Annotated in this window: 39 protein-coding genes, 3 tRNA genes and 4 pseudogenes; 12 read left to right on the top strand and 34 right to left on the bottom strand. The window is 56.2% G+C overall.

The window, feature by feature from the left end; translation table 11 throughout:
- Positions 1-551, top strand: a pseudogene (locus L1249_RS14160) (RNA-guided endonuclease IscB); the annotation flags it as partial.
- 71 nt (positions 552-622) lie between these two features.
- Positions 623-1,333 (top strand): 16S rRNA (uracil(1498)-N(3))-methyltransferase, encoded by a 711-nt coding sequence (locus L1249_RS14155; RefSeq protein ID WP_054641075.1) that lies wholly within the window; start codon positions 623-625, stop codon positions 1,331-1,333.
- Positions 1,334-1,355: 22 nt separating this feature from the next.
- Here L1249_RS14155 and rloA3 read toward each other — a convergent pair whose 3' ends face one another.
- The 11 genes and pseudogenes from rloA3 to hemH form a co-directional block, all read right to left on the bottom strand.
- Entirely contained in the window at positions 1,356-1,910 is a 555-nt protein-coding gene (gene rloA3, locus L1249_RS14150) for a retropepsin-like aspartic peptidase RloA3 (protein WP_058577085.1), read from the bottom strand.
- Between the two features lie 71 nt (positions 1,911-1,981).
- Positions 1,982-3,274, bottom strand: coding sequence for a lytic murein transglycosylase (locus tag L1249_RS14145; protein WP_235253647.1), 1,293 nt, complete (start codon positions 3,272-3,274; stop codon positions 1,982-1,984).
- Between the two features lie 12 nt (positions 3,275-3,286).
- Positions 3,287-3,460: pseudogene (locus L1249_RS17710) on the bottom strand (DASH family cryptochrome); the annotation flags it as partial.
- A gap of 174 nt (positions 3,461-3,634) precedes the next feature.
- Entirely contained in the window at positions 3,635-4,039 is a 405-nt protein-coding gene (mnhG, locus tag L1249_RS14140) for a monovalent cation/H(+) antiporter subunit G (RefSeq protein WP_044628503.1), read from the bottom strand.
- Positions 4,032-4,301: a monovalent cation/H+ antiporter complex subunit F gene (locus tag L1249_RS14135; protein ID WP_044628502.1), complete on the bottom strand. Its 270-nt coding sequence runs from the start codon at positions 4,299-4,301 to the stop codon at positions 4,032-4,034. The genes mnhG and L1249_RS14135 overlap by 8 nt, the downstream gene beginning before the upstream one ends.
- Positions 4,301-4,774, bottom strand: coding sequence for a Na+/H+ antiporter subunit E (locus L1249_RS14130; RefSeq protein WP_044628501.1), 474 nt, complete (start codon positions 4,772-4,774; stop codon positions 4,301-4,303). Before L1249_RS14130 ends, L1249_RS14135 begins: the two co-directional genes overlap by 1 nt.
- Positions 4,771-6,372, bottom strand: a complete 1,602-nt coding sequence (locus tag L1249_RS14125; protein WP_062372776.1) for a Na+/H+ antiporter subunit D — start codon at positions 6,370-6,372, stop codon at positions 4,771-4,773. Before L1249_RS14125 ends, L1249_RS14130 begins: the two co-directional genes overlap by 4 nt.
- Positions 6,369-6,716 carry a Na+/H+ antiporter subunit C gene (locus L1249_RS14120; RefSeq protein ID WP_044628499.1) on the bottom strand — a complete coding sequence of 116 codons (348 nt, stop codon included), beginning with the start codon at positions 6,714-6,716 and terminating at the stop codon, positions 6,369-6,371. Before L1249_RS14120 ends, L1249_RS14125 begins: the two co-directional genes overlap by 4 nt.
- Positions 6,717-6,749: 33 nt before the next feature.
- Entirely contained in the window at positions 6,750-7,181 is a 432-nt protein-coding gene (locus L1249_RS14115; protein ID WP_044628498.1) for a Na+/H+ antiporter subunit B, read from the bottom strand.
- Positions 7,174-9,522: a putative monovalent cation/H+ antiporter subunit A gene (locus tag L1249_RS14110; protein WP_062361653.1), complete on the bottom strand. Its 2,349-nt coding sequence runs from the start codon at positions 9,520-9,522 to the stop codon at positions 7,174-7,176. The genes L1249_RS14115 and L1249_RS14110 overlap by 8 nt, the downstream gene beginning before the upstream one ends.
- A 200-nt stretch (positions 9,523-9,722) precedes the next feature.
- Complete coding sequence (gene hemH / locus L1249_RS14105; RefSeq protein WP_058577089.1) at positions 9,723-10,802, bottom strand: ferrochelatase; 1,080 nt, start codon at positions 10,800-10,802, stop codon at positions 9,723-9,725.
- 112 nt (positions 10,803-10,914) lie between these two features.
- On the opposite strand from hemH, the pseudogene L1249_RS14100 reads away from it, so the two are divergent.
- Positions 10,915-11,061, top strand: a pseudogene (locus tag L1249_RS14100) (cryptochrome/photolyase family protein); the annotation flags it as partial.
- Positions 11,061-11,243: pseudogene (locus L1249_RS14095) on the top strand (DCC1-like thiol-disulfide oxidoreductase family protein); the annotation flags it as partial. The pseudogenes L1249_RS14100 and L1249_RS14095, both read left to right, overlap by 1 nt.
- A 25-nt stretch (positions 11,244-11,268) precedes the next feature.
- On the opposite strand, the gene L1249_RS14090 reads toward L1249_RS14095, so the two are convergent.
- From L1249_RS14090 to rnr, 9 genes are all read right to left on the bottom strand, one after another.
- Positions 11,269-11,571 carry a DUF6482 family protein gene (locus L1249_RS14090; RefSeq protein WP_044628495.1) on the bottom strand — a complete coding sequence of 101 codons (303 nt, stop codon included), beginning with the start codon at positions 11,569-11,571 and terminating at the stop codon, positions 11,269-11,271.
- Between the two features lie 139 nt (positions 11,572-11,710).
- The gene (locus tag L1249_RS14085; protein ID WP_044628494.1) at positions 11,711-12,004 is read right to left on the bottom strand and encodes a hypothetical protein; all 294 of its coding nucleotides are present in this window, start codon (positions 12,002-12,004) and stop codon (positions 11,711-11,713) included.
- Positions 12,005-12,086: 82 nt separating this feature from the next.
- Entirely contained in the window at positions 12,087-14,747 is a 2,661-nt protein-coding gene (locus L1249_RS14080; protein ID WP_268825204.1) for a replicative DNA helicase, read from the bottom strand.
- 130 nt (positions 14,748-14,877) lie between these two features.
- The gene (rplI, locus tag L1249_RS14075) at positions 14,878-15,324 is read right to left on the bottom strand and encodes a 50S ribosomal protein L9 (RefSeq protein ID WP_044628492.1); all 447 of its coding nucleotides are present in this window, start codon (positions 15,322-15,324) and stop codon (positions 14,878-14,880) included.
- A 15-nt stretch (positions 15,325-15,339) separates the two neighbouring features.
- Positions 15,340-16,191 (bottom strand): hypothetical protein, encoded by an 852-nt coding sequence (locus L1249_RS14070; RefSeq protein ID WP_235253648.1) that lies wholly within the window; start codon positions 16,189-16,191, stop codon positions 15,340-15,342.
- 12 nt (positions 16,192-16,203) lie between these two features.
- Positions 16,204-16,431: a 30S ribosomal protein S18 gene (gene rpsR, locus L1249_RS14065; protein WP_009097135.1), complete on the bottom strand. Its 228-nt coding sequence runs from the start codon at positions 16,429-16,431 to the stop codon at positions 16,204-16,206.
- Between the two features lie 33 nt (positions 16,432-16,464).
- The gene (gene rpsF, locus L1249_RS14060) at positions 16,465-16,842 is read right to left on the bottom strand and encodes a 30S ribosomal protein S6 (RefSeq protein WP_044628490.1); all 378 of its coding nucleotides are present in this window, start codon (positions 16,840-16,842) and stop codon (positions 16,465-16,467) included.
- A 211-nt stretch (positions 16,843-17,053) separates the two neighbouring features.
- Positions 17,054-17,854 carry a 23S rRNA (guanosine(2251)-2'-O)-methyltransferase RlmB gene (gene rlmB, locus L1249_RS14055; RefSeq protein ID WP_172416342.1) on the bottom strand — a complete coding sequence of 267 codons (801 nt, stop codon included), beginning with the start codon at positions 17,852-17,854 and terminating at the stop codon, positions 17,054-17,056.
- A 2-nt stretch (positions 17,855-17,856) separates the two neighbouring features.
- Positions 17,857-20,241 carry a ribonuclease R gene (gene rnr, locus L1249_RS14050; protein ID WP_172416343.1) on the bottom strand — a complete coding sequence of 795 codons (2,385 nt, stop codon included), beginning with the start codon at positions 20,239-20,241 and terminating at the stop codon, positions 17,857-17,859.
- A 288-nt stretch (positions 20,242-20,529) separates the two neighbouring features.
- Here rnr and L1249_RS14045 point away from each other — a divergent pair.
- The 3 genes from L1249_RS14045 (at position 20,530) to L1249_RS14035 (ending at position 20,923) form a co-directional block, all read left to right on the top strand.
- Positions 20,530-20,616 (top strand) — tRNA-Leu (locus tag L1249_RS14045).
- Between the two features lie 86 nt (positions 20,617-20,702).
- Positions 20,703-20,789 (top strand) — tRNA-Leu (locus L1249_RS14040).
- 47 nt (positions 20,790-20,836) lie between these two features.
- Positions 20,837-20,923, top strand: a tRNA-Leu gene (locus L1249_RS14035).
- 229 nt (positions 20,924-21,152) lie between these two features.
- Here L1249_RS14035 and L1249_RS14030 read toward each other — a convergent pair.
- Both L1249_RS14030 and L1249_RS14025 read right to left on the bottom strand, forming a co-directional pair.
- Positions 21,153-22,001, bottom strand: coding sequence for a DNA/RNA non-specific endonuclease (locus L1249_RS14030; protein ID WP_137094880.1), 849 nt, complete (start codon positions 21,999-22,001; stop codon positions 21,153-21,155).
- A 77-nt stretch (positions 22,002-22,078) separates the two neighbouring features.
- Positions 22,079-22,354: an Lrp/AsnC family transcriptional regulator gene (locus L1249_RS14025; RefSeq protein WP_044628486.1), complete on the bottom strand. Its 276-nt coding sequence runs from the start codon at positions 22,352-22,354 to the stop codon at positions 22,079-22,081.
- A 252-nt stretch (positions 22,355-22,606) separates the two neighbouring features.
- On the opposite strand from L1249_RS14025, the gene L1249_RS14020 reads away from it, so the two are divergent.
- Positions 22,607-22,921 (top strand): high-potential iron-sulfur protein, encoded by a 315-nt coding sequence (locus L1249_RS14020; protein ID WP_044628485.1) that lies wholly within the window; start codon positions 22,607-22,609, stop codon positions 22,919-22,921.
- A 76-nt stretch (positions 22,922-22,997) separates the two neighbouring features.
- On the opposite strand, the gene L1249_RS14015 is transcribed toward L1249_RS14020, so the two are convergent.
- The 5 genes from L1249_RS14015 to L1249_RS13995 all read right to left on the bottom strand — a co-directional run bounded on the left by L1249_RS14015 (position 22,998) and on the right by L1249_RS13995 (position 31,347).
- Complete coding sequence (locus L1249_RS14015; protein WP_235253645.1) at positions 22,998-24,560, bottom strand: SpoVR family protein; 1,563 nt, start codon at positions 24,558-24,560, stop codon at positions 22,998-23,000.
- Between the two features lie 20 nt (positions 24,561-24,580).
- The gene (locus tag L1249_RS14010) at positions 24,581-25,870 is read right to left on the bottom strand and encodes a YeaH/YhbH family protein (RefSeq protein ID WP_228168552.1); all 1,290 of its coding nucleotides are present in this window, start codon (positions 25,868-25,870) and stop codon (positions 24,581-24,583) included.
- A gap of 69 nt (positions 25,871-25,939) precedes the next feature.
- The gene (locus L1249_RS14005) at positions 25,940-27,862 is read right to left on the bottom strand and encodes a PrkA family serine protein kinase (RefSeq protein ID WP_044628482.1); all 1,923 of its coding nucleotides are present in this window, start codon (positions 27,860-27,862) and stop codon (positions 25,940-25,942) included.
- 271 nt (positions 27,863-28,133) lie between these two features.
- Positions 28,134-29,186 carry a threonine aldolase family protein gene (locus L1249_RS14000; RefSeq protein ID WP_228168551.1) on the bottom strand — a complete coding sequence of 351 codons (1,053 nt, stop codon included), beginning with the start codon at positions 29,184-29,186 and terminating at the stop codon, positions 28,134-28,136.
- Between the two features lie 139 nt (positions 29,187-29,325).
- A complete protein-coding gene (locus L1249_RS13995) occupies positions 29,326-31,347 on the bottom strand; it encodes an NADPH-dependent 2,4-dienoyl-CoA reductase (RefSeq protein ID WP_228168550.1) in 2,022 nt (673 codons plus the stop codon).
- Between the two features lie 231 nt (positions 31,348-31,578).
- On the opposite strand from L1249_RS13995, the gene L1249_RS13990 reads away from it, so the two are divergent.
- Positions 31,579-32,496 carry a DMT family transporter gene (locus L1249_RS13990; RefSeq protein ID WP_228168549.1) on the top strand — a complete coding sequence of 306 codons (918 nt, stop codon included), beginning with the start codon at positions 31,579-31,581 and terminating at the stop codon, positions 32,494-32,496.
- Positions 32,497-32,539: 43 nt separating this feature from the next.
- Positions 32,540-34,108, top strand: a complete 1,569-nt coding sequence (locus L1249_RS13985) for a bifunctional GNAT family N-acetyltransferase/carbon-nitrogen hydrolase family protein (RefSeq protein WP_058577100.1) — start codon at positions 32,540-32,542, stop codon at positions 34,106-34,108.
- 125 nt (positions 34,109-34,233) lie between these two features.
- Here the strand turns inward: L1249_RS13985 and L1249_RS13980 are convergent, their stop codons facing one another.
- The 4 genes from L1249_RS13980 to L1249_RS13965 all read right to left on the bottom strand — a co-directional run bounded on the left by L1249_RS13980 (position 34,234) and on the right by L1249_RS13965 (position 37,783).
- Positions 34,234-34,536: an MGMT family protein gene (locus L1249_RS13980; RefSeq protein ID WP_139526785.1), complete on the bottom strand. Its 303-nt coding sequence runs from the start codon at positions 34,534-34,536 to the stop codon at positions 34,234-34,236.
- A 29-nt stretch (positions 34,537-34,565) separates the two neighbouring features.
- A complete protein-coding gene (locus L1249_RS13975; protein WP_054641068.1) occupies positions 34,566-35,174 on the bottom strand; it encodes an FMN-dependent NADH-azoreductase in 609 nt (202 codons plus the stop codon).
- Between the two features lie 188 nt (positions 35,175-35,362).
- Complete coding sequence (locus tag L1249_RS13970) at positions 35,363-36,814, bottom strand: alanine/glycine:cation symporter family protein (RefSeq protein ID WP_058577102.1); 1,452 nt, start codon at positions 36,812-36,814, stop codon at positions 35,363-35,365.
- A gap of 105 nt (positions 36,815-36,919) precedes the next feature.
- Positions 36,920-37,783, bottom strand: a complete 864-nt coding sequence (locus L1249_RS13965; protein WP_058577103.1) for a LysR substrate-binding domain-containing protein — start codon at positions 37,781-37,783, stop codon at positions 36,920-36,922.
- Positions 37,784-37,909: 126 nt separating this feature from the next.
- Here L1249_RS13965 and L1249_RS13960 point away from each other — a divergent pair, with 126 nt between their 5' ends.
- Positions 37,910-39,085 carry a TauD/TfdA family dioxygenase gene (locus tag L1249_RS13960; protein ID WP_058577109.1) on the top strand — a complete coding sequence of 392 codons (1,176 nt, stop codon included), beginning with the start codon at positions 37,910-37,912 and terminating at the stop codon, positions 39,083-39,085.
- Between the two features lie 32 nt (positions 39,086-39,117).
- Entirely contained in the window at positions 39,118-40,056 is a 939-nt protein-coding gene (locus tag L1249_RS13955) for an ABC transporter substrate-binding protein (RefSeq protein ID WP_058577104.1), read from the top strand.
- Here L1249_RS13955 and L1249_RS13950 read toward each other — a convergent pair.
- From L1249_RS13950 to L1249_RS13940, 3 genes are all read right to left on the bottom strand, one after another.
- Positions 40,034-40,294 (bottom strand): hypothetical protein, encoded by a 261-nt coding sequence (locus L1249_RS13950; protein ID WP_058577105.1) that lies wholly within the window; start codon positions 40,292-40,294, stop codon positions 40,034-40,036. The two genes, L1249_RS13955 and L1249_RS13950, sit on opposite strands and share 23 nt — an antisense overlap.
- Positions 40,295-40,378: 84 nt before the next feature.
- Positions 40,379-40,807 (bottom strand): secondary thiamine-phosphate synthase enzyme YjbQ, encoded by a 429-nt coding sequence (locus L1249_RS13945; protein ID WP_058577106.1) that lies wholly within the window; start codon positions 40,805-40,807, stop codon positions 40,379-40,381.
- Between the two features lie 198 nt (positions 40,808-41,005).
- On the bottom strand, positions 41,006-41,451 hold a 446-nt coding region (locus tag L1249_RS13940; RefSeq protein ID WP_235253644.1), incomplete at its 5' end, for an RNA-guided endonuclease InsQ/TnpB family protein.

The following is a 41,451-nucleotide window of genomic DNA, read 5'->3' as shown; positions in this document are numbered from 1 at the left end:
GCCAGCTCAAGCAACCGATGCGCGATGCCAGTGCGGTCAATGCGACCCGCTGGGCGCTGTTCTCCGCGCTCAAAACCACGGATTTACCGGTCGCCGTGAGCAGCGGTGGCCGCACCAAATACAACCGACAGCGCCTCAACATCCCCAAGACGCATGCCTTGGACGCCGCTTGTGTCGGGGCTTTCGAGAAACTGCATGACTGGACAGTGCCGACACTGACGATCAAGGCGATGGGGCGTGGCAGCTATCAACGCACCCGCTTAACGAAACACGGGTTTCCGCGTGGCTATCTAATGCGGCAGAAGCAGGTGCACGGCTTTCAAACCGGCGACATGGTGCGTGCGATAGTACCCACCGGCAAGAAGGCTGGCACCTATACGGGCCGTGTCGCGATACGCAAAACCGGCAGTTTCAACGTCCAAGCCGAACACGGTGCAGTGCAAGGCATTTCCCATAAATACTGCACCCTCATCCAACGGAGTGATGGCTACGGCTATTACATCACACCCTTCACCAGCCTAACAGGAGGAGCGGGACAGGCGGTGGCGTAACCCAGTCGCCCTACGGGCGACGCGCTATTCCTCCCGGCACTAAAAGTACCGGGTATCCCGCGCAAAATCAGATGAATTTGATACTACTAGACCGGAGCGAGGTCGATGGTCACCACGCTCGTATTACCGATGCGCGCCGCCTGACCCATCTGCATGAAGTACACCGCGCTAACGAAGGCGATCGCTTAACCGTGGGTATTCAAGGCGGCGCTATGGGTAAGGCCACGCTAACGGAGCTCAACAAAACGCAGGCTCTGTTTGCGCTGGAAGATATCAACGAACCGCCGCCGCCTGCCCTGCCCGTTCATCTTGTCCTGGCGCTGCCGCGCCCGCGTATGCTGGCACGCACGCTTGAGCACGTCACGGCGTTAGGAGTCAAAGAGATTACCCTGCTGCACACCAAGCGGGTTGAAAAGAGTTACTGGCAGTCGCCGGAACTGCGGCCAGAAAAAATTCATCAGCATTTGATACTTGGGCTAGAACAAGCGCGGGATACTCAACTGCCTAACGTGACGCTCTGCAAAGGGTTTCGTCCTTTTATGGAAGAGCAGCTACCGGCACTTCTAACAGAACGAAGAGGATTGGTTGCCCACCCAGGCATGGAGAATGCCTGCCCGCGCGGTATTGATGAGCCAACGCTATTACTGGTAGGGCCCGAAGGCGGTTTTATCCCGTGGGAAGTGGAGCAGCTACTGACGGCAGGCTGCGAGGGAATGCACCTAGGCCCTCGTATCCTGCGGGTAGAAACAGCCGTCACCGCGCTGCTGTCACGGCTGTTTTGAGTGCTACCTGACTAATAAAGGATCAAGACTGGTCGTCTTCGGGGTCGTGGGGAACGTACGCAGCGTTTTCTCCACACTCGGGTTCCTGTAGAAACGTATTGCGTACGTCTAACAAGCCCAGGTGGCTGATGGTACGACGCCCCAATAGTAGCGGATAGATCATCTCTTCTCGGTCACGCAGGCTAAACTGCTCCTCGTAGATGGTATCCCCCATGCACACGTCCATCAGCACCACCGGGCGCTCGTCACGACCCCCAGCGCCACGCACGGTTTGCTCGCGATAGAGTGGACGCTCGATTTGGTCGCTAAAGGTGTCACCGCTCTCTTGATCTTCCAGCTTCAAACGAAAGCGCACCCACTCTTCGCCATCTTTTTCAAACATCTCGATATCACGGGCATCCAGTGATGAGGTAAGTGCGCCGCTATCCAACTTGGCCTTGACGGCAATCCCCCATGGCTCGATGTAAGCATTTTCCACCCAGCCGAAGACCTTATCCTCAGCCTGTGCGGTAGCACTGACCAACAGGGAACCAGCCAATACGCTCGCCCCCAACACCCCTAGAAATGTTTTTCCCATTGCGACTCATCCTTGGTGAGAAGTTTGCCTAGCTATCAAAGAGATTCAAACAGCGATGAAAGCGCCCTGAGCTAGCGCAACCGCTCTAACAGCGACTGGGTAGCAAAGCCATCCGGCACTAGGCCTTGGTCGCGCTGGAAGGCACGCAGCCCCGCCTGAGTATTCGGCCCCATAATGCCGTCGGCAGTGCCTACCGCGTAACCGGCGTTGTTCAAACGCTGCTGGAGCGTTCTGACATCATCACGGGTTAAAGGTGCCTCATCGCGTGGCCATGCTTGCGAAATGCCCTCTCGCCCAGCAATGGCGTCGGCTAGCGTGGCAACCGCCAGCGCATAGCTAGTGGCATTGTTGTAACGCAAGATAGCGCGGAAATTGGGACCTACGATAAACGCGGGGCCATTCGCCCCGGCCGGTACAATCACCGCAGCGCTATCGAAAGAGGGAAGCTCACCCCGAACGGCACGCACACCTTGTTCAGCCCATTCGGCGCTGCTCTTACGGTCGGTTTGCGAGTAGTCAAAGTCGTCGGGTAACCTGACCTCAGCACCCCAGGGTTGGCCTGCCTGCCAACCAGCGCGCGCAAGATAGTTCGCCGTCGACGCCATGACATCGGGAATACTACCCCAAATATCGCGGCGACCATCGCCATCGCCATCCACCGCGTAGGCCTCAAAGCTGCTGGGAATAAACTGGGTATGCCCCATTGCTCCCGCCCAAGAGCCTTTCATCTGCTCTGCGGCAATGTCGCCCTGGTCAATAATACGCAGCGCGGCAAGTAGCTCACTACTCGCAAAGTCGCGCCGACGGCCGTCATAAGCCAGCGTGGCGAGGGACTCTAGCGTCGAGAAATCACCAAAGTTGCTGCCGTAGTTACTCTCAACGCCCCAGATGGCCACGATGATTTCTGCTGGTACGCCATAGCGCTGCTGCATCTGTTGGGCTGTTTCACGGTGTTGCGCGTACTTCTCCTGACCATTGGTAATACGCGTGGTAGACACGGCACTATCCAAATACTGCCAAATGGCACGTACGAACTCAGGCTGGTAGCGGTCTAATTCAATCACCCGCTCGCGGTAGCGCAGGCCATCAAAGGCGGAGGCTAGCGTCGCTTCGCTAATCCCTTGGTTGGCGGCATAGCGACGAAACTCGCTTAACCACTGATTGAAGTTGGCATAGCGCACCTCTTCAGCGGCTCGTGCATCTACCTCGGTCATTAGTTGCGGGCTGGCGTGTGTGGCAGGGCTGTGGAGAGCAAGCGTCGTAGCGGCAACGAATAACAACGGGAATACAGCGGCTCGGCGAGTATTCAACGAATTGTTATGTTTCAGCGACACGGCGGGTAATGACACGGGTATTAACGGCATAGCATTCTTCTCTCAGCAATCCTTGGCGTGAGCTGGATGATGGCTCAGAAATGAGGGAGATACCACCCCTAGGCCGCTAGGGCAGAGAATAGGGGCTGGCAGCCAGTATGCCACGTAAAGCCCTTTGGAGTCGTAATGGCCCGCTTGCTTTAATACGTTGAAATACCTATCTTGGCGCGGGTCGCGGAGTCGCTGCCACGCCACGCCGCAATACATGGACACAACATCTTATACAGTACAATTATTGTACATAAATTGACATAACAGTTTTTCAGAATAGCGTCTCTATTTCGGGTTTTTTAGGCATAAAAAAAGCCACAACGAGGTGGCTTAAAGAAGTCGTTGATAGTGCTCGTCGCGCTAATCTGGGTCGGTGTTACGCGGGTGCCGCTTGGCGTTTTCCTGGGTTTCCATGCCGCTTTTAAGCTCATGGGTAAGCGGGTCGTAGTTAGGACGCAATTCATCTTTCACCGTGCCGCTCCACAGCCTTGAGCCCACGAAGTATCCGGCCCTCCCAATCACGTGGGCGGCAATCGGCGCAGTGATTAAGATAAACACAATAATGGCAAACGAGCGTGCCACTACGCCCACTTCAGCAAAATGCATGGCCGATGCCAGCATGATTAAAATCACCCCGAGTGCCGCCGCCTTGGTGGTGGCGTGCATACGCGTCAGCAAGTCAGGCAAGCGAAGTAAACCAACGGCGGCTAACAGCATAAAACTAGACCCTGTTAGCAGCATGGCCCCTTTAATTACATCAATCATCCCGCGGCCCTCCACGTTCTAAAAAGCGCGCAAAGCCAATGGCGGCTAAAAAGCCCATCAGCGCAATCACGATCGCGGCGTCCAAGAAGCTCGAGACGCCCGATTGAATCGCATACACACCGACCAACCCCACGACTGTCGTCGAGAACAGTTCTAGGGCCACTACGCGATCTGGCAGACTAGGTCCGCGCACCACGCGAACGAAGGTCAGCACGAGCGCCAAGCCCATGATCACCTGACTAATTAAAATCACGGTTTCCATTAACGAAATAACTCCAGTGCCCTGTGTTCCATCTCTTTCAAATTGCGTCGAAGCTCCTCTTCGTCGTCCAGGAACATCGCATGGATATACAACACTTTACGGTCATCGGACACGTCTAGGCTCAGGGTACCCGGTGTGAGCGAAATCAAATTCGCCACCAGGGTGATCTCCATTTCGGTGCGTGCCGACAGCGGTAAGGCAATGACCCCCGGCTGCATGTGCCAAGGCGGCGTCAGGATATCGAATGCCACGCGTAAGTTGGCCTGAACCAACTCTTTGATGAAAAAACCGAGAAAGCCGATGAAGCGCGGCACACGAGCAGGATAGCCTTTCAACCCATCGACTTGAGGCTCAATCAGCAGCAACGCGATATAGCCAAAAATCATCCCTACCAACAAATTCAACCCGGAGAAGTCGCCGCTCAGCAGCACCCAGGCCAAACCAAGCAAGAGGTTCCAAATGGCGCCGGTCATGGTGTTTCCTCCAAGCGGTCATCGACACGTTCGGCCTGTATCTCAATGGGATCCAGTAGCGCTGCTTCCGCACTTGCGGAGGCACCGAGTACCGCTTCGATATAGCCTGAGGGCGTCATCAATTGATCGCCTATTTGGTTCATCACCAGCATGATGGGTTCGGCAAACACGCCAATGAGCAGGGACATCATGGCCAGCACCACGACAGGCAGATACATCATCCACAGGCTGGGCTTCAGCAACCGGCCATCATCGCCTGTCGGTGTCGGTGTTTCGGGCACCTGGTTTTCTTCAGGTAGCGCCTTCCAGAACACTTCGTTCCAGATCTTCACCATGGAGTAGAGCGTCATCAAACCCACGGCCAGGGCGATGCCGGTCGCCACGTAAGCCTTTGCCTCAAAGCCTGCGCGCACCAGCACGAATTTGGCAAAGAAACCCGACAGCGGCGGAATGCCCGCCAGAGAGAAGGCGCTAATAAAGAACGCCACGGCCAGCCAAGGGCGTTCACGATATAGCCCGCCCATCTTTTTAAGCTGGTAAGTGCCCTGTAGGCGGTGGGTAATCCCGCTAATTAAGAACAGGTTCGTCTTCACAATGATGTTGTGCATGATGGCAAACACACCGCCTGCAATCGCCAGTGGTGTATAGAGCGCCAGCCCCAGGATCATATAGCCAATCTGGCTGACGATATGAAACGAGAGGATACGCCGGAATTCATACTGGGCGGCCGCCCCCAGCACGCCGGTCACCATAGTGAGAACGGCCCCCCACAGCATGATGTCCTGTAGGTAGCCCATGGTCTGATCGAAGATTAGCGTAAATACCCGGAACAGTGAGTAAACGCCCACTTTGGTTAACAGGCCTGCAAACAGTGCGGATACCGCCACCGGAGGCGTGTGATAAGAAGCAGGTAGCCAGAAAAACAGCGGAAACGCAGCGGCTTTGATACCAAAGGCCACCATAAACATCACCGCCAGCACTTCGACCATGCCGCTGTGCTCGGCTTCATCCATGCGCAGCGCGATATCGGCCATATTGAGTGAGCCCACCGTGCCGTAAAGTAGGCCTACCGCAGTGAGAAAAATGACCGATGCCAGCAGATTGAGCGTCACATACTTGATGGCGCCCTCCATCTGCGCGCGCTCGCCTCCCAGCGTCAGGAGCGCAAACGAAGCCACCAGCATGACTTCAAACCAGACATAGAGGTTGAAGATATCGCCCGTTAAAAAAGCACCCGCCACACCCGCCAACAGCAGATGCATAAGGGGGTAGTAGCCAAATTTTTCGTGGCCGCGGCCAGTCGTCGCCAGGGAGTAAATCCCCATGGCCAAGCCGATGATTCCGGTGAGCAGAATCATCACAGCGCTGAGCATGTCAGCGACGAGCGTTATCCCAAACGGTGCTGGCCAGCTGCCCATTTGAATGGTGATGTAGCCATCTTCTAAGACCGCAACGAACAGCCACAGGCTGACGACAAATAGTACGACGTTGCCAGCCACGGCAATAAAGCGCTGCATGGGCCTCGAGCGCCAAAACATCAGCGAAATGGCCCCGGAAAGCAGCGGCAGCAAAACGGGAAGTGCGACTTCAGGCCTCACGTGTCGGTATCCTTCATCTTGTCTAAATCATCTGCCTTAACGATTTCGTAGGCCCGGCGGATCAATACCACCGCAAACGCCAATACCCCAAAGGCAATCACGATAGCGGTAAGCACCACCGCTTGAGGCAGTGGGTCAGCGACATCGCCCAAAGGCTGCATCATCCCTTCAGGAATCAGCGGCGGTGCGCCACGAGTCATACCGGCGGTAGTAAAAATCAGCAGGTTGGCGGCATTAGAGAGTAGCATCAAGCCAATCACGAGTTTGACGATCGAGCGGCGTAGCATCATAAAAATAGCGGTGGCGTATAACAGGCCAATCGCCAGTGCCATTAACGGTTCCATGGGCGGCCTCCTGCAAACAGCGGGTTGGGTAACTTATGGCTCATCCTTATCCACCTCCATTAATGCCATGACCATGCCCATCACCGACCCCAACACCGCCAGATACACTCCGATATCAAAAATCAGCGGCGTAGACGCTTTAAAGTCGATCACCGGAATCGTCCACCACTGAGCAGTCAGAAAAGGCTGCCCCATGAACCAAGCGGGCACTACCGAGATCATCCCAAAAAAGAGTCCTGCGCCGATCAAGTCTCGCGGGTCGACCATGCGCAGCACCTCTTTGGTGGCACTGACCCCGAAGGCAAACAGGTAAAGAGTGAACGCCCCAGCTGCTACCAATCCGGCAATAAAGCCGCCGCCCGGTTCGTCATGGCCACGCAGCAGCAGAAAAACCGAGAACATCAGTTGCAGTGGCATCAGGAACCGCGCTGCCGTATTCAGAATAATCGTGCCTGATTTAACCATCGTAGGGCTCCTTCACGCTGGCTTTGTCGCTATCCGTCGCTTTGCCTTCTGCCTCCCTATGACGCAGCTTTAGCATCGCAATCACACCAATCGCGGCTAACGCTAAAACAAACATCTCGCCGAGCGTATCGAGGGCACGATAATCCACCAAAATGACGTTGACGATATTGCGACCATAGGCAAGCGGCGCGCTGTTTTCCACCATATAGGTAGAGATCGATTCAAACTGGTCGATACTCCAAGCGGTTATGATCAGCAAGAAGATTAATACCCCCATGGTGGCCGCAACGGCCCCATCACGGATGCGCTCAAGATTGGTGGAGAGATTTGAAAAACGCGGCAATCTGAAAAGTACCAATACCAGCAGGATCACCGTCATGGTTTCTACCAGCAGTTGGGTAATCCCCAAATCTGGCGCGCTAAACAGAATAAAGATCAGCGCGATAGAGAAGCCCATAATGCCCACCGATACCACGGCGCCTAAGCGGGAGCGTGAAATTGTGGCAAACAGCGCCCCCATTGCCATGGTGCCCACCACAATGACTTCATGGAAACGCACGTCTAGGGAGAGCGCCAGCTGCGGAGAGTGGCGCAGCAGTATTGAGTTGCCAATCAGCGCGATCAGCACTACCAGCATGACCAGGATGTAATTGCGCATATAGCCGTTTTGCAGCAGGCGTGTCTGCCATTCGGAGAAGCGCACGATGCCATTCATCAAGCCTTCGTACCCCGCCTCGGGGCCATGACGCATCACCGGTGCCAACCTGGCTAACTGGGCGCGTACGCTGTCCCACCGCTTGAACAGCAAAAAGCCGAGGATCAAGCTCACCACCGACATAATCAGCGCCACGTTGACGCCGTACCACAGCGACAGCGAGACCGGCAGCGTCTCCCCCGCAACCGCCGTTGCTGCCGAGGTCAAGAGCGCATCGGCCCCTAGCACAGCAGGGGCCAAGCCAAGCGCGAGCGACCCGAATGCCAATAGGCTTGGGCCTATCAGCATACTCAACGGCGCCTCATGGGGTATTTGGGGAGTTTCATGGCGTGCGCCGTAGAACGGCCGTAGCGCAACAATCGCCGCCACCGCAATGGTCAAGATGGCTGCCAGGAAGGCAAACAGCACCAGCAACAGTTGAACGCGCTCGGCGCCTAACGCTGCCTCCAGCATGAGTTCCTTACCGATAAAGCCAAACAGCGGCGGCACCCCTGCCAAGGAGAGCGCCGCCACAAAAGTGATCACTGCCGTGACAGGCATAACGCTTCGTAATCCGCCCATAGCGGTGACGTCTTTCGTGCCGGTTTCATGGTCAAGGATGCCCGCCACCATAAACAGCGCTCCTTTATACATGGAGTGGGCGAGCAGAAAGGTGACAAAAGCGGTCATGGCGTATTCGGAGCCAATCCCCAGCAGCATGGTGAGCGTTCCCAGCGCCATAATGGTGGAGTAGGCCAGCAGCTTTTTGATATTGGTATGGTGAATGGCTAAGAAGGCACCCGTCAGCATGGTGGTCGCCCCCACCACTGAGAGTATTGTCACCCACATGGCCGTGCCACCCAACTCCGGCTGTAGGCGTGCCAGCAGGTAAATCCCCGCTTTCACCATGGTAGCGGAGTGCAGGTAGGCCGACACAGGGGTCGGCGCCGCCATAGCGTTAGGTAACCAGAAGTGGAATGGGAACTGCGCCGACTTGGTAAAGGCTCCTAGCAATAAGCAGATCAGCATAGGGGCATAAAGCGCATGCTGGCGCAGGTCATCGTCTGACTGCAAAATTTCACTCAGAGACCAGCTACCGCTGGCGATACCCAATAGCACCAAACCTGCCATTAACGCCAAGCCACCAGCAACCGTCACAAAAAGCCCCTGACGAGCGGATTTGCGTGCTTCAATATCAGTATGGTTAAAGCCAATCAGCAGGTACGAGGTGATGCTGGTCAGCTCCCAGAAAATAAACAGCGTCAGCAGGCCGTCCGCTAACACAAGCCCCAGCATAGAGGCCATAAAGGCGACGAGGGCGAGGTGGAAACGGGCAATATCTTGGTGGCCTTTTAAGTAGCCACCCGCATACACCAGGACACAGGTGCCAATCACCGTAATCAGCAAGCCAAACAGCAGAGAAAGGCCATCCAGTAAAAAGCTAAGGCTAATGCCTAGCGAAGGCACCCACGACCACTCAAGTAACTGAGGCCCGTCACTCAACACCAGGGGCGCTTGACTAAAAAGCCAACCAGCCAGCAACGCCGGAAACAGCGCAAGCAGCAGGCTTGTTCGCTCCCCAAACCAACGGTTGAGCAGCGGTGAAGACGCTGCCAACACGAAGCCCATTAACACGGCAAATTGCATCCGGCGCTTTCTCCCTAGTGACGTTCATTCATCCCAATAAGCCGCCTATACAGATGCACAAGCCGCTTAAACGTTGAATAAGTGTGATTTTATATGCACAAACCTTATACTAGCGTTTCTCACATTTCTAGAAAAGACGGCCCCAATAAAAAACCGCCTAACGTAATACGCTAGACGGTTTTTATAGCAAATACGCGACTTTACGGTGTCGACAACCAGCCAGAGAGCTCGTTATTGACCACTGCTAACAGTGCATCTATATGGTCATCGCGGTCATTCAAACAGGGGATATAGCTAAAGGTTTCGCCACCCGCTTCCATAAAGCTGTCGTGGATCTCCTCTTTGATCTCCTCAAGGGTTTCCACACAATCAGAAGAGAATGCTGGCGAAAGAATCGCAATATGCTTATGCCCCTGCTTGGCCAGCTCGGCAACGTGCTCCACTGTTTGCGGGCCAACCCACTTCTCGGGGCCAAACTGCGACTGAAAGGCGGTATCCACCTCCTCCTTGCTTAAGCCCAGCTTCTCACGCAGCAGCCGTGTGGTTTTCTGGCATTGGCAGTGATAGGGGTCGCCTTCCATTAAATAACGCTCAGGCACCCCGTGATAGCTGGCAACTAACTTGGTCGGGCGGCTCTCAAACCCGTCATAAGCTTCCTGTACCGAATTCGCCAGCGCCTGGATATAGGCAGGATGCTCAAAATAAGCGGGCACGGTGCGAATATAGGGCTGCCACTTCATCTTCATCAGCGCGCGAAACGCCTGATCATTCGCCGTCGCGGTGGTGGGCGAGCCGTATTGCGGGTAAAGCGGGAAGAACACAATGCGCTCGCAGCCCTTCTCTTTCATACGCTTTAGCACGCTATCGGTGGAGGGGTTGCCGTAGCGCATGCAGAAATCAACTTCTACATCATCGCCATACAACGCCGTTAAGCGCTCGGTCATTTTTTCCGTTTGGGAACGCGTGATGGTTAGCAGCGGGCTTTCATTCTTCTCATTATTCCAAATACTTTTATACGCATGGCCAGATGAAAAAGGCCGCTTGGTGAGAATGATCAGCTGCAGCAGCGGCTGCCATTTCCAACCAGCGTAATCCACAACCCGTTTATCGGATAAGAACTCGCTGAGATAGCGGCGCATGGACCAGTAGTCGGTGGCATCGGGTGTTCCCAGGTTGGCCAGAACTACGCCCACCTTGGCGCGGGGAACCGCAGGGTGACTGCTGGGCGCATGAGTTAAACGCCCCTCACCGGGTTGATCCTTTACAACGCTATCGGCCATCTCGCTCACTCCTTAGGTGCAGTACATAATGGGCAAAATCTTAACACTTTTCGGCAAAGTCGCGGCATAAAGTTATACTATCAACACTATTTGTATAACCTCAGGCTAACTCATGTCTAAGCCGTTACTGCTCGTATTGGGTGATCAGCTCACGCTGACGCTTCCAACGCTTTGCGACGCGCCTTCCAATGCGGTGGTTGCGCTATGCGAAGTGGCTGAAGAAGCACGCTACGTGCCACATCACCTGCATAAAACCGGCAGGATAATCAGGGGAGATGGTTTATCGGCATGGACGCCAGCCGGGCCCTGTATGCGGTGTTGGGCTACCGGCGGGTGGTAAGACTTTCTTGCTTACCGGGCCTGCGAAGCATGATGGATGCAGGCTACCGTTTTTTTGCCCGACGCCGTATCCGGCTGGGACTGTGGTGGGAAAAGCGTTAGGTTAAACCGTTACGTTAACCAGTGATTAAAAAACTAGCGGCATACGCGAGGTCAGCGGCGAGCTGTAATGGGCGTCGTGACCAATCACTTCATCCTGCGGCACATGTTGCACCAGGTAAGCGCGATGGATGCCTGCACGTTTTAGCTCCAGATAAACGTCATCTAATGAACGGAACAGCATCGGCTTATTACGTTGCATCAGCATATGGCGTTCGCCTTCTACATCTTCTAGCTCTACTTGGTAGAAGCGGCTTCCCGAATGGGTAATCACCCGAATTTCAAAGTTGTCGTGACTTGCGACGAACTGTTTGAGCGCTTTCAGTTCCATGGTTCCCTCCTGTTATTGGTCATCGTCATGGAGCACAGCATGACGCGACCCCATGACAATAATATTACCTTGGCACTAACTGCCTAAGAGGGCAATAACAGAAAAGAGTTCCTGACCAACTCGTCAACTTATGGTCGATTTACTGATACTCGGACGGGTCAATCGCCTTACCCAGCGAGTTACGATCAATCCAATTACCGCCTTTGGTCTCTTTGTACCGAAACACTACTTTGTCGCCGACCGCGACGGGAAGTTCAGCATCTTCCGTTTGGTAGCTGTACTTCTCTCCCTCCACTACCAGAAAGTAGCGATAAAGGTCGGGCATGCCCAGCCACTCTTTAAAAGGCCCCTCGCGCTCTAGCGACTGGAGTTCACCGCGGCCTTCCAACTTAGGAAGACGTTTGCGGTTACCGCGCCTAAAACCACCTGCCATTTGTTACTCCTGTCTCTCTATCTGCTCGAGGCGAACTGCTCATGAGGGTGCGCATTATACGTTCTCCCTCATGTCGCTCAAGTTAATCGCCAAACGCTTCGCCGTAGCTATCGGGAGCCAAGTCCTCAAAGCGCGTGTATTTACCAATAAAGGCCATGTGCACCGTGCCAATCGGCCCGTTACGCTGCTTACCGATGATCAGCTCCGCAATCCCCTGGTTGTCAGGGTTATCCGGGTTATACACCTCATCCCGGTAAACGAAGGCAATGACGTCAGCATCCTGCTCGATCGCTCCCGAGTTATGGCTCACGATACCGTCGGCTAACCAGCACGCATCCCCCGGTACGGTTAAGTCAAACACCTCTTCTTCCCCACAGGAACGTATCTCGACGACCTGATCCCAAAATAGCTCACTGGAGGCTATTTGCGATAAAGCAGCATCACCGAGCACGTCAGCGTAACTGCTGAGCGTGGCACGTGAAGGTGCGAAGCTAAAGTGCGATGCGCCCCCATAGGCCGTACCCCGCATCGCCGCCATTTGCCGCTGGCTTATCCCTTTCTCCGCCATGGCTTGTTTAACGTGATCAAATACCTCCTGCGGCAAAGTATCGATATTGGTGTTGGCCGTCATCGTTGACGCTTTAATTCGCTCCAGCGCTGGCTGCTGATGACCAAATGCACCAATCAGCCGGGCGAAGCGCTGCTGTTGCTCGCTTCCCGATACATCTGCGGTATACCATCCGCCCCCCTCACCCGATAGAACGTGACGAATTCTGGCCACAATACCGAAGCGCAGCAGCAGGGCACTAACGTCATCAATAAGGCGACGGCTAACCGTTGCGAAGTAGAGCCGGGTTCGGCCATTTTTATCCATCGTAATGCTGCCGTCGGTTGCCCACAGATGACGCATAAATAGCGCCAACTGCTGATTGGAGAGCTTGAAAACATCGCTAGGAATATACTTTTCAGCAGAGCGCTGCCCAAAAATCCCCAATGATTTCAACCAACGCCCTACCCCTTGTGCATGCCAGCGATTGCCATTACCAGCAATGACGAGCTGATGCCAGTTACCACGCCCGGCATGGCGGGTAACGGTTGAACCAAATTGCTCAGCGGCGCGCTGGACAGCCTCACTATTCGCCTCGCTGGCCGTGGTGTAACGTAGCGGTTGGCCTTTGACATAGCTGCCGTCGCCCAACAAATGGGCTAGCAGGATAAGCGCGTACTCCTCCCATACCACCGGGTTCTCTGGCTCGGGGAGATGCCTTGCTAACGCAATACGGTCACCCACCTTCAGCTCGGCCACGGTTTTCCAATCCCACAGTGCTTTTAAGCGATGCTTAGCAGTGGCACGAATACGCCGCCCACTAGCGAGGGAGACTTCAAATATAGGTTTGGCACCCACTGACCACACTAGATCCGTGGCGGAGCAATGGAGCCTACCATTCTCCCCTAACGAGACAACGCTAGGCGTTTGCCCTACCAGCTCGCGAATGGGCTGTCGCTCTCCATTAGCCAGCATGACCAACGTGTCTCCCGTGACACATTCGCGCAAATCCGACATCACGGGGCGCTTGTTGGGGCGCTGCTCTAGCGAGCGGTTCAGCTGCGAAAGCGCCACGACCGGGCAGTTGAACTCCTTTGCCAACCCTTTGAGTGAGCGGGAGATTTCAGATATCTCACCGGTGCGGTTTTCAGAAAAGCCTGGGATCTGCATCAGCTGAAGGTAATCGATCATGATCAGCGCCATATTGCCGTGCTCACGCACGATACGGCGCAGTCGCGAGCGCATCTCATTGGGCGAGAGCGCGGCGGTATCATCGATGAACAGCTGTTTGTCTTTGAGAAGGTTGACAGCCGATGTGAGCCTTGGCCAATCTTCGTCCTCCAGCTGGCCCGAGCGAACGCGCGTCTGATCGATACGTCCCAGCGAAGAGAGCATCCGTAGCATCAGCGACTCTGCGGGCATCTCCATGGAGAACACCATGACCGGCTTGTCGCTAGAGATGACCGCATGCTCGACCAAGTTCATGGCGAATGTCGTCTTACCCATCGACGGACGCCCAGCGATGATCACCAAGTCGGAGGGCTGCAGACCCGAGGTCATCTCGTCCAGATCGCGGAAACCGGTGGAGAGACCAGTCATCTCGCCTTTGAGGTTGAAGAGCTCATCGATGCGGTCGACCGCTTTGGTGAGCAGGTCGCTCATACCGATAGGTCCACCGGTTTTGGGGCGCTCTTCGGCAATTTGAAACACCAGCCGCTCGGCTTCGTTTAACAGCTCATCGGCGGGCCGCCCTTGCGGAGAGAACGCCCCTTCAGCAATTTGATTAGCTGCCCGAATCAGCTTACGCAGCGTGGCGCGTTCGCGAACAATATCTGCATAGGCGCGAATGTTGCTGGCTGAGGGTGTATTGCGGGCCAGCTCTGCCAAAAACCCGAGCCCACCTACAGTATCTAACTGGTCACGGGCTTCCAGCGCTTCGGAAAGCGTGACTACGTCTAGCGGCTGCCCTGACTCCGCTAGATGAATCATGACATTGAACACCAACCGGTGCTCATAACGATAAAAATCGTCGGCTACCAAGCGCTCAGAGACGTTGTCCCACGCCTGATTGTCCAACATAAGCCCGCCTAACACCGACTGCTCCGCCTCTAGCGAGTGCGGCGGCAGCTTAAGCGCCGCCGTTTCTTGATCAGCAGAAGGCTGGTCCTGCATAGCGAGCTCCTTAAAATAACGCATTGCCAACGGCGCTTATCTTAGCCGGGCAGCTTCCTTCGTACCACTGGCATAGCGAATCAGTAGCAGCTTAAAAAGACAAAGGGCGCGGGATATCCCGCGCCCTTAGAGGCGTTAGCGTTGGCGAGCGAGATTACTCGGCGACAACGACCACGCGTACAACGGCGTCCACTTCTGCATGCAGGTGGAGGTCGATGTCGTATTCGCCAGTTTGACGAATCGGGCCCTGCGGCATACGGACTTCGCTCTTGGCAACTTCGATGCCAGCAGAGGAGATCGCGTCGGCCAGGTCACGCGGACCGATAGAACCAAACAGTTTGCCTTCATCACCCGCTTTAGAAACCAACGACAGTTCGATGTCGTTAAGCTGCTCAGCACGTGCTTGGGCTTCTGCTTTACGCTCAGCGGCTTGAGCTTCAAGCTCTGCACGCTGCGCTTCGAACGCTTCAACGTTCTCTTTGGTGGCCGGTACGGCTAAACCGTAAGGCACCAAGTAGTTACGACCATAACCAGGCTTAACAGTGACCTTGTCACCCAGGCCGCCCAGCTTACCAATGTTGTCGAGCAGAATGACTTCCATCTCGTAAACCTCTTGTCAATTGCTGCGGGCAAGGCGTGCGCGAACGTTCGCGAATGTATCAATCAGCCCCAACAGCAGCACAATGAGAATCGTGGGCCAGGTCGTGATCAGCAGCACATAAAATGCCACCAGCCACAGCCCGTTCATCCCCTTAATTCCAATAAACCCATGCACTAACGCAATACCGGCGATCAGCAGCGGAATCCAACTCAGCATGGCCAGCGCCTGCGCTCCCAGCACCATACCTGCCACCCCAAGCACTACTAAAATAGCGAGTTCTTTAGGGGCCAGGCGCAGCGCATGGAATTCTTCACGAAAGCCACCTGGGTTATAAAGCCCAGCCTGCCAGCTGCGTGCTAGCGCCAAACATGCGATGGCCGCTAACAACACAACCAACCCCGTGACGCCGCCAATGACCATGGCGGCCAGAGTCGTCGTATCGATGCCTTGGTTGGCAAACTCCGTGAGCATGCGGTCGACCTCTTGCGAGCTCTCGCGCAGCTGCTCCAGCATGAGTTCGGTGCCACCCGGCGGGCTGAAGATGCCCAGCTGAACCATGATCGCGGCCGCTAAGGTGCCAACGATCAGAGCTTCGCTCCAGCGTATCCTTTCGCGCAATATGACCGCCATTAACGAGACGAGTAATACGCTCGCCAGCGGAATCACATCACCCTGCGCCCACCAGAAACCAGCTGGTAATGCCGCAGCGATAATCACCGGAAACGCGGGAGCAAAGCCCTTGCGCAAGGTCACTAACGCCGCGATGGCCGCACCCAACCAAAACAGCCAGGGCACTAACGCTGCTAGCGCTGCCCCGCCTGCGGCATAGGGCGTGCCACGCATCAGCCATCTTGCGAGTGCCAGCATCACGTCAAACGCTTACTGGTGGCTATCGGAGTAGGGCAGCAGTGCCAGGTAGCGTGAACGCTTGATAGCGGTCGCCAGCTGACGCTGATAGCGTGCTTTGGTGCCGGTGATGCGGCTCGGAACGATCTTGCCGGTTTCGGTGATGTAAGCCTTCAGCGTGTCGAGATCTTTATAGTCGATCTGCTTGACGCCTTCAGCGGTGAAGCGGCAAAACTTACGGCGACGGAAAAAACGTGCCATGGACTAGCTCCTTAAAACGTGCGGTGGATAAAATCAGGCAGTCTCTTCAGCTTCAGCGCGCGGTTTTTCTTCGCGACGCGGACGCTTCTCTTCTGCCGGCTTCATCATCGGGGAAGCTTCGGTGATCGCTTCTTTGCAGCGAACAACCAGGCTGCGGATGATGGCGTCGTTGAAACGGAAGATGTTCTCGATTTCTTCGAGAGTCTCGCCGGTGCACTCAACGTTCATCAGCACGTAGTGGGCTTTGTGGATCTTGTTGATCGGGTAAGCCAGGTGACGACGGCCCCAATCTTCAAGGCGATGCACAGTGCCAGCGTTTTCGGTAACGATGCTGGTGTAGCGCTCGACCATAGCCGGCACTTGCTCGCTCTGATCCGGGTGGACCATAAACACGATTTCGTAATGACGCATGGAATCTCCTTGCGGTTTGGCAGCTTCCGGTGTGCGTTAGGGCAAATGCCTTAACCGCGACAGGGAAGCAAGGAGTTAACTGAAATGCCCTTTCTAGGCCGCGAACAGCCGAGACAGGACATCAAGCAGAACTGTTGATCGTATAAGTCACTTACCAATACGAACGCCCGCTTATGAATAAACGGGCGCAAGCATTCTAGTGGGCTGGCCGCTAACTTGCAAGCTGCCGCTGACGAACGGCTTCAAACAAACAAATACCGGTAGCCACCGAGACATTAAGACTCGACACCTGCCCTGCCATAGGCAGCTTGGCAAGATTATCGCAGGCTTCGCGAGTCAAACGGCGCATGCCCTTCCCTTCTGCCCCCATCACCAACGCAGTGGGGCCAGTCATATCAACCTCAAACACGCTGGCTTCTGCTTCACCGGCGGTGCCGGTAATCCAAACGCCCGCATCTTTGAGCTTGGCCAAGGTGCGCGATAGATTCGTGACCTGATAGACCGGAACGACTTCCGCCGCCCCACAGGCCACCTTTCTGACCGTGGCATTGAGCGGTGCGGCCTTGTCTTTCGCCACGATCACGCCATGAGCCCCCGCAGCATCGGCACTACGCAGGCAGGCACCGAAGTTATGCACATCGGTGACGCCATCCAGCACCAGCAGTAGCGGCGGTGTAGGCGCATGCCAGGCGCGCAACTTCAGCCATAACGATTCTTCGCCTTCCGGCGTTAATGGCGCGCAAAACGCCACCACACCTTGGTGTGCCGCACCTTGGGTGAGCTGATCAAGCACCTCGCGAGACTGCTCTTTAATACGCGCACCGCTTGCCTGGGCATTTGCTACCACGTTTTTTAGGCGGTTGCCCGCCCCCTGCTGAACCCAAAGCTCGCGCGGGGCTTCACCGCGCTCGAGCAGGCTCTCTAACGCATGAACACCATACACTTGATCCAAGCCATCCGGCGTGCGAATGGCGGCATTACGCGGGTTACGTCGAGATGACGACGACTTCATGCTCAACCCTTTTTCGCTGATGGTTTACGCGGGCCGTTCCGGGTACGGCGCGGGCCACGACGAGTCGGCTGTTTATCGGTTGCAGCAGCGGCTTTCGGGCCGCCGCTCTCACCACGGCGCTTGCGCGGTTGGCGGCGCGGGCGTGGCTTATCGTCGACCAAGCCAAAGTCGATTTTCCGATCATCCATATCGACACGCGCTACCTGCACGGTCAAACCGTCGCCTAAGCGATACGTAGTACCCGTGCGCTCCCCTTTTAGGCGATGCTTCTCGGCTTCGTAATGATAGTAGTCCGACGGCAGCGAGGTGACATGCACTAGGCCTTCTACATAGAAGTCGTCCAGACGAACAAACAGACCGAACTGCGTTACAGAGGCAATCGTGCCTTCGAACGTCTCCCCAAGCTTATCGGACATGAACTCACACTTGAGCCAGCTCTCGACATCGCGAGTCGCTTCATCCGCGCGTCGCTCGGTCATCGAGCAGTGCTCGCCCAGTTCCAGCATCTGCTCGAAGGTATAGGGGCACCACTTGCTCGGCGGCTCTACCGGCGCTCCCTCTACCCGCACGACCGTATTGGTCTGGCGCGGCCCGCGAATGACCGAACGAATAGCGCGGTGAACCAAGAGATCGGGATAACGGCGAATCGGTGACGTGAAGTGAGCATACGCTTGGTACGCCAAGCCGAAGTGCCCTTCATTTTGCGGCGAATAGACCGCCTGATTCATCGAGCGCAACATGACGGTCTGGATAATATCGGCGTCCGGTCGGTCAGCGATGGCTTCGCGTAGCACTTGATAATCTTGCGGCGTGGGTTCGTCGCCCCCACCCAAGGAAAGCCCCAGCTCACTCAAGAACAAGCGCAGCTTGTCTAAGCGCTCGGGCGTGGGCCGCTCATGAATACGGTAAAGCGCAGGCAGGTCATGCTTATCCAAGAAGCGCGCCGTGGCTACGTTGGCGGCCAGCATGCACTCCTCGATGAGCTTGTGAGCGTCGTTACGCGTTCGCGGCACGATTTTTTCGATCTTGCGCTCATCGTTAAAGATGATCGCCGTTTCAGTGGTATCAAAATCGATCGCTCCGCGCTCTTCCCGAGCAGAGCGCAGCAGGCCATAAAGCTCGTGCAGGTTTTTGAGCGGCTTGACTAATTCCGCATGCTCACGACGCAGCGCCTCACCCTCTTCGCTCTCGCCATCCAACATCGCCGCCACCTTGTTATAGGTCAGGCGAGCATGGGAGTTCATCACGGCTTCATAGAACGAGTAGCGGCTAATGGCGCCGGTTTTGGAGATGTTCATCTCGCACACCATCACCAGGCGGTCGACATGCGGATTCAGCGAACAGAGGCCATTGGAGAGCAGCTCCGGCAACATCGGGACGACTTGACCGGGGAAGTAAACCGAGTTTCCACGCGTACGCGCTTCATCATCCAGCGCAGTGCCGGGTCGAACATAGTGCGACACATCGGCAATCGCTACCAGCAGCTTCCAACTACCGGATTTGGTCTTCCAAGCGCAGACAGCATCGTCGAAGTCTTTGGCAGATTCGTCATCAATGGTGACAAGCGGAATGTCACGCAGATCGACGCGATGCTTTTTATCCTCCTCCAAGACCTCGGCAGAGATTTCGCTGGTTTGATCCAGCACCTCTGGCGGAAACTCGGCGGGGATGTCATAGCTGCGAATGGCAATGTCGATCTCCATGCCAGGATCCATACGCTCCCCCAGCACTTCGATGACTTCACCCACCGGCTGCACCCGCGTGGCGGGCTGCTGCACGATCTTGGCCGAAATGACCTGGCCGTCTTTGGCACCCCCACAGGCGGTATGTGGGATGATCACCTCTTGCGTAATACGCGGGTTTTCAGGAATCAGCACGCCAAATTCCGGCGTGTTACTACGGTACACACCGACAATGGTTTGAGTATTGCGGGCAATCACATCGACAATGGTCGCTTCGTCACGACCGCGACGGTCACGACCACTAATGCGTACCAGCACGTGGTCCCCGTGAAATACACGCCGCATTTGACGAGGCGGCAGGACGAGATCTGGCTTTTTGCCATCATCTCTGAGTACGAAGCCAAAACCATCGCGATGCCCAAGCACCTTACCTTTAATCAGATCGAGCTTATCGATCAGCGCGTAAGCACCTCGTCGATCACGCAGCACTTGCCCGTCGCGCTCCATAGCGGCCAGGCGCCGACGCACGGCTTCTAGGTGGTCTTCATCTTCAATGCCCAGCATTCTACTCAAGTTTTCATGAGTAATCGGTTTACCGTAGCTTTCTAAGGCAGCCAGTAGATATTCGCGGCTGGGCGCAGGATTATCGTACTTTTGCGCCTCGCGCTCGGCGTGCGGATCATCACTCAACGTCCAGTACTTCATGCGATCAACATCCTTGGTGGCGTTTGCGGGAGGCGGACAGTTAGCGCAGGCGTGGTGCACTGCGGGTGGGAGTTGTCTTCGACGGCGTTAGCGCCGTTGTCAGCTGCTAAGCCGTTGTCAGCTGCTAATAAGCTGAAGCATGTCATGTTTTGTTTGGTCATAGGCGCAGTATAGCGCTGCCCGCTCAATCACCCAACCACCTAACACCGCATTAATGCGATTTCAGTATTAAAAAAAGCGCCTTGGGGCTTGCATTTAACCACGGCCTCGGTATCATACGCGCCACTTGCCCAGATGGCGGAATTGGTAGACGCGCTAGCTTCAGGTGCTAGTGACCGTATGGTCGTGGAGGTTCAAGTCCTCTTCTGGGCACCAAACCACTTCATGTTATCCCCTTTTCATGAAGTCGTAAGGTGCAGCGGCAAGCAAGAAGTAGATGTGAAAGCAGTTAGTTTGTATTCGCCCAGGTGGCGGAATTGGTAGACGCGCTAGCTTCAGGTGCTAGTGTCCGTATGGACGTGGAGGTTCAAGTCCTCTCCTGGGCACCATACGAATACAGACGCTATAACTGTTTTAGTTGTAAAAAGAATGATGCGCCCAGGTGGCGGAATTGGTAGACGCGCTAGCTTCAGGTGCTAGTGTCCGTATGGACGTGGAGGTTCAAGTCCTCTCCTGGGCACCATTTTATGGTCCCGTCCGCATCACTCTTTATCTTCCTCATAGATATTCAATAAACACCTCGCTCAGAGTTATTCTTGATAGAGAACCATCTTTGTATGGCGCTTTTTGCGTCTTATCTTCATGACTGCGATTGCACCCTACCGCCTTAACTTACTTGCCAAACATGTCAAGCGGGCGAAACATTAATGCGGCTTCGCCCGCCGTGATTGCTGGTTAATGCATCTCCGTGCTTATTGATAGCGCCCAGGGCGGCGAGCAATTTCTTCCAGCGCCCATCCTTGTGTCCGCAGCTCGCCTTCTAGCACGGCTTCCATGGTAGGGGTTAAGTCAGGAAAGAAGTTCAGTCCCGTTTGCGCTTCGATATCATCAATGGTGACGAGGTAGTCATCCAGCGGCTCATTGCCTCTGACGTCTTGGGGCATAATAAATGCCAGCGCTAAAGGCGCTTCGTCGTGAGGCGCAACGATAATTTTGTAGAACGCCTGAGGCACTTCCACAAAGCCGACGCGGTTAAACACGTTATCCATAAAGCGCTCAGGGTAGATCGGCCCGGTGATCACCTGTAAGCGCTCAAAACGCGGCGCGAAGTGGTCCATCACCGACTCTTCTAAACGCTGCCACAGTTGACGATTTAAGTTGGGCCGCTGCGGAGCCATATTACTCATTAAGAAGGTGTCGATTTGCGCACTACGCCCATGCACGGCAGCAATAGCGTAGTTAGGCGCCAGATGCCCGCGGTCGTAGCCGCTCCCTGAGTAGCTATCAGTATCCACCGGCCATAGCGTGCGCCAGTCAGCCTGAAAGTTGGGCCGCCCGCCGATCCGGGTATTGTCCGGTACGGCCTTCACTTGATAGCTCACCCATAGCGCACCGACACGAACATCCGACCATCCCACTAAAAAGCCATCGTTGCGTAAAACGCGATGAAACGTGGTGGGGCGAAACTCCTCCCAAGTGGGCACGCCTTGCCAGGTATAGGCATCTTGATGTTGGCGCCCCTGGAATTCCCATAACCCGGTTCCCACTATTACAAACAGCACAGCGATGCCCAGGCGTCGCCCCTGACGACGCCAGTGCACAAGCGATTTCCCCAACGGAGTCACTCCCCTACAAGCTTTTTAGATAGACCAGTATGTTTTTTAGTAGGTAGCTAACGTTACCAGCCGAGTGAAAACATGGTTTCCAAGTCGTGACGAGAGTGAACCTGCATGGCATTCAGCGTTTCGGTATCACTAATCCCTTCTACGGCATTTAGGCGCTCGGTCACCAGCTCCGCTAGGCTCTCAAAATCGCGGGTGCGGGCAATGGCGACTAGGTCGTAACGGCCGCAGGTGGAGTACACTTCGCTGATCCCTTCCACATCGGCTAGGCGTTCAGCCACTGCCTTTACTTGGCCTTTTTCGGTATTAATCAAGATCACTGCGTTTTGCATGGCGCCCTCACTAATCATGTCTTGTGGATATCACGCTACGGGGCGAGTATAGCAGCCTGCTAGGTACGGCCAAGCGCTGCCTGACAGCGTGGCTAATTGTCGCGCTATTTATAAGGTTATTCGCACTAATTTTGAGCATGCGCTAGCATGTACCGTAGACCTCCGATTTATAAGACTTGTCGGAGTATTAAGAGGTGGATCACCACCCGACAACCGTAGCAAAACGTCAGACCGTGACGATAAGGAGACACCATGGCTAATCAGAGCCGTCGTAAGTTCATGCGTAACAGTGTGCTGGGCCTCGCTGCCCTACCGTTTGGTGCTGGCATTCTGTCGAAGAGTGCTTTTGCTCAGGAACTGCCGCGTCTGGATCCGTCCTCTCCTACTGCTCAGGCGCTTAACTACGTCGAAGTGGCCAGCGATGCGAGTGACCATCCCGCTTATGAAGAGGGCGAACTCTGCTCTAACTGCATGTTCTTCAATGCAGATACCGAAGGTTGCCAGCTCTTCCCAGAAAACAGCGTTGCACCGGAAGGCTGGTGCCAATCGTGGACGGCCAAAGCGTAAGCAACCCCCAAGGTGTAAGCAAACCTTAGGCTACTGCGATATCCATGACCCCGCACCCTGCGCGGGGTCACTGCTTTTAGCCAGCCCCTTTGCTCTCTTCCTCTACCGGCCAGTGATAACGGCGGGTGACTTTCCCATCTTCCATGGATACCAAGTGTACAGGGAAGCCCCATAGCTGCTGTAAATGGCGAATCACCGGATAGACACTTCTCCCCAGTGGCCGACGACTATCCTGAATGTGATGCAGCGTTAATGAGCGATCACCGCGAATGGCAGCTTCTACCACCTGAATATTCGGCTCACGCACCGACAGAGCATATTGGCTTGAAAGCGCTTCACGTATGCGTTTGTAGCCACGGTCATCGTGAATAGCAGCAACCTCAAGCATCTCTACCTGGTCGTCATCGACAATTAAAAACAGCTTTAAGTCGCGAATCACCTTAGGTGACAAGAACTGCTGTATGAAGGATTCATCCTTAAAGTTGCGCATCGCGAACTCAAGGGTTTCCCGCCAGGGGCTACCTGCAATATCGGGAAACCACTCGCGGTCTTCAGCCGTCGGCGCTTCGCAAATACGCTTAATATCCATGAAGATGGCAAACCCCAGCGCGTAAGGATTAAGGCCACTATAATAAGGGCTATCAAACCCTGGCTGGTTGATCACCGCCGCGTGGGACTGTAAGAACTCCAGCATTAGTCCCTCATCTACCTTGCCCTCATCGTAAAGCCGGTTCATCAGCGTGTAGTGCCAAAAACACGCCCACCCCTCGTTCATGACCTGGGTTTGCCGCTGTGGGTAAAAGTACTGGGCCAACTTACGCACGATACGCACGATTTCACGCTGCCAAGGGGTCAGCAACGGTGCGTTCTTCTCGATAAAATAGAGCAAGTTTTCTTGTGGTTCTGAGGGGTAGCAGCCGCCGCTATGCAGGCCTAGCGGGTCATCATCGCTGTGCAGGCTTCCCGGGAGCGGCGCGACGCCAGCTGGCGGCTCGGGGATCGTTCGCCACAACATGTTGACCTGGGTTTGCAGGTACGCTTCGCGCTCGTCTTGGCGTTTGGCCTCCTCCTCTGCCGAGATGGGTGATGGCCGCTTGTAGCGGTCTACCCCGTAGTTTTGTAGCGCATGGCAGGCATCCAAAAGTTGCTCGACGGCGTGCACGCCGTGGCGCTCTTCACACTGGGCGATGTATTTGCGAGCGAACACGAGGTAATCGACGATGGATTCCGCATCGGTCCACGTGCGGAATAGGTAGTTGCCCTTGAAGAAGGAGTTATGACCGTAGCAGGCGTGGGCAATCACTAACACCTGCATCATCAGGGTATTCTCCTCCATCAGGTACGCAATGCAGGGGTTGGAGTTGATGACCAGCTCATAGGCAAGCCCCATTTGTCCACGTTTGTAGGCCTGCTCCACAGAGAGAAACTGCTTACCGAATGACCAGTGGTGATATCCCACTGGCATACCGACGCTGGCGTAGGCATCCATCATTTGCTCGGTGGTAATCACCTCAATTTGATTGGGATAGGTATCCAGCCGATACTCATCGGCGAGCCTAGCAAGCTCCTCATCAAAACGCTCCAGCACGCTGAAATTCCAGTCCGACCCAGTGGCAATGGGCTTGCGGTTTACACTCATGGCGCACTCCTCGACTCGCACTACCGCTCTTGGCTCATGCGGCGCTTGAATAGCTCACGAAAAACCGGGTAGATATCGCCCGCATCGACGATCTGGCGCATGGCAAACCGCTCGGGAAACTGTGCTGCTACGGTTTCGTACTCGTGCCACAACGACTGATGATCGTGCGGGGTAATCTCCACGTAGGCGTAGTACTGCAGTTGAGGCATCAACTGCTTCACCAACAGATCACGGCAGATATTGGAATCATCGTCCCAGTTGTCGCCATCGGAGGCCTGGGCCACGTAGAGATTCCATTGCCCGGCGGGGTAGCGTTTTTCGATGATCTTGTTGACCAGGTTCAGCGCGCTGGAGACGATGGTGCCGCCGGTTTCTCGCGAGTAAAAGAACTCCTCTTCATTCACCTCTCTAGCAGCCGTATGGTGGCGCACGAACACTAGCTCGACTTTCTCGTAATGCTTTTCTAAAAAAAGATAGAGCAGTAAGAAAAACCGTTTGGCGATGTCTTTATGGTTCTGTGTCATGGAGCCCGACACGTCCATGACACAAAACATCACCGCTTGGCTCGATGGTTGCGGCTGGGCGGCGAGCTGGTGATAGCGCAAATCGTAGGTATCGATGAAGGGAATGGCGTCGATGCGCTTCTCCAGCCGCTCGATCTCGGCTTTGAGCTCCACGATACGCGCCGGGTTACGCAGCACCGGGTCTTTGCGCTCCTCGGCCGCTAGCGCCTCTTGCGCCTCTTTCAAAGCACGTTTGATGGGCGCGCGCATGGCGATGCGCCGTGCATAAGCCTCGCGCATCGATCGGGTAATACTGATGCGTGACGGCACCCCATCTCGCGCAAGCCCTGCCCGCACCATTTTGATCTCTTCCAACGACTTGAGCGGCTTGCGCTGTAAATGGGGAAGCTCCAAGCCATCGAAGACGAACTCCAGAAACTCCTCGCGGCTAAGGGTAAACGCAAACTCGTCGTTCCCCTCTCCTTGGTTAGAAGCGCCGCCTTCCCCGGCACCGCCACCACCCCCTTGGCCGCTAGGTCGACGGATTTTGTCACCTTCCAAAAACTCCTTATTACCCGGCGCGACGATGTTGCGTGCCCCGCCCGGCCCGTGCTGAAACACGGGTTCGGAAATGTCCTTGGTGGGAATCGATATTTTCTCGCCGCGCTCCATGTCGGTGATGGAGCGGCGGTTGACCGCCTCCTCCACCGAGCGCTTGATGTGCTTGCGGTAACGCTCCAAAAAGCGCTGCCGATTGACCGCGCTTTTATGCTTAGCGTTAGGTCTACGATCAATAAAGTAGGTCATTCGACCTCCTCAACACCTCGATCTTAAGCGCCGAACCGTGGCGCTCTTGTATGCGGGCCAAGCAGCCCGCTACTGAGACTTACGCACGCGCAGGTACCATTCGGAGAGCAGCCGCACCTGTTTCTCGGTATAGCCACGGTCCACCATGCGCGCCACGAAATCCTCGTGCTTTTTTTGATCCGACTTCGACGCTTTGGCGTTGAACGAGATCACCGGCAACAGCTCTTCGGTGTTGGCAAACATCTTGTGTTCGATGACGCCTTTCAGCTTCTCATACGACTGCCAGCTAGGGTTCATACCGTTGTTTTGCGCCCGCGCCCGCAACACGAAGTTCACCACTTCATGGCGGAAATCTTTCGGGTTGGAGATACCCGCCGGTTTCTCGATCTTCTCGAGTTCCTCGTTCAGCGATTGGCGGTTGAGCAGCTCGCCGGTTTCAGGGTCACGGTACTCCTGGTCTTGAATCCAGAAGTCGGCATAGGTCACATAGCGGTCAAAGATGTTCTGACCGTACTCGCTGTAAGACTCGAGATACGCGGTCTGAATCTCTTTGCCGATGAAGTCCACGTAACGCGGGGCCAAAAACTCCTTGATGAAGCCCAAGTAGCGCTCGAATACTTCGGACGGCAGCTGCTCGCGCTCCAGCGCCTGCTCCAGCACGTACAGCAGATGCACCGGGTTGGCCGCGACTTCGGTACTATCGAAGTTGAACACCTTGGAGAGAATTTTGAAGGCAAAGCGGGTCGAGAGCCCTTGCATACCTTCATCGACCCCAGCCGCATCGCGGTACTCTTGAATCGACTTGGCGCGTGGGTCGGTGTCCTTCAGGTTCTCCCCGTCATACACCCGCATTTTGGAGTAGATACTGGAGTTCTCCGGCACCTTGAGCCGCGACAGCACTGAGAACTGCGCCAGCATGCGCAGCGTATCCGGCGCGCAGGGCGCGGCGCTGAGGGAGGAGTCTTCCAACAGCTTTTGATAGATCTTGATCTCTTCCGACACCCGCAGGCAGTAGGGTACTTTGACGATATAGACACGATCCAGAAACGCCTCGTTATTGCGGTTGTTACGAAACGCCTGCCATTCGGACTCGTTGGAGTGGGCCAGAATCACGCCATCGAAAGGAATCGCGCCCATGCCCTCGGTAGGATTGTAGTTGCCCTCTTGGGTAGCGGTCAGCAGCGGGTGGAGCACCTTGATGGGAGCCTTGAACATCTCCACAAACTCCATCAGCCCCTGGTTGGCACGGCACAGCCCGCCGGAGAAGCTGTAGGCATCCGGATCGTCTTGGGAGTAAAGCTCCAGCTGACGAATATCGACTTTGCCGACCAGCGATGAGATATCCTGATTGTTCTCATCCCCCGGCTCAGTTTTGGAGATGGCAATTTGATTCAGCCGCGATGGGTAGAGGCGCACCACCCGGAACTGGGAAATATCACCACCGTACTCTTTTAAGCGTTTAGCCGCCCAGGGCGACATCACGCTGCGCAGGTAGCGCCCGGGAATGCCGTACTCCTGCTCCAGCAGCTCACCATCCTCTTCCGGTGAGAACAGTCCAAGCGGCGATTCATAGACCGGCGATCCTTTGATGGCATAGAAGGGAATGCGCTCCATCAATAGCTTCAGGCGCTCGGCCAGTGACGATTTACCGCCACCGACCGGCCCCAGTAGATAAAGAATCTGCTTGCGCTCTTCCAAGCCTTGGGCCGCGTGGCGGAAGTACGCCACAATCTGCTCAATGGCTTCTTCCATCCCATGAAACTCGGCGAAAGCGGGATAGCGGCGGATCACCTTATTCGAGAAAATACGTGATAGACGCGGGTCTTTCGCCGTGTCGATCACTTCAGGCTCGCCTATCGCTTCCAGCATGCGCTCGGCAGCGCTGGCATACACCTTGGGGTCACGGCGACAAAGCGCCAAGTACTCCTCAAGGCTCATGTCCTCTTGCTGAACGCGGGCAAATCGGTCTTGAACGTGATCAAAGATGCTCATGGAACTCTCCTGTGGCCCATCCCCAGCGCAACCGCCAAGCCAATACCCCAGACGGTGTGCTATTCGAGGTGTCGCTCTATCAGCGTAGTCAGCATTAGCAAAAAGTGATGACTAAACCTTCAACGCAGCGCTGTTAACGATATGAGCACAGCAACAGGGGGTTAGTTGCGTGAAATATTGTGGCACCCCCACAACGCAACGCGCCGCCTGAGAAGGCGGCGCTTGAGAGCTCAACGTCAGAGCAGTTTTTAGCTTTTAGCAGCGGTATTGCTCAAGCACGAACGTCAAGCACAGCTTTCACATCGGCCAATAGCTGATCGAGCAATTCAACGGTGGTGTTCCAAGCGCAGACGAACCGCGCTCCGCCGGCACCGATGAAGGTATAAAAGGTCCATCCTTTGGCTTTCAACGCTTCGATGGCGTGAGGTGGCAATTCAACGAACACGCTGTTGGCTTGAGTGGGGAACATCAGCGAAACGCCGGGCAACGCCTGTAGCCCTTCCGATAGATAACGCGCCATGGCATTGGCATGTTCGGCATTGGTTAGCCAAGCACCGCTTTCCAGCAGGCCCAGCCACGGCGCAGAGACATAGCGCATTTTCGATGCTAGCTGCCCCGCCTGCTTGCATCGGTAGGAGAAGTCTTCCGCCAGCTCGCGGTTGAAGAACAGGATTGCCTCGCCAAACGCCAAGCCGTTCTTGGTGCCCGAGAAACACAGTGCATCGACGCCCACTTGCCATGTCAGCTCTGCTGGCGATGCATTGAGGCTTGCACAAGCATTGGCAAAGCGTGCACCGTCCATGTGCAGCCGAAGGTCATGCTTATCTGCCATGGCGCGAATGGCCAGCAGCTCTTCGCGGGAGTACACAGTGCCCACTTCGGTGGCTTGAGTGAGCGATACCACCTTCGGTTTTGGGTAGTGGATATCGCTGCGCTTGGTCACTAGCGCTTCAATCCCTTGCGGCGTGAGTTTGCCGTTCGCTCCCGGCGAGGTCAGCAGCTTGGCACCGTTGGAGAAGAACTCCGGCCCACCGCACTCATCGGTTTCAATATGCGCCAGCTCATGGCAAATCACGCTGTGGTAGCTGCGCCCCATCGCGGAAAGCGCCAGTGAATTGGCAGCGGTGCCGTTGAACACGAAGAACACATCGCAATCGTAGTCGAACATCTGACGAAAGCGGTCGGCGGCACGGGCAGTCCAGCGGTCATTGCCGTAGGCCAGGTCATCGGCCTGATTGGCTTCCATCAGGTACTGCATCGCTTCCGGGCAAATACCCGAGGTGTTGTCACTGGCTAAAAATCGTGGGGTACACTCCGAGGGCATGACGATAATCCTTTTGTCTGACGGTCGTGCGGCGCAGGCTGGGTGCCACCCGCGCCTTAAATCCCTAACGTGGCTTAGTAGTTAGGGTGATCCATCAGTCTATCGCCATTTTAGTGTTAACGTCACGCCCTCACGCGAGTTAAAGCGAGGCCGCCAGCCGGGTGCCTTGATCAATAGCGCGCTTGGCATCCAGCTCGGCCGCTTCATCTGCGCCGCCAATCACATGCACGCGGCTACCCGCTTGGGCCAGCGGCGAAATCAAGTCGCGTACCGACTCTTGGCCTGCGCACACCACAATGGTGTCCACCTCGACCACCTGCTCTTGCCCTTCGCGGCGGATGTGTAAGCCCGCATCGTCGATGCGCACATACTCGCAGCCGGTCAGTGTTTCTACGCCACGCTGCTTTAACGAGGCACGATGCACCCAACCCGTGGTTTTACCCAGGTTTTTGCCTGGCTTAGAGCTTTTTCGCTGCAGCATCACAATGCTGCGCGGTGAACGTGGCGGCTGCGGTGCTTTCAAACCGCCCCGCTCGCCCACTGCTAAATCGACGCCCCACTCATCGCACCATGCGGCCACCTCCATGGTGGGGTGCCCCTCGTGGGAAAGCAGCTCCGAAACATCAAAACCAATGCCGCCTGCCCCAATCACCGCCACGCGCTTGCCTACTCGTTCAGGCTGCTCAATGGCGTCTGCATAGCTCAGCACGCTGGGGTGGTCGGCTCCTGGTAACGCCAGTTCACGGGGCACCACCCCCGTGGCAATCACGATTTCGTCAAAATCTGCCAAGGCGCCTACAGTGGCTTCGGTGTTTAAGCGCACGTCCACCGCGTGCTTTTCGAGCATGACGCGGAAGTAGCGCAGAGTTTCGTTAAACTCTTCTTTACCGGGGATTTTACGAGCGTAGTTAAACTGCCCACCCAACTCGCTGCGCCGCTCAAAGAGCACCACGGCATGCCCACGACTGGCCGCCGCTACTGCTGTGGCAAGCCCCGCTGGGCCGCCGCCGACCACCGCTACCCGCTTAGGTGTTTGCGCAGGCGCCAGGGTAATCTCGGTTTCGTGGCAGGCACGGGGGTTGACCAAGCAGGAAGTCAGCTTGCCCATAAAGGTGTGATCCAAGCAGGCCTGGTTACAGGCGATGCAGGTATTGATCTCCTTCGCCAAGCCCGCCTCGGCTTTACGCACCCACTCAGGGTCAGCCAAAAACGGACGCGCCATCGACACCATATCCGCATGGCCCTCGGCCAGTACGCGCTCGGCCACCTCCGGCATATTGATGCGGTTGGTGGTAATCAGCGGAATCGACAGCGCCGCGCGAATCCGGCGGGTGACTTCGGTAAACGCGGCCCGGGGCACGCTGGTCACGATGGTCGGCACCCGTGCCTCGTGCCAGCCAATGCCGGTATTGATGACGTTCGCGCCAGCGGCTTCAATGGCCTGGCCCAGTTGTACGACCTCTTCCCAGGAGCTGCCCTCTTCCACCAGATCAATCATCGACAGGCGGAAGATCAGCAGGAAGCGCTCGCCAACCGCTTGGCGAATACGCTTGACGATCTCGACAGGGAAACGCATACGCCGCTCAAAATCGCCGCCCCAGTCGTCGTCACGCTGGTTGGTGCGGCGGCAAATAAACTGGTTGATCAAATAGCCTTCCGAGCCCATGACCTCTACGCCGTCGTAGCCCGCCTGCTGGGCGAGCGTAGCGCAGCGAACATAGTCGGCAATCTGCTGCTCTACCTCTTCACTGGAGAGCGCTCGGGGGGTGAACGGGTTGATGGGGGCTTGCAGCGCCGAGGGGGCCACCAGCTCTGGTGAGTAAGCGTAGCGCCCGGCATGCAAAATTTGCATGCATAGGTGCCCACCGGCGGCATGTACCGCGTCGACAACGTGGCGGTGCTCCGCCACTTGAGACTCCTCTGTCAGCGCGTTGGCACCTTGAAAAACCGCCCCTTCGGCATTGGGCGCAATGCCACCCGTCACAATCAAGCTTACCCCTGCACGCGCGCGCTCTGCATAGAACGCTGCCAAGCGCTCAAAGCCATTCGGCGCTTCTTCTAAATTGGTGTGCATGGACCCCATCAATACGCGGTTAGGCAGCGTTAAATGTCCCACGGTTAATGGACGAAATAGGTGCGGATAAGCTGGCGCTTGGTGCATCACGGTGCTCCTTCACTGTTATTAGTACGGCAAGCAGTCAATGGCTTGCCACTCACATTCAAACAAGCGTATGACATGGCGCTGGCTACGTACAGACTTTTACCACGCAACTGTATCGCCTTTTTATCCAGACGATAGTCACTATATCGACTACTTTCCCCCTTGCCCCTGGCGGCAAAGCGCGTCACATTAATCGGCTAACGATCAGGGATTGAATCTAGGGAATGTGCTATGCCATTGATTTACTTTTTACCGCCGCTGGCCACCGTACTGATATGGTCCGGCAATATGACCATCAACCAGCTTTCGGTAGATGCCATTGCTCCTAGCAGTATCGCGTTTTTACGCTGGCTGCTCGCCCTCGTCGTCATGACTCCTTTTGTGCTGCCGGCCGTACTGCGTCACAAAGGTGAGATCGTGCGTAACTGGCCAAAGCTAGCTCTGCTAGGGCTTTTAGGGATGGGGCTATGGCAGGGGCTGGCTTATGTCGCTGCTGAAACTACCACCGCCACCAATATGGGCATTCTTGCAGCAATGGTGCCGCTGCTCACGGTGCTATTGAGCGCGCTAATTTTGAAGGAACCACCCACATTAGGCGGCGTCGTAGGCGGCGTGCTCGCCTTTATCGGCGTCACCGTGCTGCTGGGCCGCGGCAACCCACTTTCTCTGCTGCAGTTAGAGGTGGCGCAGGGCGACGCGTTAATGGTGGTCGCCGCCACCTGCTATGCGCTTTATGGCGTGATGCTCAAACGCTGGGCGATGAATCTGCCTCCTTGGGTCATGCTCTATGCCCAGGTCTGTTTTGCCGTGTTGTTCTTGCTGCCACCCTACTTGATGGGCCCCATGACGCCGGTGGATGGGAAGAACGTTTGGCTGATCTTGTACGCAGGCATTCCTGCTTCCGTTATTACCACGTTCTTGTGGATGCGAGCAGTCCGCCAAATCGGCGCTAACCAGTCGAGTATCTTTATCAACCTGATGCCGCTATTTAGCGCGCTGATTGCCATGGCGTTACTGGGTGAACAGGTATCGGGGTTCCACTTTATAGGTGGGCTGTTAATCCTTGCCGGGGTGATCATGGCGCAAACGCTGACACGTCCGTTGGTACGCGCGGCAGCCGCCCGTAAAACGCAAAGCGTACAGCAGTGATACAATAGGCCAACTTCATTTTATGAATGGGAACCCCTGACCTATGTCCCTAGAAGACCTGCACCTCAATCTGCGTAACCTCACCAGCGACGACTACGAGCAGCTGAAATCGCTGATGGATGCGGTGTATCACGATATTGGTGGCGCTTGGCCTAAGCACACCATCGATAAGCTGATCCAGGAGTTTCCCGACGGCCAGATTGCCATTGAAGACGACGGCGTACTGGTGGGCGTCGCCCTCACCGTGCAGGTGGATTACGACGAGTTCTCCAACCCGCACAAATACGACGATTTGATCGGCCATCGTGAAATCATCCTGAACGATCCGGAAGGCGATGCCATGTACGGGCTGGATGTACTGATCCACCCAGACTATCGCGGCTACCGCCTGGGCCGCCGCCTATACGAAGCGCGTAAAGAGCTGTGCCGTTCGCTCAACCTGCGGGCTATTTTGGCGGGCGGACGTATTCCCGAGTATCACCAGCACGCCAGCGAGCTAACGCCTGCCCAGTACATCGACAAAGTCTCCCGCAAAGAGATTTACGACCCGATTCTGTCGTTCCAGCTTGCCAACGACTTCCAGGTCAAACGTCTGTTACGCAAGTACCTGCCGGAAGACGAGCAGTCCCGAGGCTACGCCACGCTGTTGGAGTGGAACAATATTCTGTTCGAGCCCGCTGAAAACGTGCTAGACACTCGCCCCACTCAGGTACGCGTGGGCGCGGTGCAGTGGCAAATGCGTGAGTTCGCCTCCGTGGAGGCTGCGCTGCAGCAAATCGAGTATTTCGTCGATGCGTTGTCGGATTATCAGAGCGACTTTGCCGTTTTCCCGGAGCTGTTCACCACGCCACTCATGGGCCTGCAGGATCGCGCCGCGCAGAAAGACCAGACCGCTGCCATCCGCTTTTTGGCGGGCTTCACCGACCGTTTCAAGAGCGAGCTGTCGCGGATGGCGGTGTCCTACAACATCAACATCGTCGGTGGTTCGATGATCGAGGTGGGTGAGGATGACCGTCTTTATAACGTGGCTTACCTGTTCCATCGGGACGGCGAGGTGGAGAAACAGTCCAAGCTGCATATCACCCCGCAGGAGCGGCGCGACTGGGTGATCGAAGGCGGCGACGATCTGCAGGTGTTCGATACCGATGCAGGCCGTGTCGGCATCCTGATCTGCTACGACGTGGAATTCCCGGAACTGGGCCGCCTGCTGGCCGACCAGGACATGGACATTCTGTTCGTGCCGTTCTGGGTCGACACCAAAAATGGCTACCTGCGTGTGCGACACTGCGCTCAGGCGCGGGCTATCGAGAACGAGTGCTACGTGGTCATCTGCGGAAGCGTCGGCAACCTGCCGTCCATCGAGAACCTGGATATCCAGTATGCCCAGTCGGCGGTATTCACCCCCTCCGACTTTGCCTTCCCCCATGACGCAGTGCTGGCCGAAACCACGCCCAACACCGAGATGATCATCTTCTCGGACCTGGACTTGACCCGCCTGACCGTAGTGCGTGCAGAAGGCTCGGTCACCAACCTCAAGGACCGCCGCAAGGATCTCTTCGACCTGCGCTGGCGGGACTGGTCGCTGAAGTCCGGCAGTAGGCAAGAAGACTAACGCTCAACCTGCGACCCACTACGCATAAGTACGCCAACGCCGCCCACCGGGCGGCGTTTTGTCATTCACAAATCGCTATTCACAGCTTTCTATTCACACCTCCCTATTAACCACTCACCCAAGAGCTACTCATCCGGCCACACAAGATGACGCGGCACGCGGCCTTTGGCATCGAACGCGACGCCCTCGGCACGCAGCTTTTCGTGCTGGCGTGCCGCGCCGCCGTGGTCAGCCAGTTTGAGTGACGCGGCAATGACACGATGCCAGGGTAGCTGATGCCCCTCAGGCAAGTGGCGCATGGCCGACCCCACCATGCGCGGCGTTGCTCCTTCGGTCATCTTGGCAATGCGGCCATAGGTCGTCACCCGCCCCGCAGGAATTTGATCGACAATAGTGTAAATCTGTTCGAGCAGTTCCGGGCGTGGCATGACAACCTCGTTTGGCTTATGGCGTTGGTTTAGAGCGCTTCGACAAGCTGATCAATGGCTTGGAAGGCTTCTTTCATCGCGGCATCACGGTGAGCGTCGCCCATGTTCAAACCTTCAGCAAACACCACTTCCACATCGCTAATGCCCATCAGGCCCAACATGGTTTTCAGGTGCGGCGTTTGGCTATCGAACTCGGTGCCCGCGTATTGACCGCCACGAGCGGCCAGAATGATAGCTCGCTTGCCTTCGATCAGCCCCTGGGGGCCGTTTTCAGTGTAGCGAAACGTTTCACCGGCGCGCAGCACGCGGTCAAACCACGCTTTCAGCTGTGACGGAATGCCCAGGTTGTACATCGGCACCGCCAGTACCAGCACGTCGTTAGCGCGCAGCTCTGCCAGCAGCTCATCCGAGTGCGCGGCCAGCGCCTGTTGCTCGGTGGTGCGCTCGTCAGCCGGGGTCTGCCACGCGCCCAGCTCTTCGATGGCAAGGTGCGGCAGCGCGTTGGCAACCACATCGCGGTGGGTAACGGCGACGCCATCACGTGCAGCGGCCTGCTGCTGAAAATGGCTCGCCAGCGCGTTGGACTGGCCGTTGTCGCCGAGGATAGAAGAGGTCACTAACAGGGCACGAGTGGTCATGAAAATTCCTTAAAAACAGAGAGAAGGTTAGGCGCTATTCTACGGCGCTTTTCGGTGAGCAAAAGCGCAACGTTTTCCGATCTACATTCGACAAAATCGAACTATTCACCCATGAAAAAGCCCCACGCGTGGCTGCTTGAATCGCAGCAACGCGTGGGGCAGATGACGACTAGCAAGCAGATACGTGGCTATTTCTTAGTCGGCCAGGCGTTCGGATCTACTTTGTTCGCCAGCTTCGGAAACTGGCTAGGGTCGAAGACCGGTTCTTTACCCGCCTTGAGCTGCGTGTCGTAATCTTTGAACAGCGCAAAGGCAATGGGCGATAGCAGCAGAATCGCCACCAGGTTAATGATCGCCATCATACCCATGGAGAGATCCGCAAAATTCCAGATAGCTCCCAGGCTGGCCACAGAGCCCACCATGATCATGCCCAGCACGGCCAGACGATACAGCATCACCGCCAGGGGTGCCCGGCGGCCAGCCAGGTATTCGATGTTGGACTCACCGTAAGAGTAGTTGGCAATCACGGACGTGAACGCAAACAGCAGAATCGCTACCGCAATGAACATGCCGCCCCATTCGCCCACATGGCTGGAGAGCGCCATCTGGGTCAGCTGGATGCCGTTGCTCTCCTCGCTGGCCAGCAGTTCCGGGCCCGCCATAATGATGATTGCTGCCGTCGCGGTACAGATCACCAGGGTATCCAGAAAAACGCCCAGCATTTGAATAAAACCCTGAGCTGCCGGGTGATCCGGGCGGGTGCTGGCAGTCGCTGCCGCGTTAGGCGCAGAGCCCATACCCGCTTCGTTAGAGAACAAGCCGCGCTGAATACCGTTCATAATCGCTTGGGAAATGGCATAGCCCATCGCACCGCCGGCCGCCTGCTCAATACCAAAAGCGCTCTGCACGATTGTCATGATGGCAGCGGGCAGGTCGCTAATATTCAGCGCCACCACGACCAGCGCCAAGATCAGGTACAGCAGTGCCATCAGCGGCACCACTAACTCGGCCACTTTCGCAATCGACTTCAAGCCGCCGAAAATAATCGGCGCGACGATGGCCATCAAGACTAACCCCATGGCCCAGGTGGGAATGGCGAATGCCTGCTCCATGGCCTGGGCGATGGAGTTGGCCTGTACGCTGTTAAACGCCAACCCAAACGCAATAATCAGGCAGATAGAAAACAGTACCGCCAGCCAGCGCAGCCCCAAGCCGCGTTCGATGTAGCGCGCCGGGCCACCGCGAAAGGTGTTATCGCCATGGTCGGTTTTGTAGGCCTGAGCCAGCGTGGACTCCACAAAGCTGGTCGCCATGCCCACCATGGCGGTCATCCACATCCAGAAAATCGCGCCGGGGCCGCCGAAGTAGATCGCCACCGCAACGCCCGCTAGGTTACCCGTGCCCACCCGCGCGGCGAGACTGGTAGAGAGCGCCTGAAACGAGGAAATACCGCCGTTGGACTGCCGGGAACCGCGCAGCAGCTTGAACATATGTCCGAAATAACGAATTTGAATAGCACGGGTCATGACCGTGAAATAGAGGCCAGCACCGATGAGCAGGTAAATCAGCACACTGCCCCATAACAGCCCATTGCCGCGGTCCACCATCACGGTCAACAGGGGAGGAAGAGTAAAATCCATACCAAACACACCTTTTTTAAAACAAAGAAGGCGCATCATTCTTCACGGTTGCACCAAAATGGCAAGAAAATTGGTGCATTTACTCATTATCAGCAAAAAAACCAATTAAACGGAAGTGGCTAACCAATCCCACACCTCCCCAGCTTCTTCGCTTACCTGCCGCTTACTGGGCCGCACCAGCCAGAAGCGCTCATCGCTGGGCACCTCTACGTTAAACGGCGCCACTAAATCCTGTCGTTGATCCAGCAAACGGCGATGGGTTAACGCCACACCGCCCCCCTGGCTGGCTAATGCCAAGGTCATCACTTGGTTATCGCAGGTAAGCGACAGACACTCGGCCTCCAAATGGGCGATACCCGCCGCCTGCAGCCAGCCGGGCCAACCTACGCCAAAACCTACCGCGTGCAGCAGCGTATGCCCTGCTAGGTCGCTGGGTTTGGTTAACTCACGGGCCAACGCCGGAGTACATACTGGCAGCAGTTGCTCGTCGCCCAGCGGCAGCATCTCTAGTCCACTCCACTCGCCACGGCCATAGCGGATTTCAATGTCCGCCCCTTCCGGGCCAAAGTCGTCAGGCCAGATCGCACTCACCAAACGCAGTAATAGATGGGGCTTTTGCTGATGCAGCGCCACCAGCCGTGGTGCTAGCCAGGATTGCTGAATGACCGGCGTTGCGCGCAGCGTCACTGGTTTTTCACTAGTCATCCCAAATACTTCCGTGGTGCCCTCGCTAATGCGGGAAAACGCATCATGAATGCTAGGCAGCCACGCTTGCCCGGCAGGTGTCAGGGTGAGGCTTCGGGCATGGCGCACAAACAGCTTCTGGCCTAAGCGGTCCTCTAACAACCGAATACGCTGACTGATGGCCGCCTGGGTAACTCCTAACTCACTACCGGCGGCAGTAAAGCTCAGGGTGCGGGCAGCAGACTCAAAGGCTTGTAGCCATAACAGCGGTGGTAATTGGATCATGAAAAAGCTACCTATAAATAAAACAAAGTCTTTGGGGCCAGATTAATCGTTTGTCACTGCACAGAGGACTCCGCATCCTATATAGAAGCATTCAACAACATGTCATCAACCTACAGCGAGGCCTTTATGACCAGCGCACTAGCAGCGACGGAAAAGCGTTCAGCCCCTCAAATGAGTGAACTCACGCCTTATGAACACGGCCCGGCACTCAGCGATGCCACGCTCACCGACAGCAGCCTTGCGCTGACCTGGGAAGACAGCACTCACACAACGCTGCCACTGCTATGGCTGCGCGACCACTGCGCCTGCGCCCAGTGTCGCCATCCGCAAACCCGCGAGCGCCTCTACCTACCGTTAGACGATATCGAACAGGCACCCAGCGTTACCCTGGCAGATGGTCACCTCTATTTACAGTGGCAGGATGGTCATGTGAGCGCCTTTCATAGCGGCTGGCTGTACCAGCGCCGCCCTGAGGCGACGCGCTTTTCTACACTGCCCGCCCCGCAGCCGTGGCGCGACGACTTCTTCCCCGAAGGCGTTCGCCACACCGACTTTCTGACCCCAGAAGGCGAGAAAACCTGGCTGACCGCCATGCTACGCGACGGCTTGGCGCTGGTCACCGACGCACCGCTGGTGGAAGAGGAAGTCAGCCGCCTTGCCGAGCGCATTGGCCCGCAACGCGCTACCAACTTTGGCGGGCGCTTTAATGTTCGCTCCAAGCCTAACCCCAACAACGCGGCCTATACCGCTGCCGGTCTACCGCTGCATATCGACTTGCCCAACTGGCAGCAGCCGCCGGATATTCAACTGCTCTACTGCCTGCAAAACGACGCCAGCGGTGGCGAGTCGCTGTTTGCTGATGGTGCCCGAGTGATCAATGCCCTACGCGAACAGGACCCGGAAGCGCTCGTTATTCTCAGCGAAACGCCCATCGATTTTCGCTTTCAGGACGACACCCACGATATCGCCATCAAAGCCCCAGTGATCACCCTAGATAGCCAAGGCGAGCTAGTGGAGATACGCCTTAATAACTGGATACGCGACACCCTCCACCTGCCCGCTGAAAAAATGGCGGCTTGGTACCGCGCTTATAAAGTGCTGTGGCAACTCTTCCACAGCGACGCCCATCAGTTGGAGTTCACCTTAAAACCGGGCCAGATGGTGGCGTTCGATAATCGTCGCGTGCTTCACGGCCGCCGGGAGTTCGATCCCAATAGCGGTGCTCGCCATCTTCAGGGAACCTATCTAGACCGCGACATGCTGGCTTCGCGCCTGCGTGTTCTCGCTCGTACCGCCGCGTAATCACAATAACCTAAGCAAGGAGATCCTCTTCCATGACGCGCTTAACCCGTCCACTCGTTTCTACGATTGCCCTAAGCTTGGCAGGCGTTACCACCCAAGCCGCCCTTGCCGATGACGCCACGCTCGATTTCGGCGTCCCGGCCTGGCCCGGTATTACGGTAAAAACCGAAATTGCTGAGCAGCTCCTTAATCCGTTGGGCTACGACACTCAAACCCACGAAATCGGCCTGCAGGTGATCTACCAAGGCATGGAGAGTGGCGACGTCGACGCCTTTTTAGGCGCTTGGCTACCCGCACAAAAAGAGATGTTCGAACCGCGCAAAGCCTCTGGCGTGCTTACCGATGTCGCCAACAACGTCGATGGCGCTCAGATGACGCTGGCCGTACCGACGTACCTGCATGAGCGCGGCATTCAAAGCTTCGCGGATTTAGATGAACACCGTGATGAGTTCAACAGCCAAATTCATGGCTTTGGCGCAGGGTCGGCGGCGAGCGAGATTCTCCATAACGCGATTGATAACGACACTTGGGGACTGGGCGACTGGAGCTTAGTGGATACCAGCGAAGTGGGCATGCTCTCCGCCGCTCAAGATGCGATTTCCAGAGAAGAGGCCATTGTGTGGGTCGGTTGGACGCCCCACTGGATGAACCTTGAGCTGCCCATGCGCTACCTGGAAGACCCGGAAAACCTGTTCGGTGAGAACAACGGCGAAAGCGACGTACGCACCCTACTGCGCAGCGACTACGCCGATGCCCACCCGGCGCTGGTTACCTTCTTTGAGCAGTTTAGCTTTACCGCCGACGAGCAGAGCTGGATGATCCAAGCCTTTGGCCAAGAGGAGCGTGACCTTGCCGAGGTGGCCCAGCAGTGGATCAACGACCACCCCGAGCGCGTGGAAGCCATGCTGGCCGATGTGACGACCACCGAGGGTGACGCTGCCTGGCCTGTCATTGAAGCGCGTCTACAATAACGCGTTCGTTCACCCCACCGCCGCAGTGGCGTATGCTATGTTCTTCTCTTTGCTGATTCGGGATACGCTCACCAGCACTGTGTCTGCGGGGTCGATAGCCAGGGGTTTTTACACCGATCATACGCAGGTACTCCTCTGCCGAGTAGGTCGGCACAATCACCCCTTGGCAGCGATTAGAAAAGTGTTTGATCAGGTAGTGAGAAATCAGATTGCGAAACAGCGCACCCGGTAGCGGCACAAAATGAGCATAGTGCTCCAGCCGGGTAGCGAGGCACCAGCAGCTGGGGCGCTTATCTCAAAAAAGTCATTCAATGGACTGCCACTAGGGCGCAGTACAGCCGTTCAATGTGGCCAGTAAGCGGCGCGAACCACCCTGTTCACGGTGCTCACCTAACCACACCCCTTGCCAGGTGCCAAGGGCTAAGCGGCCATCGCGTACCGCAAGGCTAAGCTGAGTGCCTAGCAGGCTAGAGGCCACATGGGCAGGCATGTCATCAGGGCCTTCTAAGGTATGCTGGAAGTAGCTCAGCCCTTCGGGCACTAAGCGGCGAATAAAGGCATCCAAATCATGACGAACATCTGGGTCGGTGTTTTCATTGAGCGTTAACGAGGCGGAAGTGTGCATCAGCTGTAAATGCAGCAGCCCTTGGTGGCACTCTGCCAAACAGGGCAGCGCCCTGGCAATCTCATCGGTAATCAGGTGAAAGCCCCGAGGCATTTCCGGCAAGTGAATCTCTTGTTGATGCCACATAATCACTCCTTTGTTATCAGCATTGTTAAGAGGATACGGTAACAGACATACCATAGCCTATTTCCTTGGCCTGCCGTATCGCGCCCAACGGGAACCATGACACGCAGTGACCCACACTGATAGATTTAACGTTTATTGTTCACGTGCAAGGAGCAAGATGTTGACTGCTCCCCTCCCTAAAGGAAGGGGATTCCCAATTCACCGAGAACAGGACATGGAGACTGACCCCATGCCGCTTACACTCTCTCCAAGGGCTAACACCGCCAGCCCGGCGGCTTTAATGTTGGTTGCGGCGTTGTGGTCGCGGTCATGGTTTGCGCCACATTCGGGGCAGTTCCATTTCCTGACCGTCAACGGCAGCGACGACAAGGTGTGCCCACAACCCGAACAGCGTTTGGAGCTGGGGAACCACTGGTCGATAGCGACCAGTGAGCGCCCGGCCCACTCTGCCTTGTACGCCAGTTGGCGCACGAAGTCGCCCCAACCGGCGTCGGCAATGGCTTTGCTCAGTTTCGGATTGCGGATCATGTTTTTCACTTTCAGGGATTCGACACAGATCACTTGGTTCTCGTTAATCAATCTGCGGGACAATTTGTGCAAATTGTCCTGTCGGCAATCGGAGATTTTGGCGTGAAGTTTCGCCA

Source organism: Halomonas sp. Cn5-12, from assembly GCF_021532545.1.
GTDB classification, from domain to species: Bacteria; Pseudomonadota; Gammaproteobacteria; order Pseudomonadales; family Halomonadaceae; genus Vreelandella; species Vreelandella aquamarina.
The sequence above is the reverse complement of the archived record's forward strand: the minus strand, read 5'-3'. Positions and strand labels throughout refer to the sequence as shown.

What these genes read in the sequence shown, in the direction of transcription:
- L1249_RS14155 (WP_054641075.1), top strand. Translation starts at nt 623, where the DNA reads ATGAATTTGATACTACTAGACCGGAGCGAGGTCGATGGTCACCACGCT.
- rloA3 (WP_058577085.1), bottom strand. Translation starts at nt 1,910, where the DNA reads ATGGGAAAAACATTTCTAGGGGTGTTGGGGGCGAGCGTATTGGCTGGT.
- L1249_RS14145 (WP_235253647.1), bottom strand. Translation starts at nt 3,274, where the DNA reads ATGCCGTTAATACCCGTGTCATTACCCGCCGTGTCGCTGAAACATAAC.
- mnhG (WP_044628503.1), bottom strand. Translation starts at nt 4,039, where the DNA reads ATGATTGATGTAATTAAAGGGGCCATGCTGCTAACAGGGTCTAGTTTT.
- L1249_RS14135 (WP_044628502.1), bottom strand. Translation starts at nt 4,301, where the DNA reads ATGGAAACCGTGATTTTAATTAGTCAGGTGATCATGGGCTTGGCGCTC.
- L1249_RS14130 (WP_044628501.1), bottom strand. Translation starts at nt 4,774, where the DNA reads ATGACCGGCGCCATTTGGAACCTCTTGCTTGGTTTGGCCTGGGTGCTG.
- L1249_RS14120 (WP_044628499.1), bottom strand. Translation starts at nt 6,716, where the DNA reads ATGGAACCGTTAATGGCACTGGCGATTGGCCTGTTATACGCCACCGCT.
- L1249_RS14115 (WP_044628498.1), bottom strand. Translation starts at nt 7,181, where the DNA reads ATGGTTAAATCAGGCACGATTATTCTGAATACGGCAGCGCGGTTCCTG.
- L1249_RS14110 (WP_062361653.1), bottom strand. Translation starts at nt 9,522, where the DNA reads ATGCAATTTGCCGTGTTAATGGGCTTCGTGTTGGCAGCGTCTTCACCG.
- hemH (WP_058577089.1), bottom strand. Translation starts at nt 10,802, where the DNA reads ATGGCCGATAGCGTTGTAAAGGATCAACCCGGTGAGGGGCGTTTAACT.
- L1249_RS14090 (WP_044628495.1), bottom strand. Translation starts at nt 11,571, where the DNA reads ATGGAACTGAAAGCGCTCAAACAGTTCGTCGCAAGTCACGACAACTTT.
- L1249_RS14085 (WP_044628494.1), bottom strand. Translation starts at nt 12,004, where the DNA reads ATGGCAGGTGGTTTTAGGCGCGGTAACCGCAAACGTCTTCCTAAGTTG.
- L1249_RS14080 (WP_268825204.1), bottom strand. Translation starts at nt 14,747, where the DNA reads ATGCGTTATTTTAAGGAGCTCGCTATGCAGGACCAGCCTTCTGCTGAT.
- rplI (WP_044628492.1), bottom strand. Translation starts at nt 15,324, where the DNA reads ATGGAAGTCATTCTGCTCGACAACATTGGTAAGCTGGGCGGCCTGGGT.
- L1249_RS14070 (WP_235253648.1), bottom strand. Translation starts at nt 16,191, where the DNA reads ATGCTGGCACTCGCAAGATGGCTGATGCGTGGCACGCCCTATGCCGCA.
- rpsR (WP_009097135.1), bottom strand. Translation starts at nt 16,431, where the DNA reads ATGGCACGTTTTTTCCGTCGCCGTAAGTTTTGCCGCTTCACCGCTGAA.
- rpsF (WP_044628490.1), bottom strand. Translation starts at nt 16,842, where the DNA reads ATGCGTCATTACGAAATCGTGTTTATGGTCCACCCGGATCAGAGCGAG.
- rlmB (WP_172416342.1), bottom strand. Translation starts at nt 17,854, where the DNA reads ATGAAGTCGTCGTCATCTCGACGTAACCCGCGTAATGCCGCCATTCGC.
- rnr (WP_172416343.1), bottom strand. Translation starts at nt 20,241, where the DNA reads ATGAAGTACTGGACGTTGAGTGATGATCCGCACGCCGAGCGCGAGGCG.
- L1249_RS14025 (WP_044628486.1), bottom strand. Translation starts at nt 22,354, where the DNA reads ATGCAAAACGCAGTGATCTTGATTAATACCGAAAAAGGCCAAGTAAAG.
- L1249_RS14020 (WP_044628485.1), top strand. Translation starts at nt 22,607, where the DNA reads ATGGCTAATCAGAGCCGTCGTAAGTTCATGCGTAACAGTGTGCTGGGC.
- L1249_RS14015 (WP_235253645.1), bottom strand. Translation starts at nt 24,560, where the DNA reads ATGAGTGTAAACCGCAAGCCCATTGCCACTGGGTCGGACTGGAATTTC.
- L1249_RS14010 (WP_228168552.1), bottom strand. Translation starts at nt 25,870, where the DNA reads ATGACCTACTTTATTGATCGTAGACCTAACGCTAAGCATAAAAGCGCG.
- L1249_RS14005 (WP_044628482.1), bottom strand. Translation starts at nt 27,862, where the DNA reads ATGAGCATCTTTGATCACGTTCAAGACCGATTTGCCCGCGTTCAGCAA.
- L1249_RS14000 (WP_228168551.1), bottom strand. Translation starts at nt 29,186, where the DNA reads ATGCCCTCGGAGTGTACCCCACGATTTTTAGCCAGTGACAACACCTCG.
- L1249_RS13995 (WP_228168550.1), bottom strand. Translation starts at nt 31,347, where the DNA reads ATGCACCAAGCGCCAGCTTATCCGCACCTATTTCGTCCATTAACCGTG.
- L1249_RS13990 (WP_228168549.1), top strand. Translation starts at nt 31,579, where the DNA reads ATGCCATTGATTTACTTTTTACCGCCGCTGGCCACCGTACTGATATGG.
- L1249_RS13985 (WP_058577100.1), top strand. Translation starts at nt 32,540, where the DNA reads ATGTCCCTAGAAGACCTGCACCTCAATCTGCGTAACCTCACCAGCGAC.
- L1249_RS13980 (WP_139526785.1), bottom strand. Translation starts at nt 34,536, where the DNA reads ATGCCACGCCCGGAACTGCTCGAACAGATTTACACTATTGTCGATCAA.
- L1249_RS13975 (WP_054641068.1), bottom strand. Translation starts at nt 35,174, where the DNA reads ATGACCACTCGTGCCCTGTTAGTGACCTCTTCTATCCTCGGCGACAAC.
- L1249_RS13970 (WP_058577102.1), bottom strand. Translation starts at nt 36,814, where the DNA reads ATGGATTTTACTCTTCCTCCCCTGTTGACCGTGATGGTGGACCGCGGC.
- L1249_RS13965 (WP_058577103.1), bottom strand. Translation starts at nt 37,783, where the DNA reads ATGATCCAATTACCACCGCTGTTATGGCTACAAGCCTTTGAGTCTGCT.
- L1249_RS13960 (WP_058577109.1), top strand. Translation starts at nt 37,910, where the DNA reads ATGACCAGCGCACTAGCAGCGACGGAAAAGCGTTCAGCCCCTCAAATG.
- L1249_RS13955 (WP_058577104.1), top strand. Translation starts at nt 39,118, where the DNA reads ATGACGCGCTTAACCCGTCCACTCGTTTCTACGATTGCCCTAAGCTTG.
- L1249_RS13945 (WP_058577106.1), bottom strand. Translation starts at nt 40,807, where the DNA reads ATGTGGCATCAACAAGAGATTCACTTGCCGGAAATGCCTCGGGGCTTT.